Source organism: Anaeromyxobacter sp. SG64 (assembly GCF_022690745.1).
GTDB lineage: Bacteria > Myxococcota > Myxococcia > Myxococcales > Anaeromyxobacteraceae > Anaeromyxobacter > Anaeromyxobacter soli.
The window spans coordinates 1-57,671 of sequence record NZ_JALCZB010000004.1; the positions used below are offsets into that span (position 1 = coordinate 1).

Below are 57,671 nucleotides of genomic sequence, written 5' to 3' on the forward strand. Positions count from 1 at the left end.
CGGCCGCCCGGAGCTCGCCTCGCGGCGCGCCCGGGTGGACGCGGCCGACGCGCAGGTGCGCGGCGCCTGGGCGCGGCTCGCGCCGCAGCTCTCCGCGGGCGCCTCGATCTTCCGCTCGGACGTCGCGTACCCCACCGGCGAGAAGGACGGCTGGCGCGCCACGGTGGACCTCTCCTGGCCGCTCTACGACGGCGGCCTCCGCTACGGGAAGCGCCGCGAGGCCGAGGCGCAGCGCGCCGGCGCGGAGGCGGCGGCCGAGGCGGAGCGGCTCGGGGTGGTGCAGCAGGTGGAGGACGCGCACCGGGATCTCGGCGTCGCCGTCGAGCGGCTCCGGCTCGCGGGGACGCAGCGCGGCCTCGCCGCGGACGCGGCCGCGTCCGCGCGGCGCAGCTACGAGGCGGGCGTGGCCTCGAGCCTCGACGTCATCGACGCCAACGATCGCGAGTACGCGGCGGACATCCAGCTCGCCGACGCGCGCGCGCGCGCCGCCCAGGCGCGCATCGCCCTCGACCGGGCCGCGGGCCGGGCGCCCTGAGGAGAATCATGCGGCGGCGCACGGGCGAACGTATCCTTCCGGGCCGGAACGAGCCCATGCCCACTCCCCCCGGCCACCGCGAGATCCAGCACGAGGAGGTCTCCCGGCTGTTCGGGAAGATGGCCGGAGGCAGGCTCGCGGCGCTCCCGCCGATCGTGGTGCTGGCGCTCTGGCTCGCCTGGGTGGAGCCCGCCGCCTGGCGCCGCGTCGCGCTCCTCGTCGCGGTCGTCGGGATGTGCGTGTTCTTCGTCGCCGAGTGGGTGCGCTTCCGGCGGGTGGGGTTCCGGCCGGGCGCGATCCCGCGGAACCTCGTCGTCGCGACGTTCTGGCAGATGGCGATCACCGCCGTCACGGGCGGGCTCGCGAGCCCGTTCCTCTACATCGCCGTGCCGCTCGGGATGATCGCCGGCGTCTTCCTGCCCTGGCGCATGAGCTTCCTCCTCTCCGGCGTGCAGATCGCGGCGGTGTTCACCCTCGCCGCGCTCGGGGCGACGGGCGCGCCGGCCGAGCTGAACCTCCACGTCTTCGGCGGCGGCGCGCGGGTCGGACCGCCGGCCTACCTCTACACGCACGCCGCGATGCTCTCGCTCGTGTTCCTGTTCTCGAGCGGCGCGGGCCGCGCGCTGCGCTGGTCCTTCGACCGGATGATCCTGCGCGCGCTCTCGGCGCAGCAGGCCTCGCTCGAGGCGCACGCGCAGCGCGCCGAGGAGCTGACCGCGCTCTCGGCGGAGATCGCCCACGAGCTCAAGAACCCGCTCGCCAGCGTGAAGGGCCTCGCGGGCCTGCTGGCGCCCGGGGTGCACGAGGGGAAGGCCTCCGAGCGGCTGCAGGTGCTCCGGCGCGAGGTCGATCGCATGCAGGCGATCCTCGACGAGTTCCTGAACTTCTCTCGGCCGCTCGTCCCGCTCGCGCTCGGCGACGCGGACCTGGGCGCGCTGTGCCGCGAGGTCGCGGCGCTGCACGAGGGGATGGCGCGCGAGCGGGACGTCGCGGTCACCGTGCGCGCCGAGGGCGTCTCCGCCCGCTGCGATCCCCGCAAGGTGAAGCAGATCCTCATGAACCTCGTGCAGAACGCGCTCGACGCGAGCCCGGCGCGCGCGGCGGTCGAGCTCGACGTCGCGCGCGGCGCGGACGGCGCGGCGCGCGTGCGGGTGCTCGACCGCGGCCGCGGCGTCGATCCGGCGGTACAGGACTCGCTCTTCTCGCCAGGCGCGACGACGAAGCCGCGCGGCTCCGGGCTGGGGCTCACCATCGCGCGCGCCCTCGCCCGGCAGCACGGGGGCGACCTCGTCCTCGCCCCGCGGCCCGGGGGCGGCACGATCGCCGAGCTCGTCCTGCCGCCCGCGGCAGGGAGCGGGGGGTACGCGGCATGAGCCCGCTCGCGCGCGTCCTCGTCGTCGACGACGATCCCGGCGTCCGCTACACGCTGCGCGAGATCCTGGAGAGCGAGGGGCTCGCGGTGGACGAGGCGGCGGACGGCGCCGCCGCGCTCGCGCGGCTCGAGACCACGCCGGCCGACCTCGTCGTGACGGACCTGCGCATGCCGGGCATGGACGGCATGGAGCTCCTGCGCCGGGTCGCCGGACGGCCGGGCGCGCCGCGCGTCGTGCTCGTCACGGCGCACGGCTCGGAGCGGCAGGCCGTCGAGGCGATGAAGGCGGGGGCCTACGACTACTTCAAGAAGCCGTTCGAGACGGACGAGCTGCTCGCGGTGGTGCGGCGGGCGCTCGAGGCGGTCCGGCTCACGCACGACAACGAGCGGCTGCAGGGCGAGCTCGTGCTCTCGCGCTCCATGGTGTTCGCCTCGGAGGCGATGCGGCGGCTCGCCGTGCTCGTCGCGCGGGTGGCGCCGCGCGACGTGACCGTGCTCATCACGGGCGAGAGCGGCACGGGCAAGGAGCGGGTCGCCGAGGCGATCGTGCGCGCCTCGCGCCGCGCCGACCGGCCCTTCGTCCGCTTCAACTGCGCGGCGCTCACGCCGGAGCTCGCGGAGGCCGAGCTGTTCGGGCACGCGAAGGGCGCCTTCACCGGCGCGGTGCGCGCGCGGCCCGGCCTCTTCGGCGAGGCGGACGGCGGGACCATCCTGCTCGACGAGGTGGGCGAGCTCGCGCCCTCGGCGCAGGGGAAGCTCCTCCGGGTCCTGCAGGAGGGCGAGGTGCGCCCGGTCGGCGAGGAGCGGACGCGGAAGGTGGACGTGCGCGTGCTCGCGGCGACGCACCGCGATCTGCCGGAGCTCGTGCGGACGGGGAGGTTCCGCGAGGACCTCTACTACCGGCTCGACGTGGTCCAGCTCCGCGTCCCGCCCCTGCGCGACCGGCCCGAGGACATCCCGGTCCTCGCGCGCCACTTCCTCCAGCGCTTCGCGGAGCGCTTCGGGCTCGCCTCGCTGGCGGTGCCGGACGCGCTCGTGGACCGGCTCGCCGCCCACGCCTGGCCGGGGAACGTGCGCGAGCTCGAGAACGCGATCGAGGGGCTCGTCGCGCTCTCCCCGCCCGAGGGGCTCGACCTCTCGCTCCTGCCCGGCGGCGCGGTCCCGGCCGGCGACGTCGGCGCGGCGCCCTCGCTCAAGCAGCGCGTCGAGGCGTTCGAGCGCGGGCTCGTCGTCGAGGCCCTGCGCGCGGCGGAGGGGAACCGCAGCGAGGCGGCGCGCCGGCTCGGCATGTCGCGCGTCACGCTGCACGACAAGCTGCGCAAGTACGGGCTCGCCGGGGGAGGCGAGGAGCCGGGCGGGCGCTGAGCCCGGCGCCCCTCGGGCGCGCGGCCGCTCCCCGACGCGCATACACCCGCGGTGCATCGCCACGCGCCGCCGTCGGGGCCTCCCCGTCTTGCCTCCCCGCGCAGGCGCTCCTCGCCGGCGCGGGCGAGCCATCGTTCAGGCGATGGTCGCGTTCGCGCTCGCCCTGCAGCTCGTCGCCGCGAGCCCCTCCTTTGCCCCGCAGCCCTCGCTCGACGCCGGCGCGTTCCAGGGGCGGGAGCTCGCCGCGGCCGGCCTCGGCGTGCTCGCGGGCGACGCGCTCGTGGTGGGGCTCGGCTACGCCACGCTCCAGCTCTTCGCGAACGACACCTTCTCGCCCACCGCCGGCAACTTCCGCACCGCCGCCTTCGCGCTGGCGGGCGCCGCGCTCCTCCTGCCGCCGCTCGGCGCGACCGTGGCCGCGCGGCTGGCGCGCGTGAGCCCCGCCGCGGGCGGCTTCTGGAAGGCCTTGCTCCTCGCGAACCTGGGCCACGCCGCCGCGCTCGGCGCGGGGTACCTCGCCGCGCCGCGCTTCTGGGTGGTGATCCCGGTGCAGCTCGCCGGCGTCGCCGCCGGGAGCTCGGTGGGGCTCCACTGGGGCCCGCGGGCGCGGCCCGTCGTCCGGCAGGATCCGGGCGGCCGGGCGACGCCTCCGGGCCCCGCGCGGCCGGCGGCGGACGTGGTCGCGGAGGCGCAGCCGCTCTACCCGATGTGCCTGGATCGCTGATCGCCGGCGATGACGGTGAGGGGGGATCCGGCGCCGTGGGTGCGCCCGGCGCCCCCCGCGCGGCCGCGAGGCGGAGCTCGGGCTTCTGGGTTATCTTCCGCCCGCCCCGCACCCGGAGGAGCCCATGGCGAACGGCCTGTTCCGCATCCCCGAGCCCCGCAACGAGCCCGTCCTCTCCTATGCGCCCGGCACGCCGGAGCGCGCCGCGCTCAAGTCCCAGCTCGCCGAGCTCTCGGCGCACGAGATCGAGATCCCGCTCGTCATCGGCGGACGCGAGGTCCGCACCGGCCGGTTCGCCGAGGCCCGCGTGCCGCACCGGCACGGGCAGCGGCTCGCGCGCTGGCACCAGGCCGGTCCGGCCGAGGTCCAGGCCGCGATCGAGGCGGCGATGCAGGCGCGCAAGGCCTGGGCGGCGATGGACCCGCACGACCGCGCGGCGATCTTCCTCAAGGCGGCGGACCTCCTCGCCGGCCCGTGGCGGCAGGTGCTGAACGCCGCCACCATGCTCGGCCAGTCGAAGACGCCCTTCCAGGCCGAGATCGACTCCGCCTGCGAGATCATCGACTTCTGGCGCTGGAACCCGCACTTCATGCAGCGGATCCTCGAGGATCAGCCGCACTCGCCGCCCGGCCAGTGGAACCGGCTCGAGTACCGGCCGCTCGAGGGGTTCGTCTTCGCGGTCACCCCCTTCAACTTCACCTCGATCGCCGCGAACCTGCCGACGGCGCCCGCGATCATGGGCAACACCGTGGTGTGGAAGCCGGCGTCCTCGGCCGTCTACTCCGCCTGGCACATCCTGAAGCTCCTCGAGGCGGCCGGCCTGCCGCCGGGGGTCGTCAACTTCGTCCCGGGCAGCGGGCGCGCCGTCGGCGACCCCGCCCTCGCGAGCCCGGACTTCGCGGGCCTCCACTTCACCGGCTCGACCGGCGTCTTCCACGGCATGTGGCGCACGATCGGCGAGCACCTCGAGCGCTACCGCGGCTACCCCCGCATCGTCGGCGAGACGGGCGGCAAGGACTTCGTGTTCGTGCACCCGTCGGCGGACGTGGACGCCGCCGCCGTCGCGCTCGTGCGCGGCGCGTTCGAGTACCAGGGTCAGAAGTGCTCCGCCGCCTCCCGCGCCTACGTGCCCGAGAGCCTCTGGCCGCAGCTCCGCGAGAAGCTCCTCGGCATGACCGCCGCCATCAAGATGGGCGAGACCGAGGACTTCACCACGTTCATGGGCGCGGTCATCGACCAGCCCGCGTTCGATCGGATCAAGAAGTACATCGAGATCGCCCGCGCCTCCTCGCAGGCGAAGCTCCTCTTCGGCGGCCGCTGCGACGACTCGAAGGGCTTCTTCATCGAGCCCACCGTCATCGAGACGGTGAACCCCCGCTTCCAGCTCATGGAGGAGGAGATCTTCGGGCCGGTGCTGACGATCTTCGTCTACGCCGACATCCGGCTCGACGAGGCGCTCGAGCTGTGCGGCTCGACCTCGCCGTACGCGCTCACCGGGGCGGTCTTCGCGCGCGACCGGGAGGCGATCCTCGACATGGGCAAGCGGCTCGTCGACGCGGCGGGCAACTTCTACGTGAACGACAAGCCCACCGGCGCGGTGGTCGGCCAGCAGCCGTTCGGCGGCGCGCGCGCGTCCGGCACGAACGACAAGGCGGGCTCCATGGCGAACCTCATGCGCTGGGTCTCGCTGCGCGCCATCAAGGAGACCTTCGACCCGCCGACGCGCTTCGAGTACCCGTACATGCGCGAGAAGTGAGCCGGGCGCGGACCTTCTCGATGGAGCGCCCGATGCCCTGGAGCGTGCGCGTCGCCACGGCGGCCGTCGCGCTCGTCGTCCTCGTGCTCGTCACCGGCGCCGTGCTCGTCCTGCGAGCCCCGGAGCCCCGCCTTGCGCAGGTCGGTCAGCTCGGGCTCTACGCGGCGCTCTTCGCGGCGCTCCTCGCCGGGATCCTGACGCGCCGGCGCATCGCGTGGCTGTGGGGCCGGTTCCTCGGGTTCTTCCTGTTCGCCGTCGCGCTCGTGGGCGTCGTCGCGAACGCCTCGCGGATGCGGGCGTCCGAGGTGGCGGCGCTCGCCCTCGGCTTCGCCGGCCCGATGCTCGCGGTGAGCCTCGCGTTCGGGCGCCGGAGCGCCCAGGCCTGGTTCGGGCTCCTGTGCCCGAGCTGCGGCACGCCCTCCTCGCGCGGCGATCTCCTGCTGCGCAAGGTCCGGTGCCCGCGCTGCGGGGAGAGGTTCTAGGCGCGAGGCTTCCGCAGCGCGCACGCGGCGACGCCGCGAGGGAGAACGCTCACGCGCCGCCGCCGCCCTTCGCCCGCGCCTGGTGGCGGCGCGCCTTCGCGACGTTGCCGCAGTCCTTCATGGAGCACCACCGCCGCGTCCGCGCGCGGGTCTGGTCGAGGAAGAGCCAGCTGCACTCCTGGCTCTCGTGGAGGCCGCACACCCGCACGCGCTCGAGCTCGCCCGAGGTGAGGAGCTCGATCGCGGACTCGACGATGGGCCACAGCGGCGCCTCGAGCGCGGCGCTCGCGTCGTCCCACCCGAGCGCGTAGCCCTCGCCCTGCCGCGTGAGCCGCCGGTGCGCGAGCGCGCTCGAGAGCGCGGCGGAGAGGTGCGCGACGTCGGAGGGCGCGGGCTCCCGTCCCTCGGCGCGCGCGAGGAAGATCCGGAAGAGCGCCTCGCGCAGCGCGATCGCCTGGCGGAGCACGCCCTCCGCGTCACCGGGCCGGCGCCGCGCCTCGTCGAGGAGCCGGCTCGCGAGCCGCTCGTCCACCGCCGACGTCGCGCGCGCGAACGCGAGGAGGTCAGCGTAGCTCGCGAGCCTCTCCCGGGGCTTCACGTCGCGCGAGCTCACGGTGTTCGTGAAGTCGAGGCACAGCCGGCCGCCCGAGAGGTCGAATACCCGCGAGGGGGTCGTTTCCAGGGTCGCCACATAACCATCATAACGGCACTTGACAGGTTATGCGGGCGGCGGCAGATCTAACCTGCACACCGCATCATGCCGGTTAGACGGAGGACGTCATGGCTGCTCGCTCGATGAAGCTGTTCCTCTCCCCGCCCGCGACCCCGCGGGACACCTGGCGCGACCGCTGGCGCCTCGTGCGCGACCTGCTCGGCGGCGCGCTGGTGCTCGCGGTCTGGCTGTCGCTCTGGAGCTGGGTGGCGGTGGGCGTGGTGGGCCCGCTCTCGCGAGCCAACACCGCGCTCGAGCGCGACCGCGCGGCCGAGGTGCTGTGACGCCCGGTCAGGCGGCGGCCGCGTCGGGCGCCGCCGGGAGCCGCACCCGCATCGTCGTGCCCACGCCCGGCGAGCTCTCGGGGACGATCGTCCCCCCGTGGGCCTCGGCGATGCGCCGCGCGAGCGCCAGCCCCATCCCGACGCCGCCGGTGCCGCGGGCGCGGCTCCGGTCGGTGCGGAAGAACGGGGTGAACACCCGCGGGAGGTCCTCGGCGTCGATGCCGATGCCGCGGTCGCGGACCTCGATCTCGACCCCGCCGCCGAGGGCGGCGGCGGCGAGGGTGACGGGCGCCGGCGGCTCCGAGTACTTGGCGGCGTTGTCGAGCAGGTTCGCCACGAGCCTGCGCAGCAGCGCGGCGTCGCCGTCCACCTCCGGGAGCGACTCGGGCAGGACGAGCTCGAGCGTCCGGTCGGGGTTCGCCTCGCGGAAGCGCGCGGCGGCCTCGGCGAGGACCCCGTCGAGCTCCACGCGCGCCCGGGTGAGCGGCCAGGCCGGGCCGCCGCCGGCGGCGAGATCGAGTCGCGCCGCGGCGAGGACGTCCTCCACCAGCCGGTCGAGCTCGTCGAGATCCGTCCCGATCTCGCGGAGGAAGCGCCGCGCCCGCTCGACGTCCCCCTCGGCCGCGAGCTCGAGCGCGACACGGATGCGCGCGAGCGGCGTGCGGAGCTCGTGCGACACGTTCGCGAGCAGCTCCTGCTCGCCGCGCACGAGCCGCTCGAGCCGCTCCGCCATCTCGTCGAACGCACGCCCCAGCTCGCCCACCTCGGCGCGGCCCTTCACCCGGGCGCGCGCCGAGAGATCGCCCGAGCCGAGCGCGCGGGCGGCCAGCGTGAGCCGCTCGATGGGCGCGGCGATCGAGCGGGCGAGCGGGAACGAGCCGAGCGCGAGCGCGGCGAGGACGGCGCCGATGAAGGCGAGGCCGCGCAGCGGATCGGGGCTGGGCGGGCCCCCGGAGACGAGGAGCAGGCCGCCGTCCGCGAGCGGCACCGCCCGGCCGAACCCGTGCCGGTGGAGCCGGACGGGGTGATCGCGCGGCGGCGGGAGGCCCGCGAGGGCGGGGTCGAGCGGCGGCTCGACGCTCGTGGCGCGCAGGGCGCCGTCCGGCCCGTACACGGACGCGTCGAGCCCGAACGCCTCGCGCCAGCGCGCGAGCTCGTCGCGGAGCCGGGCCGGATCCGCCGAGAGCTCGGCCACCCGGGACGCCGCGTAGGCCGTCGCGCCGCGGCCACGCTCCGAGACGTCCGAGTGGCGCAGCGCCCAGCCGACCGCGGCGGTGGCGAGCGCGACGAGGAAGAGCAGGAGCAGCCCGTGCAGGTAGATCCGCCAGAAGAGGCGCCCGTGGCGGCGCGGCCGCGCGGGGGTCACTCGCCCTCCGCCGCGAGCAGGTAGCCGGCGCCGCGCACCGTCTTGATGAGCCGGGGGCGCTTGGGATCGTCGCCGAGCTTCTGCCGCAGCCGCGAGACGTGGACGTCGATGGAGCGGTCGAACGCCTCCTCGGCGCTGCCGCCCGCGAGCTCCATGAGCTGCTCCCGCGAGAGGATCCGCCCCGCCCGCCGTGCGAGCGCGTCGAGCAGCGCGAACTCGTAGCCGGTGAGCGCGATCTCGCGTCCCTCGAGCGTCACCCGCCGCGCGCCCGGATCGACGACGAGGGCCCCCACGCGGACGGTCGAGGCCGCCGGGCCGGCGCGTCCCCGGGCGCGGCGCAGGACCGCGCGGATGCGCGCGAGCAGCTCGCGCGGGGAGAAGGGCTTCGAGAGGTAGTCGTCCGCGCCGAGCTCGAGCCCCATGACGCGGTCCGCCTCCTCGCCGCGCGCGGTGAGGACGATGACCGGCACGTCGGAGCGGGCGCGCAGCTCGCGGCAGACCTCGAGGCCGTCCTTGCCGGGCAGCATGAGATCGAGCAGCACCGCCTCGTACCGGCCCGACAGCGCCTCCTCGAGGCCGCGCTTCCCGTCGGCGACGTGCACCACCGCGAGGCCGTGGCCCTCGAGGTACTCGCGGGTCAGCGCGGCGAGGCGGCGGTCGTCCTCGACGAGGAGGACGAGATCGGGAGTGGTGGCGGTCACGATGGGCATCTTAACCGTGCGGCTGCGGCCGGGGCGGCTCCTCCCCGGCCGCGCCGCGGTCGGCTACCGGTGCATCCGCCGCTCGAGCTTCTCCGCGAGCTTCGCGCGCTGGTCGGGCGTCAGGATCCCGTGCACCTCGAGCCCCGCGTCCACCGCCTCGTGCGCGAGGGCGCGCATCGCGTCCGCGCGCTGGTCGACGAGGGCGTGGAGCGCCGCCGCGTCGGGCGCGTCGGCCTTCCACGCCGCGAGGAAGGCGGCGCGGTCCTCGCCGCGCGTCCCGTGCAGCTCCTGTGCGCGGGCGAGCATCCGGTCCTTCACCGCGTGGATCCGGTCCCGCTGCTCCGGCGTCGCGTTCACCTCGTCGAGCGCCTCGTCGACGCGGGCGGTCACGAACTCGGCCATCCGGGCGGGGTCGTGCCGGTGGTGCCAGCCCCGGGCGAACCCCGCGAGGGCGACGACGCCCGCGGCGAGGACGAGGCCGAGGAAGATGGTCTTGCGCATGTGCTGTTCTCCTCTCGTCCGGCGCGGCTAGAGCGCCGGTCGCGGCCGCCCTGAGAGGCGTGCCGACGGTACGGAGGATGGGCGCCCCGCGTTGAGCGGGCTTGTTCGCGGCTTGAAGAAACGTTAACTCCTCGCGCCTCATGAGCCTCGTCGCCGGAAACGCGCTCTCCCTCGCCTACGGGCCGAAGGTCCTCCTCGACGAGGAGAGCTTCGCCATCGGCCCGCAGGACCGGATCGGCCTCGTCGGCGCGAACGGCACCGGCAAGTCGTCGCTCATGCGCATCCTCGCCGGGCAGCTCTCCCCGGACTCGGGCGACCTCGTCCTTCGCCGCGGCGCCCGCGTGGGCTACCTCCCGCAGGACGTCGCGGCGCTCCCCGACCTGCCGCTCGTCGACGCCGTCCTCGCCACCGTCCCCGGCCGCGCCGACCTCGAGCGCCGGCTCCGCGCCGCGGAGGACGCGCTCGCCGCGGCGGGCACGCCGGAGGAGCAGCTCGAGCTCTCCGCCGCGCTCGCCGAGCTGCACCAGGCGCTCGATCACTTCGAGGAGCGCTTCGGGCGGCACCGCGCCGAGCGCATCCTCGGCGGGCTCGCGTTCACGGCGGACGATCTCGGGCGGCCCGCCCGGACGTTCTCGGGCGGCTGGAAGATGCGCGCCGCCCTCGCCGGGCTGCTGCTCCAGGATCCCGACCTGCTGCTCCTCGACGAGCCCACGAACCACCTCGACGTCCCCACCCTCGAGTGGTTCGACGCGTTCCTGCGCGGCTCGCGGCGGGCGCTCCTGCTCGTGTCGCACGACCGCGAGTTCCTGAACCGGCAGATCGACCGCGTGCTCGCGCTCGAGCCGGAGGGGCTGCGCGCGTACACCGGCGACTACGAGGACTACAAGCGCCAGCGCGCGCAGGAGGAGGAGCGGCTCCTCGCGGAGGCCAAGCGGCAGGGCGCGAAGCGCGCGCAGCTCGAGGAGTTCATCGAGCGGTTCGGCGCCAAGGCGACCAAGGCGCGCCAGGCGAAGTCGAAGGAGAAGCTGCTCGAGAAGATGGACGAGGTGCAGGTGCTCGAGCACCGCGCCACGGTCCGCTTCCGCTTCGCCGAGGCGCCGCGCTCCGGCCGGGAGGTGCTCAGGCTCGAGGGCGTCCGGAAGGCGTTCGGGCCGCGCGTCGTCTACCGCTCGCTCGACGCCGCCATCCAGCGCGGCGAGCGCGTCGGCGTCATCGGCGCGAACGGCGCGGGCAAGTCCACGCTCCTCAAGCTCGTGGCGGGCGAGCTCGCCTCCGACGCGGGCGAGGTGAAGCTCGGCCACGGCGTCCTCGCCGGCTACTTCGCCCAGCATCATTTCGAGCGCGCGGAGCACGACGGCGACGCCGAGGGCGCGATGCGCACCTTCGGCGCGCTCGATCCCGAGCGCACCGTCCTCGACACGCTCTGGGATCTCGTCCCGGAACAGGGCGAGGCGTACGTGCGCGGCGTCGCCGGCTCGTTCCTCTTCTCCGGCGACGACGTCGAGAAGAAGCTCGGCGTGCTGTCCGGCGGCGAGCGGGCGCGCGTCGCGCTCGCGAAGCTCCTGCTCGTGCCGGCGAACCTGCTCGTGCTCGACGAGCCGACGAACCACCTCGACCTCGACTCGTCGGAGGCGCTCATCCAGGCGCTGAAGGGCTACGGCGGGACGCTCCTCTTCGTCTCGCACAACCGGAGCTTCCTGAACCAGCTCGCGACGGTGATCTGGGAGGTGAAGGACGGCGGGATCCTGCCGTTCCCCGGGAACCTCGACGACTGGCTCTACCACCAGAAGGAGCTCGAGGCCGCCGCGGCGGCCGCGGGCGCGAGCGGCGACCCCGCTCGGACGGGTCCCGGGGCGGCGGCGGCGCCCGCGAGCGACAGGGAGCGCCGCCGGCTCGAGGCCGAGGCGCGCAACGCCCGCTACCGGCTGGAGAAGCCGCTCCGCGATCGCATCGCCGCGCTGGAGGCCCGCATCGAGGGGCTGGAGCAGGAGGAGCGCGAGGCGACCGAGGCGCTCGCCGACCCGGCGCTGTACCAGGACTTCGCGCGCGCGAAGCCGCTCATCGAGCGGCAGCACGCGGCGAAGGAGGAGCTGGCGAGGCTTTACGGAGAGTGGGAGGCGGCGCAGGAGGAGCTCGCCGCGCTCCAGCCCGGCGGCTGACGCGCGCCGCTCACGGCGGCCCGAGCCGCAGCCCCGCCGCGAAGCCCAGCCAGGCCCGCCGGCCGCCGTCCGCGCCGAGGTCGTGCTCGAGCAGGCCGCCCAGGCCCGGGCGGAAGCCGTCCTCCGCCCAGAACAGGCTCGCGCTCGGCCCCGCCACCACCGCCACGCTCCGCGTGACCTGCCACCCGGCGAGCACCCGCGCCGTGGCGAGCACGTTCGCGCCCGCGTCCACCGCCTGCTGGCTCAGGAGATCCACGTCCAGCAGGAACCGGCCGCGGGCCTGGTGCGCGCCGAGCCCGAAGCCGGACCAGAGACGCCCGCCGCTGTCGGCGCGCTGCGCGCCGGCGGAGAGGATCGTGTGGAACGCGCGGCTCCCGAGCAGGAGCCCGGCGGAGAGGATCCCGTTCTCGTCGCCCAGGACGAGGAGCTTGTGCTCGCCGCCGCGGACGATGGGGAGGAGCCCGAGCGACACGCCGTCCAGGCCGTCGGCGACGTTCACGAGCCCGAGCTGCGCCCCGCGGACGTGGCCGCCCACGTTCACGAGCCCGACCTGCACGCCGCGCACGCCGCTCCCCACGTTCACGAGCCCGATCTGCGCGCCGTGCACCTCGCCCGACACCGAGGCGAGCGCGAGCTGCGCCCCCGAGACGGACCCGGCGTAGCCCACGAGCGCGGACTGGAGCCCGGTCACCGCTCCCGCCGCCCAGCTCACGCTGGAGTGCTGCCAGCCGACGACGTCGCCCCGCACCAGGTTCAGGCCCTGGGTGAGCTGCACGCCCCGGAGCGAGCCGGCCACGTTCGCGACCATCCCCACCTGCACGCCGGTGACGCGGCCGCGCGCGGAGCTCCCGATGTACGAGAAGAAGCCGCCCACCACGTCCTCGTCCGCCCAGAGCACCGGCGCGAGCCCGATCCCGCGCAGCCGGGTCGTGCGCGAGGCGATGAGGCCGAGCTGGAGGCGGTTCACGACGTAGCGATCGCCGTTGAACGACACGGGCGGGAAGATCGAGAGGTCCACCGGCACGCGCGCGAGCTCCTCCACCCCGTCGCCGCGGAGCGCCGTCAGCTCCCGCGGCACCGCGGCGAAGCCCGCGCCGGCGAGCTCGGTCCGGCCGCCCTGGGTGAGCGCGACGCGCGCCTCCACGAGGCGCCCGTCCTCCTCGCGGGAGACGCGGTAACCGCCCGGGTCGAGGGCCAGCTCCAGCGGGCGGCCGGGGTGCTTGCGCAGCTCCGCGACGAGCCGCTCGCCGGAGTCGCGCACGAAGAACCGGCCCGCCGCCGCGGCCGGCAGGACGAGCGTCGCGCCCGAGCCGCGCAAATCCGTGAGCACCACCTCGCCCGCGCCGACGAGCTGGATGTCCCAGACCGCGTGCTGCGGGCCGCCGCGGGTCCGCTCCGTCCGCGCGAGCGTCTCGTCGAACGCGAACTGGTAGACCTCCGAGAGCGTGACCTTGCCGTCCTGGCTCGCGTCGGCCGCGCCGCGCAGGCCGGTGACGAGGGCGTGGGTGAAGAACGACGCGCCGACCCGGTCCGACTCCTGGGAGGCCTCGTCGGCCGAGCTGGACGTCAGGATCACCTGACCGCTCACCCGCGACGAGGCGTCCACCAGGAACGGCGCGGCGCGGGCGCCTCCCTTCCCGCGGGTGAAGGAGCCCGACGAGCACGAGTCGAGGATCGCGATGCGGATGTCGGCGCCGAGCTCCGTGAGCCACCGCCTGAGCTCTCCATACGGGACGCGCGCGCCGCGCAGGAGCAGCCCCTCCTCGTCGGAGTGGCCGGAGTAGTAGAAGAGCACCTCCGTGCGCCCGCCGGCGCGCGCGCGCCTCACGCGCGAGCGGAGCTCCTCGAGGGCCGCGCGCAGGCTGGCCTCGCCCGGGTCGAGGAGCACGATCGTGTCCTCGCCGGCGACGCCGCCCATCTGCTGCAGCACCCGCGCGACCCGCTCCGCGTCGGAGATCGCGTAGCGGAGCCGCGGGCGCGCGGGGCCGCCGTCGTTGGCGCCCGCCACGAGGGCGAGCCGGCGCACCGCGCCGGGCGGCTCGGCGCGGGACGGCCCCTGTGCGGCGGCGGCGCCGGCGAGGAGGACGGCGGCGAGCGCGAGGACGGGTCGAATCATGTCGGGGCTCTCACTTCACGAGGAGGAGGGCGTGCTGCTCGAGGCCCGCGGGGAGGACGAGGGGATCCTCGCGGGCGCGGCCGGAGGCGGCCAGCCGTCGCGCGGCCTCCACCGCCGTCGCGGAGTCGAAGGCGGCGACGCCCGTCACGAGGAAGAACCGCTCGAACCCGGGCGCGTCGTCGAGGAGGTAGGCGTGGGGGAGCGGCACCGCGCCGGTCCCCGCGAGCGGGGCGGCGGGGCCGCCCTCCTCGGGCCAGTGGAGCGTCACGATCCCGCGGCCGTCCACCGAGACCACCGCCCCGAACGGCCTTCCCGCCGCCACGTACGAGAGCTGCAGGAGGTCTCCCGCCCGCGCCGCCGCGCCGTCGCGGAGCTCCTCGGGCCCGGCGTCCGGCCGGCTGCGGTGCACCTCGAGGCGCGGCGCGAGGCCCTTGAGGCGGGTGTCCTCGATGGCGGAGCGCGGCGTGAGAAGGCCGGACGGGATGACGTGCAGCACGAGCGCTGACGCCACCGCCACCGCTGCCGCGATGGGGACGAGCAGCAGCGGCCGCCGCCGGGAGGGCCGCGGCGCGCTCGCGGCGAGCGCCGCGCGGCGGCGGATCTCCCCGAGCGCGGGGCCAGGCGGGTGAGCCTCGCGGAACGCCGCGTCGTCGCGCGCGAGCGCCTCGAGCCGGCGCACGCCCTTCTCCGCCTCGAGGCGGCCCCGCACGCGGGCGGCCTCGTCGGGCGGGAGGTCGCCGGCGTGGAGCCGCTCGACCAGGTAGTCGGGAACGCGATCCGGGCTCATCGCTGCACCTCCTGGGTGGGCGCCTCGGCGGCCTGCTCCGCGGCGCGCCGCCGGAGCCCGCCGAGCCGCTTGCGGACCGCGGCGGCCGTGAGCCCCACCTCGCGACCGACCTCCTCGAGCGTCAGGCCGTCCACGTAGTGGAGCACCGCCATGACCCGGGTGGACTCCTGCTCGCGCCCGAGCAGCCGTCCGACGACGAGGCGCGAGAGCGAGCGCGCCTCGGGCTCGTCCGCCGCCGCGATGGCGAGGAGCGCGGCCTCGTCCCGGTCCTCCGGCCGGCGCCGCTCCGTGCGGAGCAGGTTCAGGCAGACGCGGGTGGCGATGCGGAGGAGGAGCGACGCGGGGGCCTCGTCGCGGAGCCGCTCCTCCGCCCGGAGCAGGTTCACGAACGTGTCGTGCATGGCGTCCACGGCCCTCTCCTCGTCACGGAGGAGGCGGCGGCAGCGGCGCAGGACCATCGGCGCGAGGTCCCGGTAGTACGCGTCGACGTCGACCGCCACCCGCTCCCCTCTCTCCGGCCCCTGGGCCGGACGAGCTTCTACCTCGAACCCCGGCCCGGCCGTGAGCAGCGCCGGAAACCGCCGTCAGATCCGCACTCCCGCGACGAAGCCCACCCACACGCGCGCGTGGCGGCCGCCGAGCTTCCAGCCGAGGTGCAGGTCGGGCTGGTCCTCGTCCGAGACGAGCACGTTCGCCGTCGGGCCGGCGAGGACCCCCATCCACTCGGTGAGCCGGTAGGCTGCCACCGCGCGGAGGACCCCGAGCACCGCCTCGGGGGTGCCGTCGAGCGAGACCGCCTGCGCGACGAGATCCAGGTCGAGCGCGAGGCGCTGCGCCGGCTCGAACCCGACGCCGGCGCCGCCGCCCAGGGTGGAGAGCGTCTTGCCCGAGCGCTCCTGCGGGTCGGGCTGGACGCCCGCCCCGAGGACGCCGTAGGCGCGCCGCCCGCCGAGCCGCACGCCCGCGGCGAGCGGCGTGAGCTCGGTCGCGTAGAGCTCCACCTCGTGGCGGCCGTTCCGCACGAGCGCGAGGACGCCCACCGAGCCCTCCGCCTCCTCGGCGAGGTTCACGAGCCCGACCTGCGCGCCGCGCACGCGGCGGGCCACGTTCACGAGCCCGAGCTGCGTCCCGCTCACCTCGCCGCCCACGTTCACCACGGCGAGCTGCACCCCGCGCACCCCGCCGGCGACGTTGACCGCCGCCGCCTGGAGGCCGTCGAGGCGTCGCGCGACGTTGGCCGCGCCACCGAGCTGGACGCCCTCCGCGCCGCCGCGGACCACGTTCACGATCTGCGACGCCTGGAGGCCGCGGAGATCGCGCGCCACCGTGGTGACGGTCGCGAGCTGCACGCCGCGCACGACCCCGCCCGCGCTGGCCGCGGCCCAGGTCACCTGCGCGCCCGAGACGTCCTCGTCGGCGAGGTGCACCGGCGCGAGCGCCAGGCCGCGCAGGACGGTGGAGCGGGCCACCACGCCGATCGAGAGGTGGTTCTCCACCCGCCCCTCACCGTTCAGGCTGAGCGGCGGGACGAGAGACAGGTCCACGGGGACCACGCGGAGCGCGGTCAGGGCGGCCGCGGGGGGCTCCGGGACCGCCGCGCCGGCGAGCGCCAGGGCGGGCACGGCCGCCGCGAGCGCGGCGAGGGTGGTGCGAAGCGGGTTCCGCATGGGCGTCGTCCTTCTTCCGTGGCCGAGGGGCGGTCGGCGGGGTCGGAAGGAGGAACACCGCTGCCTGCCGCGCGCGCTACCGCGGCGCGGACGATTCACATTTCTTCACGCTCCGACCAGATCGGGGCAACCTGCCGCCGCCATGCTCCGCGCCGCCTCGGCGAGGGGGCGGTAGCGCGATCTCCGCGCCGCGGTGTTCCCTCGCACAACACGAGCGCCGCACTCTCGCGGTCAACGGAGCGTCACCCATGACGAAGTCCCTCTTCGAGCTCTTCACGCGCGCCGGCGCCGAGTGGGTGATGCTGCTCCTCGTCGCCCTCTCCGCCGCCTCGGTCACGGTCATCCTCGAGCGGGCCCTGTACTTCGCCCTCCGCCGCCGCACCTCTCCGGACCTCCTCACGCTCCTCATGAACGGGCGGCTCGAGGAGGCGCGAGCCCGCATCGAGGGCCGCCGCGGCCTCGAGGCGGAGGTGGCGCGGGCGGCGCTCGACGCCGCCGGCGGCGGCCCCGCCGCGGTGCAGGAGGCGGTGGCCTGCACCATCGCGGACCGCCGCCTCGGCTACGAGCGGGGGCTCTCCTTTCTCGGCACGCTCGGCAACAACGCCCCCTTCCTCGGCCTCTTCGGCACGGTGGTCGGGATCATCCGGGCCTTCTCCGACCTCGCCGTCGGCGGCCCGAAGGGCGCCGGCGCGGCGGCGGTGATGTCCGGCATCTCGGAGGCGCTCGTCGCGACCGCGGTCGGCATCTTCGTGGCCATCCCGGCGGTCGTCGCGTTCAACGGCTTCCAGCGCTGGCTGCGCACGCTCATCACGCGCGCCGAGGCGATCGGGCACGCCCTCGCGTCGCACCTCGAGCACGACGACGTCCGCGCCGCGGCCCGAGCCCGGCTCGACCACGGAAGGGCCGGGCGGCGCCCCGAGCCCCACGAGTCGAAGGGCGCCGCCTAGCGGCGGCCGCGAGCGCACCGGAGCCCACCATGGCCGCCCACTCGAACGGCAGCGACGAGGCGATCACCGGCATCAACGTGACGCCCCTCGTCGACATCACCCTCGTCCTCCTCATCATCTTCATGGTCACCGCCTCCTACATCGTGAAGGAGAGCATCGAGGTCGACCTGCCCCGCGCCGCCAGCGGCGGCGAGACCGTCGGCCCGACCCTCGCGTTCACGCTCGATCGGGACGGGAAGCTCTTCCTCGACGGAAGGCCCGTCGGCCGCGCCGAGGCCCGCGCCGCCGTCCGCGCGGCGCTCGCGCGGAGCGCCGACGCGCGGGCGCTCATCGGCGCGGACCGGGCCGTGCCTCACGGCGAGGTGGTGTCCGTGATCGATCTCGTGAAGAGCGAGGGGCTCACCCGCTTCGCGATCCAGATCGAGCGCGACGCGTCGGGGGAAGGCGCGCCGTGACCCCGGCGCCTTCCGACGGTCCGCCGCGGGGCCGAACGCTCGCCGCGATGGCGCTGGCCTCGCTGGCGCTCCACGCCGGCGGGTTCGCCTGGGCAGGTCGCCTCGAGCCGCGTCAGGCCGCGAGGGCCGCGCCCGTGGAGGTCGAGTTCGAGGCCGCCCCTCCGCCGCCCGCCCCCGCCGCGGCGCCTCGTCCACCCTCGGAGCGGCCGGCGCCGCGCCGGGTCGCGATCGCGAGGCTGCCGCCACCTCCGGCCGAGCCGCCTCCACCGCCGCCCCCGAACGAAGCGCCGCCGCCCGCCGCGCCCGCGCGCGCGGTCCCCCGCGTCGGCGTATCGCTCTCCTCGACCGCGACCGGCGGCGGCTTCGCGGTGGGCGTCGGGAACACGCTCCACGGCAGGGCCTCGGAGACCGCCGCCGATCCCGCCTCGGTGAAGCCGTACGCCGCCCCGCGCTCCGCGCCCGCCCGGCTCTCCGCGCAGCCCCGCCTCCTCGAGCGGCCGGAGATCCCGTATCCCCCGGAGGCCCGGCGGGAGGGGCTCGAGGGGCAGGTCGTGCTGCTCCTGCGGATCGACGCCGAGGGCCGGGTCGCGGCGGCGCGCCTCCTCTCCGCGCCGGGCGCCGCCCTCGGCGAGGCCGCCCGGGCCGCCGCGCTCCGCTTCCGCTTCACGCCTCCCCTGCTCGAGGGCGAGGCCGTCGAGACCGAGATCCGCTTCACCTACACCTTCGTCCTGGAGTGAACCTCATGCGCCGCTCGCTCGCCACCGCGCTCGCCCTGCTCGGCCTCCTCCTCGGGAGCGCCCGCCCCGCTCGCGCCGAGACGCCACCGGCGGAGACCGGCGTCCTCACGCGCGCTCCGGCGGTGGTCGAGCCCGCCGAGCCCGAGTACCCGGAGGCCGCCCGCGCGGCGGGGCTGACCGGCGTCGTGACCCTCGAGCTCGAGATCTCGGAGACCGGCGAGGTCACCGACGCGGTGGTGACCGGCCCCGCCGGGCAGGGGTTCGACGAGGCCGCGGTCGCCGCCGCGCGGAAGCTCCGCTTCTCCCCCGCGGAGATCGACGGGGCGCCCGCGCCGGTGCGGATCGAGTATCGCTTCACCTTCGCGCTGGCCGCGCCGCCCGCGGCCCCCGCGCCGCCGCCGCTGAACCTCCTCGGCCGGGTGCTCGAGCGCGGCACCCGGCTGCCCGTCGCGGGCGCGATGGTGGAGGCGGGCGGCCAGCTCACCCACACCGACGGCGAGGGCCGGTTCGCGCTCGCCGGGGTGGCGGACGGGGCGGTGCAGGTGGTCGTGACGGACGTCGACCACGCCCGCCTCGAGTCGGAGGAGACCGTCGAGCCCGGCAAGGCGACCCAGGTGACCTACTGGCTCCAGCGGACCGCCGCGGAGGGCGAGTACGAGGCGGTCGTGGTGGGCGAGCGGGAGGAGAAGGAGGTCTCGCACGTCGCCATCGCGGCCGGGGAGATCCGTCGCGTCGCGGGCGCCTCCGGCGACGCGGTGAAGGTCATCCAGAACCTCCCCGGCATGGCCCGCACCTTCCTGAGCGGCGAGATGATCGTCCGCGGCGGCAACGCCCGCGACACGCGCGTGTACGTGGACGGCGAGGAGGTGCCCGCGGTGTTCCACTTCGGCGGGCTCACCAGCGTCTACTCGTCCGAGCTCCTGAAGGACGTGGAGTTCGAGGCGGGCAACTTCGGCGTCCGCTCGGGGCGGGCGATCGGCGGCCGCGTGAACCTCGTCACGCGCGATCCCGGCGAGCGGACCCACACGCTCGCGGACGTGAACCTGTACCACGCGACCGCGCTCTACGAGGGCCGGCCGCGCGAGGATCTCGGGATCGCCATCGCGGCCCGGCGCTCCTACGCGGACGCGGTGGTGACCCGCGCGCTCGAGTCGATGGACGACGCGCCGGGCGTGAGCACCGCGCCCCGCTACTACGACCTGCAGGCGAAGGCCGCGTGGAAGGCGACCGCCGACGACACCGTCCGTCTCGACGTGTTCGGCTCGGACGACCGGATGGTCCTCACGGGCGTCGAGGACGATCAGTCGCTCGAGGACCTCGACTTCCTCGAGTACGGCACCCGCTTCTACCGGGCGGGCCTCCGCTGGGATCACCGCGCGAGCGAGGCGACCCGGCTCCGGCTCGCGCTCGGCGGTGGCTGGCAGGACATGGACATCGACGCCGACGAGCTGTTCCGGATGCGCCAGGAGCTCTGGAGCACGCACTTCCGCGCCGAGGTCCACCACGAGCTCACGCCGCGGGTGAAGCTCGTCACGGGCGTGGACGGGCAGTGGTATCCGCGGGTCAGGATCGAGGTGGACGCGCCGCCGATCCTCCCGCCCGGTCAGGTCCCGAACCCGAACGCCGAGACCCGCCGCTACGCCGCCACCATCGACGGGCTCGAGGCGGGCGCGTTCGTCGAGGCGACCCTCGAGCCGGTCGACGGGCTCTTCGTCCTCCCGGGCGTGCGCGCGGACGTGCACCGCGCGCTCGCGAACCTCTCCTGGGTGGACCCGCGCCTCGCGGTCCGCTGGCAGCTCAGGCCCGGGACCGCGCTCAAGGGCGCGGTCGGCCTCTATCACCAGGCGCCGCCGTTCCCGTACGTCACGGAGGAGTTCGGCAACCCCGACCTCCGCGAGGAGGGCGCCTGGCAGTACTCGCTCGGCGCGGAGCAGCGGCTCCTGCCGCGGCTGCTCCTCGACGCGCAGCTCTACTACAAGCGCCTGTTCGACCTCGCCCTCCCCTCCGACGCCGTGATCACCCGGGATGGCCAGCTCGTCTCCGAGCGCTACCGGAGCGCGGGGACGGGGCGGTCCTACGGCGCGGAGCTGCTCCTGCGCTGGGATCCCGACGGCCGGTTCTTCGGCTGGATCTCCTACTCGCTCTCGCGCGCGGAGCGGGGCGAGTCCGTCGCGGGCGGCCGGCTCGACAGCGAGGGAGACGCCTACGACCAGCCGCACAACGTGGTCGCGGTGGGCACCGTCGAGCTGCCCGAGGTCTGGCGGGGCCTCTCCGCCGGGTTCCGCGCCCGCTACACGAGCGGAAACCCCTACGAGCCGGTCCGCGCCGCCGTCTACGACGCCGACGCCGACCGCTACCAGCCGATCCAGACCGGCGCGCTCACCGGGCGCATGCCCCCGTTCTTCCAGCTCGACCTCCGCGTCGACAAGAAGTGGACGGCCCGCACCTGGACGTTCGCGGCCTACCTGGAGGTCCAGAACGTCACCAACCGTGAGAACCCCGAGGCCGTCGCGTACAGCTTCGACTACTCGCGGCGCGGCTGGTACTCCGGCCTCCCGCTCTTCCCCTCCTTCGGCCTGCGCGCCGAGTACTAGGACCGCCCATGAACCGCACGCTCGCCGCCCTCGTCCCCGTCCTCGCGCTCACGGCCGCCTGCGGGCCGGACTTCGATCCCGCCTCCGAGGTGCAGGGGTTCCGCGTGCTCGCGGTCCGCGCCGAGCCGCCCGAGATCGCCCCGCCCTCCGACGGCTCGGCCCCCGCCCGCGCGGAGCTCGGGACGCTCGTCGTGGATCCGGCCCTCGTCGCGGACCCGGCCCGGCGCGCGGTGGTGCTCCACGTCGCCTGCACCCCGGCGCCGGGAGACCCGGGCCCCTCCCCCTGCACCCTGTTCTCCGAGCTGGCGGATCCCTCGACGCTGCTCGCGGGCGCCGATCTCGCGGCGGCCTGCGCCGCCCCGGGCGCCGGCGCCGCGGGAGGGATCTCCTTCGCCGGCCTCGAGGCATGCGGACGCGACGGCTGCGGCCCGCTGGCGGTGAGGCGGGATCCCGCCGACCCGGGCTCCGCGGTGGCGCTGCCCGGGGCCGCCTACGAGCTCCCCGCGGACTACACGCTGTCGGCGCTGCCCGCGTCGTCTCCCGAGCGCGTCCTCGGCCTGGAGGTCACCGACCTCGCCCTCGCGCTCGACGCGACGCCGGACGAGCTCGCGCCTGCGAGCGCGGTGGGGAGCGACTGCGAGCTCCTCGGCGCCGTCGCCGCCCGCTTCGAGGCGGAGTGGTCGCGCCGCCCCCACGTCGCGGCGCTGAAGCGGATCCGGGTCCGCGGTCCGGCGGCGCCCTCCGCGCCCAACCACAACCCCGTCCTGTCAGGCGTGGCGCTCGAGGGCGCGGCGCTCCCGGCGCCCGGTGAGACGCCCGCGGCCGTGCCGCCGAGCGCGAAGGTGCCGCTCCTGCCGCTCCTGCCGGCGAGCTTCGAGGAGCTGCGCGAGACCTACGTCGAGAGCGACGCGGCGGGCCAGCCCATCGCGACGCGGAAGGAGGACTGGACCTTCTCCTGGTTCACGAGCGCGGGCGAGCTCGAGAAGCTGCACACGAACCACCCCGACGAGGCGGCGGAGCTCACCACGCCGGCAGCCGGGGCTCCCACGGTGTGGGTGGTCGCGCGCGATCTCGTCGGTGGCGTGACGTGGCGCGCGGGCTCGCTCGCCGTGACGCCGTGAGGGGGTCGGCCCGCCGGGCGTCTCGAGGTTGACAGGCAAGTCGTAGCTTGCCTATGTTCCGCCGGGTGGCCGACGTGTTCGAAGCGCTCGCCGCCCCGACTAGGCGGGCGATCCTCGACGAGCTCACCGATCGGGACGGTCAGTCGCTGTTCGAGCTGTGCACGCGGCTGACGATGAAGCACGGGCTCGCGATGTCGAGGCAGGCGATCTCGCAGCACCTCGAGGTGCTCGAGGCGGCCGGCCTCGTGACCACGCGGCGTGAAGGCAGGTGCAAGCTCCATCACCTCGACACCGCACCGCTGCGGAGTATCTTCGAGCGGTGGCCGGTCGAGGGGCTGAAAGGGACCCGGCGATGAAAATCAACCTGACGAGCGTCCTGGTCGATGACCAGGAGAAGGCCCTGAGGTTCTACACGGAGGTCCTCGGGTTCGTGAAGAAGACCGAGATCCCGCTGGGCGAGGTGCGCTGGCTCACCGTCGTGTCGCCCGAAGCCCCGGATGGCCCCGAGCTCGTGCTGGAGCCGGACGGGCACCCCGCGGCGCGCCCGTTCAAGCGGGCCCTGGTGGAGGACGGCATCCCGTTCACCTCGTTCGCCGTAGAGGACGTGCGTGCCGAGTACGAGCGGCTCCGCTCGGCAGGCGTTCGTTTCGTCCAGCCGCCCACCGAGATGGGCCCGGTGACGATCGCGGTGCTCGACGACACCTGCGGGAACCTCATCCAGATCGCCAGCCAGAAGTAGGTCGGCCCGGAAGCGGGTTCAAATCCGCGTTACCTGCGGTCCGTGGGTCGGGGAGGTGCCTCCCGCGTCCAGTGGCCCGCCTCCGGGCGCGAGGTCCCGCCACGTGGGGGCGGCGCGCTGGAGCCGGGGTGGGTGGAAGGCTTGGGGCCGGGGTCGGGGTCGAGGTCGGGGTCACGTCTGGTATTCACCCACCGTCGCGCTGGAGTCCGCCCGACCGTCAGACACAGATGGTATGGGTTCACTCGATGGACGTCGTGCCCCTGAGCCCTCCCGCTCCTCTCGCGATCGCCTCGGCGGCCGCGCTGGACGCGCTCGCGGCGGAGGCGTGGCTGCTCGAGCCGCCGCCGCCGCACGAGCGGAAGGGCATCCTGCGGGACGAGGCGGCGCTCCTCATCGACCGGCTCCTCAGCCGCGTCGCGCGTGGGCACGGCGCGCTCGAGATCGCCATCGGCCGCGGGCTCGCGGCGCTCGCCGACCGGGACGGTGCGATGCGGTTCGGGTACGCGAGCGTCGGTGACTACGCGCGCGAGCGGCTGGGCATCGCGGCCAGCACGGCGCAGAAGCTCGTGAGGCTCGCGCGGGCGCTCCGCGACCGCCCGCTCCTCGCCGACGCGGTCCGGCGCGGCGAGGTGAGCGCGCGCAAGGCCGAGACGGTCCTCCCCGTTGCCCGCGGTGAGGCGGAGGCGCGCTGGGTCTCGATCGCCCGCACCGAGACGGTGCGCGCGCTCGCGGCGGCGGTGCGGGCCGAAGCAGCCGCCGAGGCGAAGGCGGACGAGGAGCCGCGGGAGCGCGTGTCCCTCCAGCTCACGCCCGCGGGTCGCGCGAAGCTCGACGAGGCGATGGCGCTCGCGGGCAAGGTTCTCGGAGCGACCGCGCCGAGGTGGCAGCGGCTCGAGGCGATCTGCGAGGAGTTCCTCGGCGCCCATCCCGTGGAAGCGCTCTCGGACGGCGGGGACGAGGTCACGGACGAAGGCGTCCTGCGCGGGCCGGCCGCAGAATGGTTCGAGGCGGCGAGGGCGGGGCTCGAGGAGGAGTATGGCCGCTGGGCGTTCCTCGGAGCGGTCGCTCCGGTCGAGGCGGAGGTGAGCGCCGAGCTCGACGGCGGCGCGGACGTGCGCGTCGACGAGGAGCTGAGGCGGCTCGCGGCGATGCGCGATCGCTGGGACGCGCTCGTCGGGCACCTCGGCCTGCTGCTCCGGACGCTGCGACTGTGGCGCGACATGGGTTTCGCCTCGTTCGGCCACTACTGCGAGGAGCGGCTCGGAATGGCTACGCGCACGGTGCAGCAGCGGGTCCAGCTGGAGCGTAGGCTCTACGCGCTCCCCGCGCTCGAGCAGGCGATGCGCGACGGGCGCGTGTCCTACGAGCAGGCGCGGCTCGTGGCGGAGGTCGCGGACGATCTCACCACCGAGGACTGGATCCGCCGGGCGGAGGGTACGACCTGCATCGCGCTGCGCCGGGAGATCGAGGCGGAGCAGGAGGCGCAGATGTGCGCGCGGGCCGAGCTCGACCTGCGCGTGCCTCGGCGGGTCGGGCGCCTCCTCGACGAAGCGTTCCGGGCGGCCCGCGCAGCGGCCGACCGCTGGCTCACGCCCGCGGAGTGCCTCGAGCGGATGGCGGAGCACTTCATCTCGACCTGGAAACCCGCGCTCGCGGAGCGGAGCACGCCGCAGCGGCGGGCCCTCGCGCGCGACGGCGGACTCTGCCAGGTGCCGGGTTGCAGCCGGGCGGCCGTGCACGCGCACCACGTCGTCTATCGCTCGCGCGGCGGCGGTGACGACCCGGCGAACCTCGCATCGCTCTGCGCCGCCCACCACCTGCGGGGAGTACACGGTGGGCTCGTCGAGGTTCGCGGCGTAGCGCCGGACCGGCTCACGTGGCGGCTCGGCGCGCGGGATCCGACGCGGTCCCTGGACTGAGCTCCGTCGAGTGAGCGTCCATCGAGCGGCGGTGGGTGGGTCGGAGCAGCTCGAGGTCGGGACCCACCGCCATGCCGCCGTGCACCCGCTTCGTCCCCTGGCGTCGCAGCCGTGCCGCGCTACGCTGCGGTCATGTCCGATGCATCCCTTCCCCGCACTCTCGTCCGCGCCAGCGAGCGCGGCCCGGCCGAGTCGAGCGGCCACCCGTACAACCCGCGCTCGGAGATCCACGGCTGGATGATCTCCCGCGCCGCCGGCCTCGGCCGGATCGCGGTGAACCTCGCGTGGCTCCCTCCCGGCAAGGAGTCCGCCATCTTCCACGTCCACCACCGCGAGGAGGAATGGGTCTTCGTCCTCGAGGGGCGGGGCGTGATCGAGCTCGACGACGCCGAGCACGAGGTCGGCCCGGGCGACTTCGTGGCCCTCCCGCCGGGCGTGGCGCACCACGTCCGCAACGCCTCCGCCGATGAGCGGCTCCTCCTGCTCGAGGGCGGGGAGATCATCCCGGACGTCGAGGTGGCGGACTTCCCGCGCCTGCGACGCCGGATGGTCCGCCTCGGCAATCGTTTCGCGGTCTACCCCATGGACGCGGAGATCGAGTTCTTCCCGGGAGTGAAGGAGCTGCCGCGCGAGCTGGTCGGCCTCCCGCCGCCGGGAGAGCGGCCGCGCCTGCTCGTCCGCGCCGGCGAGCGCGGCGAGGCGCGCGTCTACCACCACCCGCAGAACCCGCGCTCGGAGGTCGGGCTCACCTGGCTCTCCCGCCCCGCGCTGAAGCGCATCTCCGCAGGCGTCGCCGCCGTGCCCGCCGGCAGGGAGTCCTTCGTGAAGCACGTGCACCGGCACGACGAGGAGTGGATGTACGTCCTCTCCGGGAGCGGCGTCGCGGTGATCGGCGACCGCGAGGAGCCCATCGGCCCCGGCGACTTCCTCGGCTTCCCCGCCGGCGACCCGGCACACAACGTTCGGGCGTCGCCGGACGGCGAGCTCGTCTACCTGCTCGGCGGAGACGCCTGGTCGCGGAGCACGATCGAGATCGTCGACTTCCCGGAGCTCGGCTTGCGGAAGACGTTCGTGGGGACGCGCAGCTCCCTGACCTTCCCGCTGGACGCGGCGGTCGAGAGCAAGGGCACTTAGGACGGGCCACGGCGGACAAGGCGGGGGTCGGGTCGGGGTCGGGAAGTCACCTCCGGTATTCACCGCCAGTCGCTCCATCACCGCCGAGGACTGGAGCCGCCGGGCGCCACGAGGCCAGCGGGTCGCCCCGCTGGCCTCGTGCCCGCTGCCTCGACGACGACGCCGTCTAGCCCTGCGCGGCCTTCAGGGCCGGCTCGTATTCGGGCTCCTGCCCGATCTCCGGCACGAGCTGGCGGTAGATCACCTTGTCGTCCGCGTCGAGCACCACGACCGCGCGGCCGCAGAGGCCCGCGAGTGGGCCGTCCGTGAGGAGGATGCCGTAGTCCTGTCCGAACTTCTTGTCGCGCATGAGCGAGAGCGTGACGACGTTCTGCAGCCCCTCGGTCGTGCAGAACCGCTTCGCCGCGAACGGAAGGTCCGCGGAGACGACGAGCACCACCGTGTTCGGGAGCTGACCCGCCTTCTCGTTGAACTTGCGGGTCGAGGTGGCGCAGACGGCCGTGTCGAGGCTCGGGACGATGTTCAGGATCTTGCGCTTGCCCTTGAAGTCGGCGAGCGAGACGTCCTTCAGATCGCCCCCCGTGAGCTTGAAGTCGGGCGCCTTGGCGCCGACGGCCGGCAGCTCGCCGCTGGTGTGGATCGGGTTCCCCTTGAGCGTCACCTGGGCCATGAATCCTCCGTTCGAGTTCGCGCGGTTTTAACCCACGCCCACCCGGAGCGCCGGGATTGTGGCCGCTCGTCCCCAGCGGGGACACACTCACCGTCGCGCCACCCGGCCGCACCCGGCGAGGCGGCTGGCCGCTCCCCGACTCAGGCCGCATCCATCTCCGGACCGGAGGAGGAGATGGGAGCACCCGAGACACGGGAGGCCAGCACGCGCGGGGCGCGCGGCGGCGTCCGGGTCCGCGACGGGCTGTGCGGCATCTGCCCCGCGGGCTGCTGGGTGCGCGCCCACGTGGAGGGGGACCGGCTCGTCGGGGTGGAGCCGCTCCCGGATCACCCGCTCGGCATGCTCTGCACGATCGGGCGCCACTCGCCCGAGATCGTCCACTCGCCCGACCGGGTGAACCGCCCCCTCCGCCGCACTGGCCCCAAGGGCAGGTACGAGTTCGAGCCCATCTCCTGGGACGCCGCGTACGCGCTCCTGGCAGGCCGGCTCGCCAGCATCAAGCGGGAGCACGGCGCCGAGGCGACCGCGGTCTACACCGGCCGGGGCGCGTTCGAGCTCTCGCTCTGCGACGTGTTCCAGCCGGCCGGCGTGGCCGTCTCGTCCGCCTCGAGCGTCCTCTTCCCGTTCGGCTCGCCCAACACGCTCGGGGTGGGGGCGCTCTGCTACGTCGCGTTCGCGATGATCGCGCCGCACGTCACCATGGGCGCGATGCTGCTCGGGCTCGACGCCGACCTCGACCAGGCCGAGCTCGTCGTGCTGTGGGGAGCGAACCCGGCCACCGACTCGCCGCCGACGGCGCACCACCAGGTCGTGCGCGCCCGCCAGCGCGGCGCCCAGGTCATCGCCATCGACCCGCGCCGGAACGACACCGCGCGGGCCGTCGACGCGGAGTGGATCCCGATCCGCCCCGGCACCGACGGCGCGCTCGCGCTCGCCCTCATCGAGGTGCTCCTCGAGGAGGAGCTCCACGACGAGGAGTTCGCGCGCGACTGGACCGTCGGGTTCGAGGACCTCGCGCGGCTCGCCCAGCACTACCGGCCCGAGCGCGTCGAGGGGATCACCGGTGTGCCCGCCGCCACCATCCGCAGCCTCGCGCGCCGCATCGCGGCCGCCCGCGGCGCGTGCCCCGTCACCTACACCGGCCTCGAGTACTCCGGGAACGGCGTGCAGGCGATCCGCGCGCTCCTCACGCTGTGGGGCCTCGCGGGACAGCTCGACGTCCCGGGCGGCCTCGTCTTCCGCATGCGGGACGGCGCGTTCCCGCAGAACCGCCGCCACCTCCAGCCGAACCCCGCCGTGGGGAAGGCGCTCGGGCGCGAGCGCTTCCCCCTGTACACGCGCTACCGCGGCGAGTCCCACGCGATCGCCCTGCCCCGCTCGGTGCTCGAGGGCGATCCCTACCGGATCCGGGCGCTCGTCGTGCACGGTGCGTCGATCCTCACCGCGTGGCCGGACCCGGAGCTGTGGCGCCGGACCCTCGCCGGCCTCGACTTCCTCGTCTGCGTCGATCGCTTCCTCACCGCGGACGCGGCGTTCGCGGACCTCGTCCTGCCGGCGGCGACGGGGTACGAGATCACCTCGTACATGCGGTACGGCCCGCTCTTCAAGATCCGCGAGCCGCTCGTGCCGCCCGTCGGCGAGGCGCGCAACGACTTCCTCATCATGGCCGGGCTCGCCGACCGGCTCGGCTACGGGCACCTCTACCCGCAGACGGAGGAGGCGCTCCTGCGCCACGCGCTCGAGGGGACGGGCTTCACGCTCGAGGCGGTGCGGGCCGCGGGGGGAGAGGCGCGGGTGCCCGCCCCGTTCCTCCAGTATCGCAAGTGGGAGAAGGGCCTCCTCCGGCCCGACGGCGAGCCCGGGTTCGACACGCCCTCCGGCAGGTTCGAGATCGCCTCGTCGATCCTGGCCGAGCACGGCTACGAGCCGCTGCCGGTCTACGTCGAGCCGCCGGAGAGCCCGGCGAGCCGGCCCGATCTCGCGGGCAGCCACCCGCTCGTCTTCAACTCCGGCGCGCGCGGCTTCCACGACTTCCGCAGCCAGCACCACGGCGTGCCCGGCCTCGCGACGCGCGCGCCCGAGCCGCTCGCGACGCTCAGCGCGGAGGACGCCGCCGCGCGCGGGATCGCGAGCGGGGATCCGGTCTGGGTCGAGACGCCGCGCGGGCGCGCCCCCTTCCGCGCGCACGTGACCGCGGACCTCGTCCCGGGCGCCATCGACGCGAGCATGGGGGGCGGCGGGCCGCTGGGGAGCGAGTCCTGGCGCGCCTGCAACGTGAACGCCCTCACGGACCTCGCCCAGTGCGATCCGATCTCGGGCTTCCCCGTCTACAAGGCGCTCCTCTGCGAGGTGCGCCGCGCCGACGGGGCGGCGGCCGCGGAGCCGGCGGAGGGGGCGCCCGAGCGCGACGCGCCGAGGGGACCGCGGATCGAGGCGGCCCCGCTCCGCCCCATCTACCTCGACCACGCGGCGACCACCCCCGTCGCGCCGGCGGTCGCCGAGGCGATGGCGCCGTTCCTCGCGGGCGCGTTCGGGAACCCCTCGAGCGTCCACCCCCGCGGCGCCGAGGCGCGCGCCGCCGTCGAGGACGCGCGCCGCAAGGTGGCCCGCGCGCTCGAGTGCACGGCGCGGCGCGTGGTGTTCACGGGATCGGGCTCCGAGTCGGACAACCTCGCGGTGAAGGGCGCCGCGTGGGCGTGCCGCGCGCGCGGCCGCCACGTCGTCACCTCCGCCATCGAGCACCCCGCCGTGCTGGAGGCCTGCCGCGCCCTCGTGCCTCATGGGTTCGAGCTCACCGTGGTGCCGGTCGAGCGCGACGGGCACGTCTCGCCGGAGCGGGTCCTCGGCGCCCTCCGCGACGACACCGTGCTCGTCTCGCTCATGCTCGTGAACAACGAGGTGGGCACGATCCAGCCGGTCGCGGCGCTCGCGCCGGCGGTGCGGGCGCGCGGCGCGCTCCTCCACGCGGACGCGGTCCAGGCGCTCGGCAAGGTCGCCCTCGACGTGGAGGCGCTGGGGGTGGACCTCCTCACGGTCTCGGCGCACAAGATCCACGGCCCGAAGGGCGTCGGCGCGCTCTACGTCCGCGCCGGCGTCTCGCTCGAGCCGCTCGTGCACGGCGGCGGGCAGGAGCACGGGCTGCGGGCGGGCACCGAGAACGTCGCGGGCGTCGTCGGGTTCGGGCGCGCCTGCGAGCTCGCGATGCAGCGGCTCGGCGGCGGCGAGATGGACCGGCTCGCGGCGCTCCGCGACCGCCTCGAGGCGGGCCTCCTGAGGCTCCTGCCGGAGGCGCGGCGGAACGGGGACGGCGCGCGGATCGCGACCACCCTCGACGTGACGCTGCCGGGGATCCGGGGCGAGTCGCTCGTGCTCGCGCTGGGCCGCCGCGCCGTGCACCTCTCCTCCGGCTCGGCCTGCCACTCCGGCGATCCAGAGCCGTCGCGCACCCTCCTCGCCATGGGCCTCACGCCCGAGGAGGCGCACTGCTCGGTGCGCTTCTCGCTCGGGGCGGGGCAGACCGAGGCGGACGTGGACGAGGCGCTGGCGCGGATCGCCGAGACGCTCGCCGCCTCGCGCGCGGCGGTGCGGTTCCTCGCGTGCCGGTGAGGCCCGCGCCGCGCAGGCGCTTCAGGCCGGTGGGAGGGCGCGCAGGAGCGGCGACGGCGTGCCCGGCGCGGCGATCCAGAGCTGGTGCGCCGCGCGCGTGACGGCGACGTGCAGCCGGCGGCGCGCCTCGTCCGCGTCGGGGTAGGCGCGGACCGAGGCGTCGGGCACGACCACGTAGTCGAACTCGAGCCCCTTCACGCTCGCCACGTCGGTGACGTCCACGCCCGGCCGGAACGAGAACCGGCCGTCGATCGCCAGGCGGGCCTCGGGCATGTCGGAGAGGAGGCGGTGGAACGCGCGCGCGACCTCGGCCGAGTGCGCGACGACCGCCACGGACGCGTCCGGCTCGCGCTCGACGAGATCGCGGATCGCCCCCACCAGGAACAGCTGCGCGTGGGCCTCCGTCGGGAAGTCGAACCGCGACACGGGCGCGCCGTCGCGGCCCGCGCGCGGCGGAGAGGGCGGCGCGAGCGGGCCGAGGATGGCGTGGGCGGCCTCCGCGATGGGGCGCGGGCAGCGGTAGGTGGTCTCGAGCTTGACCGTCGCGGCGCGCTCCGCGCCGATCGCCGCGAGCGCCTGCGGCCAGCCGGCGTAGGAGGAGAACGTCTGCTGCGCGTCGTCGCCGGCGAGGGTCACGCTGCGGCCGTCGAGGTGGCGGCCGAGCACGGAGAGCTCGAACAGCGAGACGTCCTCCGCCTCGTCCACCACGAGGTGCGCGAGCGACCTGCCGCCCCCGGCGCCGGCGAGGGTGGCGAGGAACAGGAGGATGGGGAGATCCTCCGGGTCGAGCGTCCCGGCGATCGCCTCGGGCGTGTCCTCGGAGAGGCCCAGGCCGTCGAGCGTCTCGCGCCGGTCGGGATCGACGCCCGCGACGAGCTCGTCGGTCGGCGGCGCGAGCTGCAGCCGCGTGTGCCGGACCGTCTCCTCGATGGCCGTGGTGGGGAGATCCCCCTGCGCCGCCCGGATTACGCCGGCGAGGAACGCCGGGTCCACGCACAGATCGCCGAGCTCCTGGCGCAGCTTCGCGAGCGAGGGCCGCGCGCCGGCGAGCCGCGGGCGGCGGCGGAGCGTCTCGTACAGCGCGGGGTGGCGCTTGAGCCGCGAGACGAGCGACGGCGTGTCGGCGCACAGGCGCGGCGGCGGGGCGCGGAAGACGCTCTGGAACGCGCCGCGCGACCAGGAGTCCAGCGTCCGGACCGCCGCCCGATCGAGGCCGAGCGGCTCGAGGAGCCGCGCCGCGAGCTGCGCGAGGCCGAGCTCCGGCACCACCACCTGCATCCGCGAGGGCGGGAAGCGCCGCGGGTCCTCGAAGGCGATGCGCGCGAGCCGGTGCAGGGCGACGGTGGTCTTGCCGCTCCCGGCGCTGCCGATGACGAGCAGCGGCCGGTCCGGGGGCGCGGAGACCGCCTCGAACTGATCGGGGTCGAGCAGGGCGGTGATGTCCGGGGCGGAGACCCTCCCGCGCGCGCCCGCGCCGGTCCCGAGGGCTCCGGCGCGCGCCGCCTTGCCCGCGCCGCCCCCGAGCGCGGCGCCCTGCACGGCGAGCCGCCGCCACACGCCGTCGGCGCCGCGCGCGACGGTCAGCTCTCCCGCGGAGACGCGGGTGAGCACGCCGCGCTCCACCACCACCACGCGGCGCGCCTCCACCACCCCCGCCGCGACGCGGCCGGGGAACGCCTCCTCGAACTCCTCGCCTTCGCGGTAGCGGTAGAAGATCGCGGCGACCGGCGCGTAGCGCCAGTCCACCACGCGCACCCCCGCCCCGCGATCCACGAACGTGTGCCGGCCGAGGCAGTAGTCCCTGACCTCGCCCCCCTCGCGCACCCGCAGGTGCGCGAAGTACGGCGCGCTCGGATCGGGGAACCCGTCCGGCCGCTGGCGCTCGAGCACGGCGCGAACGAGTCCCATCTCCTGGAACACGGTCGGCAGGTCCTTGGAGGTGGACTCGAGCGCCTCGTCGCGGAGCTCCCGGAGGCGTCCGGCGAGGTCGCTCTCCGCCCGGACGGACGCGCGCGCGCCGAGCGCCCCGTGCACCGCCGCGAGGAGGGATTCCTCCTCGGCCACGATGTCCTGTGCGCGGGCGTCGAGGGCGTCGGACGCCGGGGGGATCGCCTGTGGAGTCCGGATCGGCAAGGGGCGGTCCTTCTAACGCGGCGCCAGGGCGATCGCACGCTGGTTCGGCGGCGGCGCATCCTACCCTCGACCCTGACGCCGGCGCGCGCAAGGCGCGGTGCGACGAGGTCGCGGGCGCGCGCTGGCGTCGCGCCCCGAGCGTGTCCACCGTCTCCACTCGGGGGAATACCCGATGCCCAAGCTACCCGTGCTCTCCGAGTGGCCCGTCGCTCGCCAGCTCGTCTCCGGGGACACCTCTGGCCTCGGCGCGAGCGCCATGAGCGAGCGGACGCGCGAGCTCGTGCCTCGCACCGCCTCGGCGGATCGCGTGGTCCGCTCCATCTGCCCTTACTGCGCGGTCGGCTGCGGCCAGCTCGTCTACGTGAAGGACGAGCGGATCGTCGACATCGAGGGCGATCCCGACTCGCCCATGTCCCAGGGCTGCCTGTGCCCCAAGGGCGCCGCGACCTTCCAGCTCGTCACCGGCTCGCACCGCGAGCAGCACGTCCTCTACCGCCGCCCCGGCGGCAGGGAGTGGGAGCGCATCCCGCTCGCGCGGGCGATGGACATGGTGGCCGAGCGAGTGAAGCGCTCGCGCGACGAGACGTTCGAGGAGCGCATCGAGGATCCCGGCGCGAAGCACCACGGCGCGCGGGTGCGGCGCACGCTGGGCGTCGCGCACCTCGGCGGCGCGACCCTCGACAACGAGGAGAACTACCTCCTCAAGAAGCTCTACACCGCGCTCGGCGTCGTGCAGGTGGAGAACCAGGCCCGGATCTGACACAGCTCCACGGTCCCCGGTCTGGGGATCTCCTTCGGACGCGGCGGCGCGACGACCTTCCCCGGCGACCTGCAGAACGCCGACTGGGTGGTCGTGCAGGGCTCGAACATGGCGGAGTGCCACCCCGTCGCCTTCCGCTGGGTGATGGAGGCGAAGAACCGCGGCGCGACGATCATCCACGTGGACCCGCGCTTCACGCGCACGAGCGCGGTCGCCGACCTGCACGTCCCCATCCGCCCGGGCTCGGACATCGCCTTCCTCGGGGGCCTGGTGCGCCACGTCATCGAGAACGAGCGCTGGTTCAAGGAGTACGTCCTCCACTACACGAACGCCTCGACGCTCGTGGACGAGCGCTTCCGGGACACCGAGGACCTGGAGGGGCTCTTCAGCGGGTTCGACTCGAAGTCGAACTCGTACGACCCGGAGACCTGGTCGTACGACGGCGTCGACGGGGTGGTGCCCGCCGCCGGCCACAAGGAGGTCTACGCCGAGAAGGGCGCGGGGAAGGAGTCGCTGCACGGCGCGAACATCCTCGAGCGGAAGACCGACCCGACGCTGCAGGACCCGCGCTGCGTGTTCCAGATCCTGAAGCGTCACTTCTCCCGCTACACGCCCGAGGTCGTCGCCGAGACGTGCGGCATCCCCGAGCCGCTCTTCCTCGAGGTGGCGGAGACGCTGTGCCGGAACTCGGGGCGCGAGCGCACCGGCGCGTTCTGCTACGCGGTCGGCTGGACGCAGCACTCCGTGGGCGTCCAGTACATCCGCACCGCGTCGATCCTCCAGCTCCTCCTCGGCAACATCGGGCGCCCCGGCGGCGGCATCATGGCGCTCCGCGGGCACGCCTCCATCCAGGGATCGACCGACATCCCGACGCTGTTCGACCTGCTCCCCGGCTACCTGCCGATGCCCCACTCGCTCCTGCCCGACCGCGGGCTCGAGCAGTACGTGAAGAACAACCGCTCGCCCTCGGGCTGGTGGAGCGAGATGCCGAAGTACGTCGTCTCGCTCCTCAAGGCGTGGTTCGGCGACGCGGCCACGCGGGAGAACGACTGGGGGTTCGATCTCCTGCCCCGCCTCTCCGGCAACCACTCGCACATGACGACCGTCTCCGAGATGGCGGACGGCAAGGTGAAGGGGTACCTCGTCGTGGGCGAGAACCCGACGGTCGGCTCCATGCATGGGAGCCTGCACCGCAAGGGCCTGCGCAAGCTGGACTGGCTCGTCGTGCGCGACTTCGCCCTCACCGAGACCGCCGAGTTCTGGCGGACGGCGCCGGAGATCGCGCGCGGGGAGGTCCGGACCGAGGACATCCAGACGGAGGTGTTCTTCTTCCCCGCCGCCGCGCACACCGAGAAGGACGGCTCGTTCACCAACACGCAGCGCTGCCTGCAGTGGCACCACCGGGCCATCGAGCCGCCCGGCGATTGCCGCAGCGATCTCTGGTTCGTGTACCACCTCGGCAAGCGCCTTAAGCGCCTCTACGCGGACGCGCCGGGGCCGAACGCCGAGGCCATCCGGGCGCTCACCTGGGACTACCCGACGAAGGGGAAGGACGAGGATCCCGACGCCGAGGCCGTCCTGCGCGAGGTGAACGGCTTCACGATCAGGGACGGGAGGCCGGTGGCGGGCTTCAAGGAGCTCACCGACGACGGCGCGACCGCGTGCGGCTGCTGGATCTACTCCGGGTGCTACAAGGACGGCGTGAACCAGCCCGCCCGGCGGCGGCCCCAGTCCGAGCAGCACTGGGTCGCGCCGGAGTGGGGCTGGTCCTGGCCCGCGAACCGCCGCATCCTCTACAACCGCGCCTCGGCCGATCCCGAGGGGCGCCCCTGGTCCGAGCGGAAGCGCTACGTCTGGTGGGACGCCGAGAAGGGCGCGTGGTCCGGCTACGACGTCCCGGACTTCATCCCCGACCGGCCGCCCTCGTACCGGCCGCCGCCGGGGGCCGAGGGGCTCGCCACGCTCTCGGGCGACGATCCCTTCATCATGCAGGCCGACGGCAAGGGCTGGCTCTTCGCGCCCTCCGGCCTGCTCGACGGCCCGCTCCCGACCCACTACGAGCCGGAGGAGTCGGTCCTCGAGAACCCGCTCTACCCGCAGCAGTGCAACCCGGCGCGGATGGAGTGGCACCGGGCCGACAACCCCTACCACCGCGCGTTCGGCGACCCGCGCTTCCCGTACGTCGTCACGACCTACCGCCTCACCGAGCACCACACCGCCGGCGGGATGAGCCGCTGGCTCTCGTGGCTCTCCGAGCTGCAGCCCGAGATGTTCTGCGAGATCTCGCGGGAGCTCGCGGCGGAGAAGGGGCTCGCGAACGGGCGCTGGGCCACGATCACGACGGCGCGGGGGGAGATCGAGTGCCGCGTGCTCGTGACGGAGCGCATGAAGCCGCTCCGGGTGAAGGGGCGGACGCTCCACACGATCGGCCTCCCCTACCACTGGAGCTACGTCGGGCGCGTGCGCGGCGACCCGGCGAACGAGCTCATCCCGTTCGTGGCCGACCCGAACGTCTCCATCCAGGAGTCCAAGGCGCTCACCGCGAACATCCGCGCGGGCCGCCACTCCCTCGGGCGCCGCTCCGCAACTGACGGGCTCGAGCTCCGGCAACCGGAGCCCCCGCGCGCCCCGCCGCCCCGCGATCTGCCGGGGATCCGGACCGCGCACCGCCACCCTCCGACCGAGCCGAGGAAGTAGCCATGCAGCGGATGGGCTTCTTCACCGACACCACGCTCTGCATCGGGTGCAAGGCCTGCGAGGTCGCGTGCAAGCAGTGGAACCAGCTCCCCGACGACGGCTTCCACTTCACCGGCATGAGCTACGACAACACCGGCATGCTCGGCGCCTCCACCTGGCGCCACGTCGCGTTCGTGGAGCGCGCGGCGGAGCTGCCGGGCCAGGGGAGCCCGCGCGACGGCGTCGAGGGCGGCGCGCGCGCGTTCGGCGAGCTGTTCCCGGCGGGCCAGCCGGGGCCGACGAGCCTGCTCGGGCACGACATCCAGCCGACGCACCTCGAGACGCCGGTCGCGCTCGGGCCCACCGAGCGCGCGCTCGGGAAGTTCTCCTGGCTGATGATCTCCGACGTCTGCAAGCACTGCGAGCGCGCCGGCTGCCTCGAGGCCTGCCCCACCGGCGCGATCGTGCGCACCGAGTTCGGCTCGGTCTACGTCCAGCCGGACGTCTGCAACGGGTGCGGGTACTGCGTCTCCGCCTGCCCGTTCGGCGTCGTCGACCGGCGCGAGGAGGACGGTCGCGCGTGGAAGTGCACGCTCTGCTACGACCGGCTGAAGGGCGGGATGGTCCCGGCGTGCGCGAAGGCCTGCCCGACCGCCTCCATCCAGTTCGGCGAGCTCGAGGACCTGCGCGCGCGGGCCCACCGGCGCGTGGAGCAGCTGCACGCGCGCGGCGTGGCCGAGGCCCACCTCTACGGCGAGGACGCCGCGAGCCAGCCCGGGACCGAGGGGCTGCACGCGTTCTTCCTGCTGTGCGATCGCCCCGAGGTCTACAACCTGCCGCCCGACCCGGTGGTGCCCACCGCGAAGGTGGTGCGGTCGTGGCGGTCGATGGCCGCGGGCGTGCTCTCGCTCGCGGCGCTCGCCATGGGCGCGGTGTTCTCGGCGCGGAGGGCGTGATGGACGCGATGGATCCGCTGAGGCAGGCCTCGACGCCAAGGGACGGACGCAACGTGGATCCGCAGGTGGGGCGCCTCACCGGCGAGGCCTCCGGGCAGCGCGCCTCGCCGCAGCGCGCGGCGGCCGCGCTCGCGCGCGCGGACCGCGCGGCGGAGCGGACCGCCTCCCTCCCGGAGGAGGAGGTGGAGGGGCCGAGCTACCACGGGCTGCCCGTGCTGAAGGAGCCGGTGTGGAGGTGGATGATCCCCGCGTACTTCTACACGGGCGGCCTCGCGGGGGCGTGCGGGGTGCTCGGCGCGGCGGCGCAGCTCGCCGGCGGGCGCGGCACCTTTCCCCTCGTGCGGCGCTGCCGGACGCTCGCGGTGGGCGGGGCGGTCGCGAGCGCGGGGCTCCTCATCGCCGACCTGGGCCGGCCGGCGCGGTTCATCGCCATGATGCGCGTGTTCCGTCCGACCTCGCCGATGAACATGGGCACCTGGGTGCTCGCCTCGTTCGGCGCGCTCAGCGGCGCGGCGGCGCTGCCGGCGTTCCTCCCGTCGTCCCGCGCGCTCCGGCGCGCCGGCGACGCCGCGGGGCTCGCGGCCGGGGCGCTGGGCCTGCCGCTCGTCGGCTACACCGGCGTCCTGCTCGCGAACACCGCGGTGCCGGTGTGGCAGGAGACGCGCAACACGCTGCCGATGCTGTTCGCCTTCTCCGGCGCGGTGAGCGCCGGCGCGGCGCTGGACCTCTGGCCGCCCGCGGGGCCGGGGGCGGAGATGGCGCGGCGGTTCGGGCTCGTCGCGAAGGGCGCCGAGATCGCGCTCTCGCGGGCGCTGCACAGGGAGGCCGGCTTCGAGCGGGTGGAGCGGCCGCTCCGGCGCGGCGCGGCAGGCGCCCTCCTTCGCGGCGCGCGCATCCTGCTCGGCGCCTCGGCGGTCGTGGACCTCGTGCGCCGCCGCTCGCCCGCGCTGCGGATCGCCTCGGGCGCCCTCGGCACGCTGGGGACGCTCGCGCTCCGCTTCGGGGTGCTGGCCGCGGGACGTGCCTCCGCCCGGGATCCCCACGCGACGTTCGAGCTGCAGCGCGCCGGGCGCGGCGCCGCGGAGCTGACTAGGAAGGGGGAGGCGCCCGGACGGATGCCCGCACCGAGCGGGATCGACGCGACGGGTGAGGAATCGGTGGAACATGGAGCGATTCCCTGAGCCCGTCGTCCCGGCCACCGCCGCGCGCCCGGCCCCTGCGGAGCGCGTGAACGCCGCCGCCTGCCGTCCGCGGGGCTCGCTCGTCGACGCGCAGGGCCGGACCATCCGCTACCTGCGCGTGGCGCTCACCGACCGCTGCAACTTCCGCTGCACCTACTGCTCGCCGGCGGCGTACGAGCCGCCGGACGCCCTCCTCTCCCGCGCGGAGCTCGCCCGGCTGTTCCGGCTCTTCGCCGCGCTCGGCGTGCGCCGCATCCGGCTCACCGGCGGCGAGCCGACGCTGCGCAGGGACGTCGTCGAGATCGTCGCGGACGCCGCCGCGACGCCGGGGATCGAGGACGTCGCGATCACCACGAACGGCCACCGGCTCGCAGAGCTCGTCGAGCCGCTCCACGCGGCGGGGCTCGGCGCGCTCAACGTGTCCCTCGACACGCTCGCGCCGGAGCGGCTCCGCGGCGTCTCGGGCCAGGCGGCGCGGCTGGACCGCATCCTCGCCGGCATCGACGCGGCGGCGGGCCGGTTCCGCTCGCTGAAGCTCAACACCGTGGTGATGCCGGGCGTGAACGAGGACGAGCTCGGGTCGCTCGTGCGCTACGCCTGGGACCGCGGCGCCCTCCCCCGGTTCATCGAGCAGATGCCGTTCGGCGGGGGCGCGCCCGTGCCGCTCGCGGAGGTTCGCCGGCGGCTCGAGGAGGCGGGCTTCTCGCTCGCCCCCGACCTCTTCCGCGGCTGGGGTCCGGCCCGCCACATGCGCGCCCGCGACCGCGACGGGCGCGAGGGGCTCGTCGGCTTCATCGGCGCGATGACCGAGAACTTCTGCGAGGACTGCAACCGGGCGAGGATCGCGGCCTACGGCGGGTTCCAGGCCTGCCTGGGGGGCGAGGATCGGGTACAGCTCAAGGATCGGATGCGGGCGGGCGACGGGGACGAGGCGCTCGCCGACGCCGTGGCGGGCGCGCTGGGGAGGAAGGCGCCGCGTCATCACATGGAGGAGGCAGGCGCCGGGCTCGTGCTGCTGGCAATGCGCGGCATCGGGGGCTAGGCGCTCCGCCGGAGGGAGACGTCATGACGTCGAATCGGTGGCTCATCGCCGCAGCGGGCACGGTCGCGATGGCGTGCCTCGGCACGGTTTACTCCTGGAGCCTGTTCACCCAGCCGCTCATCGCGGCCTTCCGCTGGTCCAACACGACCACCACCTGGACGTTCGCGCTCGCCATCCTGTTCCTCGGGATCGGGGCGGTGATCGGCGGGCGCTGGCAGGACGCGAAGGGACCGCGCCCGGTGGCGGTGACCGGCCTCGTCCTGTGGGGGCTCGGCAACGTGCTCGCAGGGCTCGGCACGACCGCGCTCGGCGCGCCCTGGATCTACTTCACCTACGGCGTCATCGGCGGGCTCGGCCTCGGCCTCGGCTACGTGACGCCGGTCGCCGCGGTGACGAAGTGGTTCCCGGACCGCCGCGGGCTCGGCAGCGGCATGGTGGTGATGGGCTTCGGCCTGGGCGCGTTCTTCTACAACAACGTCCTCAAGGCGATCCCGGCGTTCGCCGGCGCGTCGCGCGAGGCGGGGCGCGTGCTCGCCGCCCGGGCCGCAGGGGAGAGCGACGCGGTGCTCTCCGCCGGGGCGACCGGCACGCTCATGCGGACGTTCATCGTGTCGGGCGTCGTCTTCGCGATCCTCGGCGGGCTCTGCGCGCTCGTGATCCGGAACCCGCCGCCCGCCGCGGTCCCCGCGGCCGCGGCCTCGCCCGCCGTGGCCTCCCGCGCCACGCGCGACTACCCGCCCTCGGAGGCGCTCCGGACCCCGCAGTTCTGGGCGCTCTGGATGATGCTCTTCCTGAACGTCACCGCCGGCATCCTCTTCATCTCGAACGCGGTGCCGATCATGCGCGAGCTCACGGGGACCTCGCCCGAGACGGCGCTCGCGGTCTACGGCTTCATCGCGCTCTTCAACGGGCTCGGCCGGTTCTTCTGGGGCGCCGTCTCCGACCGCATCGGGCGGAACGCCGCCTACCTCCTCATCTACGGCTCGCAGGTCGTCATCTTCTTCGTGGTGGGCGGCATCCACGCCCTGCCGGTGGTGGCGATCCTGTTCGCGGTGGTGCTGCTCGACTACGGCGGCGGGTTCGGGACGATGCCGTCGTTCACGGCCGACTACTTCGGCACGAAGTACATGGGCGTGAACTACGGGTGGATCCTGCTGGCGTGGGGCGTCGGGGGCGTCGTCGGCCCGATCTTCGTCGCGCTCGTGAAGGACGCGACCGGATCGTTCTCCGGCGCGCTGCCCGTCATCGCGGTGGTGCTGTTCGTCGCGGCGATCCTGCCCATCGTGACCCGGCGCCCCGGCGCGGAGCGCGAGGGCGCGGGCCGCTGGGCGCACCTGTTCCCGAACCGGCGCGTCCACGCCTGAGCGCCGCTCGCGCCTCGCTCGACCGCCGCTGCCCCCGGCGCGGGGGGAGGAGGAGCCTCGACCTGGCGGGCGCCGCCCGCCCGCTGCCCCCGCCGTCCGGCCCGGCTCGCACGGCACCGTCGCGGTCACCACCTTTACGCGACGGAGGGAGACGAATGGCATCTTCTTGGACTCGAAGTGCGTATCTCGCCGCTGGCGCGGCGGCCCTGCTCGCCGCGGCTTGCCAGCGGGGCGACGACCGGAGGAAGGCGAGCAGCCGCGGCGACACCGGCGGCGCGGTCGCCTCGCAGGAGCAGGCCGAGAAGGCGACCGAGTCGTCCGCGAAGACGCAGAAGAAGGCGGCCGACGAGCAGAAGCAGGTGGCCGACGCGCAGAAGGACGTGAGGGAGAAGGAGCAGGAGCTCCAGAAGGCGCGGGCGAAGGAGCAGAAGGAGCTCGGTGAGGCGCAGGGCGCGCAGCAGCAGGCCCGGCAGTCGAACCAGCAGGCCGCGCAGGCGACCGCGAACGCCCAGCAGCAGGCGGCGCAGGAGCACGAGCAGCTCGCGAAGAGCGAGCAGGAGCGCGCGCAGCAGTCGGCCCAGCAGCCCACCGGCGCCCAGCCGCAGCCTCCGCCGGCGAGCCCCGCGGGCGGGGCGGCCGCCGAGCGCACCGCGAGCGGCACCGTCGTGAGCGCGAGCGCGCAGGAGGTCGTCGTGCGCCAGGGCGGCGCCGAGCCGGACATCAAGCTCCGCGTCGGCCCGGATACACCGGTCCTCATCGACGGCCAGCAGCGCACCGTGAGCGACCTGAAGGAAGGGACGCAGGTCCGGGCCGCGTTCACCGAGCAGGGCGGCGCGCCGCAGGCGCTCCGGATCGAGGTGCAGGGAGGCGCGGGCGGACAGCAGGGCAGCTCGCAGCAGGGCGTCCCCCAGCAGTAGCGCTGAGCCGGTGCGGGGACGACGGCGGGGGCCGCGCCTTTCGTGCGCGGCCCCCGCTGCGTTTTTGGGGGCACGCTCGAGACCCGACCTTCGACGACCGCGACCCCGACCGCGACGATCCCGCCCGCTGAAACCTCCTTCCGCCCCCCGCATCCAATCCCTCGACTGCCACCCGCTGCCGCGCCCCGCGGCTCGGGCGGCTTTGGGCGCTGAGCCGCGCCTGGAGGAGAGATCCATGAGACGTGCCCTCGCCGCAGCCGTCCCGCTCGCAGCCCTCGCCCTGTACCTCTCCTTCCCGAAGGCAGCCGGACCGCAGCCCGCCCGCAGCAGCCATCACCCCGCGCGCCCCGCGGCGGAGGACCCGATCCTCGATCACGCCGACCGGCTGCTCGACGAGGGCCGGCGCGTCTTCCGCGACGAGACGTTCGGCGACGAGGACTTCTGGGGCGGGCAGCTCCGGCTGCACGAGGCCATCGCGGGGCAGGCGAACGGGGGCGTGGGGCCGGGCCTCTCCCCGCGCGCAGCGCTCTCGCTCGGGCTCAAGGTGGACGCCGGCGCCGTGCCGCCGGCGACGGCGGAGGCCGTGCGCAGGGGCGAGGTGAACCTCGACGATCCCGCCGTGACCGTGGCGCTGCTCCGCGCGGACGCGGTCCTCGGCGTGAAGGGCCAGTTCGACGACGCGGGCACGCTCCGCTCGGTGGGGATCACCTGCGCGCTGTGCCACTCGACCGTCGACGACTCCTTCGCGACGGGCATCGGCCGGCGGCTCGACGGCTGGCCCAACCGCGACCTCGACGTGGGCGCGATCGTCGCGAGCGCGCCCACGCTGGCGCCGTTCGCGGCGCTCCTCGGGACGGACGAGGACACGGTCCGCACGGTGCTGCGGAGCTGGGGGCCGGGCCGCTACGACGCGGAGCTCGCCCTCGACGGCAAGGCGTTCCGCCCGGACGGCAAGACCGGCGCGACGCTCCTGCCCGCCGCGTTCGGGCTCGCCGGCGTGAACCTGCACACGTACACGGGCTTCGGCTCGGTGACGTACTGGAACGCGTTCGTCGCGAACACGCAGATGCACGGCAAGGGCACGTTCTTCGACCCGCGCCTCGCCGACGCGACGCGCTTCCCGATCGCCGCGAAGGCGGGCTTCGCGGACGTGCGCTCGACGGACGACCGCATCACGCCGAGGCTCGCGGCGCTGCACTTCTACCAGCTCGCGATCCCGGCCCCGAAGCCGCCGGAGGGCTCGTTCGACGCCGACGCCGCCGCGCGGGGGAAGGCGGTCTTCGAGGGCAAGGGGAAGTGCGCCACCTGCCACGTCCCGCCGCTCTACACCGAGCCCGGCTTCGCGATGCACACCGCGGCGGAGCTCGGGATCGACGACTTCCAGGCGAGCCGCTCGCCGGAGCAGCGCTTCTACCGCACGACGCCTCTCGCCGGCCTCTTCACCCGCGCCAAGGGCGGCTACTACCACGACGGCCGGTTCCCGACGCTCGAGTCGGTCGTGGCGCACTACGCGGACACGCTCGGCCTCGAGCTCACGCCCGACGAGCGCGCCGACCTCGTGCAGTTCCTGCGATCGCTGTGAGGCGCGCCGGATCGCCGCGGCTCGGCCGCGCCGCGCCGAGCGGGGCCATTGCGCGTCGCGGGCCTCCGATGGTTAAAAGGCGCCATGGTAGCCCCTTCTCCCACCCCCGCCCGGCGGCGGCGGCTCCTCCGAGCCGCCGTCGTCGTCGCCGCGATCTTCGTCGCCTACACCGCCCTCGGCTTTCTCGCCGCACCCGCCCTCCTCCGGCGCGTCCTCGTGAAGGAGGGCTCGGCCGCGCTGCACCGCCAGGTCACCGTCGCGAAGGTGGGCGTGAACCCGCTCGCCCTCTCGATCACGATCGAGGGGCTCGCGGTCGCGCATCCGGACGGAACGCCGTTCGCCGGCTGGGAGTCGCTCTACGTGCGGCTCGCGCCGCAGCGGCTCGTGCTCGGTGAGGTGGGCCTCGCGGAGATCCGCCTCGTGAAGCCGTCCTTGAACGTCGGCCTCGATCGCAAGGGCGCGCTGACGTTCCAGGACCTGCTCGAGCCGGAGGCCCCGCCGGCGGCACCCGCCGCGCCCGCGAAGTCCGGAGGTGGACCTCGCGTCTCCATCGGCCGGCTCGCGGTGGAGGAGGCGCGCGTGGTGTTCCGCGACGCGACCCGCAGCCCCGCGTTCGACACCATCCTCGGCCCCGTCACGATCCGGCTCGACTCGTTCCGGACGCGGGGCGGGGGAGACAGCCCCTACGCCTTCACCGGCACGACGGAGTCCGGCGAGACGTTCAGCTGGACGGGCACGGTGCGGACGGAGCCGCTTCGTTCGGCGGGGACGCTGGCGTTCGAGGGGATCCACCTCCCCAAGTACGCGCCGTACATCCAGGACGAGCTCCCGGCGGATCTGCACGACGGGCGCCTCGCCTTCGAGACGCGCTACGAGCTCGAGTGGGGCACCGCCCGGCGCGTCCTCGCGCTCGCCGGCGGCAAGCTGACGGTGGACCGGCTCGCCATGGGGCCGCGCGGGGTGGCCGACGCTGCCGTGAAGCTGTCGCGCATCGAGGTGTCCGGGATCGAGGTGGACGCGCTGGCACAGCGAGCGAAGATCGACGAGGTCTCGCTCCGCGGCGGCAAGGTGCGCGTGCTGCGCGAGGCCGACGGGAGCCTGGAGCTCTCGCGGATGGCCCCGCCCCCGTCTCCGCCGTCCCCGTGGAAGTGGTCGATCGGCGCGCTGGCGGTCTCCGGGCTCGCCCTGGACCTCCAGGACCGCACCCCGTCGCGGGCGGTCGCCCTGCCCCTCACCGACGTGGCGCTCCGGATCGAGCGGCTCCGGCCCGAAGCGGACGCGACCTGGCCCGTCTCGCTGTCGCTCGTCTGGAACGGGCGCGGCCGGCTCGCCGTGAAGGGTCCCGTCCAGCCGTTCGCGAGCAAGGGGAAGCTCGAGGTGGACGCCGCCGAGCTCGACCTCGTGCCACTCCAGCCCTACCTCGAGCCCGACGTCACGGCGCGGCTCACCGGCGGGCGCGCCGGCGCCCGGGCGACCGTGGACTTCGACGCGTCCGGGAAGGCGCCGCGCTGGACCTTCGCCGGCGACGTCCGGCTCGACGGGCTCGCGGTGGCCGAGAGGGGCAACGAGGACCTCCTGCGCTGGCGATCCCTCGAGGTCACCGGGATCGACGCCGCGTCCACGCCGCCGCGCGCCTCCGTGCGGCTCGTCCGCCTCGTGGAGCCGCGGGTGAAGGCTTACGTCTGGGAGGACGGCGCGACGAGCTTCGCGCGCGCCCTCCGCGCGGCGCCAGCGCCCGCGCCGGGGAAGCCGCCTCCCCCTCCCGGCCCGGAGTGGCGGACGGCGATCGGAGCGGTCCAGGTGGTGCGCGGGCGCGCCGCCTTCGTCGATCGCTCCGTGAGCCCGCCCGCGATCGTGAACGTCACCGGCGCCGACGCGGCGGTGGCGAAGCTCTCCTCGGATCCGCGGGTGCGGTCCACCGTGGACGTGAAGCTGCAGGTGGAGGGCGCGTCCCCCGTGCGCATCTCGGGCACGCTCAACCCGCTGCAGAAGGAGGCGTTCACCGAGCTCGTCGTCGCCTCGCAAGGCGTGGACCTGTCGCCCTTCGCCACCTACTCGGGCAAGTTCCTCGGTTACGGCATCCAGAAGGGCAAGCTCGACCTCGACCTCCGCTACAAGATCGAGAACCGGAACCTCGCCTCCACGAACGTCGTCAGGGTGAACCAGTTCACGCTCGGCGACCCCACGAACAGCCCCGACGCGACGAAGATCCCGGTGCGGCTCGCGCTCGCGCTCCTCCAGGATCGCGACGGGGTCATCCTCCTCGACGTCCCGATCGAGGGGAACCTCGACGACCCGAACTTCCACCTCGGCAAGGTGATCTGGCGGACGGTCCTGAACGTGCTCGTGAAGGTCGCGACCTCGCCCTTCAGCGCGCTCGCCGCCCTCGCCGGAGGCGATCACGCCGACCTCTCGCTCGTGGAGTTCGCGCCCGGCGCCGCCGAGGCCTTGCCGAGCGCCCAGGAGCGGTTCGGGCTCCTCGCGAGGTCGCTCGCGCAGCGGCCGGCCCTCGGGCTCGAGCTGGAGGGCTCCGCCGATCCCGACCAGGACGGCCCCGCGCTGCGGCGCGCCGCCCTGGAGCGGTCGCTCCGGCGCGCGAAGGCTGCGTCCATGCGGCCGCCTCCGCCGTCCGCAGACGAGGTGACGCTCTCGCCCGAGGAGCGGGCCCGGCTGGTGCGCGCCGCGTACGACGCCGCCTTCCCCGCCGCGCCGCGGAAGTCCGGCGAGGCTGCGGCCGCGCCGCCCTCGCCGCAGGAGATGGAGGAGCGCCTCGCCGCCGCGGTCGAGGTGCCGGCCGAGGCGTACCGCTCGCTCTCGGCGGAGCGGGCGCAGCGCGCGCGGGAGGCGCTGCTCGCGGCCGGGATCGACCAGGGCCGCCTCTTCCTGACGCAGGGCGGAGAGCGCGCGGAGAAGGAGAAGGGCGCGCGCGTGTACTTCACCGTGAGGTGAGGGACGCCGCCCCGCGGCGCCGCCCGGGAGCTCGCTCCTCCGTTGGCGAGCTCACGCCCGAGGAGCGCGGCGGGCTCGCACGGGGCCGGGGTCGCCGTGACCGGGTTGCAGGCGTACGGCTCGCAATGCCCGCGGCCGACGGCCCGGCAGCAGTAGAGGCTCCGGCGATCCCGCCCGACGAGCCTCATCTCCCAGCCGGCGGCGTTCACCTCGAGCACCCCGAAGCCCCACCGCTGCGACCAGTACAGCGACCGGCCGCCCGCGAAGGGCCCGGCGAACGGCTTGGGGTGCGTCGAGGAGGTCGAGGCGGCGATGAACTCGTCGTGACCGCGCGCCGTGCGGAGGTGCTGCAGGTCGTGGGCGTGACCGGCGAGCCACCCCGAGATGCGGTCCCCCATCGCGTCCTCGAGCTGCCGCACCCTGCGCACGTACTCCGGCTGGCGGACCATGGCGGCGCGGTTCCGCGGGTCGCCCGCGACGTCGGCGTAGTAGTGCCCCACCACGAAGCAGTGACGCTCGCCTCCGCAGCCCGCGGACGCGCGGCGGACGAAGTCGAGCTCGTCCTCCCACCGGAAGCCGCCGTAGTCGCCCGCGAGGAGCAGCGTGTCGATCACGATGAGCCGCGCCGGCCCGCGCTCGACGACGTAGTGCCTCCCGGGCATCCTCCAGTGCGGACCCTGGTGCTGCACCTCGAGGCACGCCTTCACGCGCTGCTCGGTGGCGGGCGGCCCGCGGAGCTCGCGGCGGCACGGCCCGTCCACCCTCACGTCGTGGTTCCCGATCGCGAGGTACACCGGGACGGGCTCGCCGCCGCGCGAGAGCCCCTCGAGGCGGCGCTCGAACGACCGCGCGAAGCGCCCGTCCGCGCCGATGTCCTGCCCGGGGCGCACCGTGTTCCCGTCCGCCTCGAAGGCGCAGCTCGCGGCGTTGCGGACGCGCGGGTCGGGGCCGCAGGCGTAGAGGTTGTCGCCGACGTGGATCGCGAGGTCGAACGGAGCGGCGGCGTTCTCCGCCAGCATCGCGCGCGCGACGGCGCCCTGCTGGGGGGTGATCGCCCCGAAGTCCCCGAAGAAGAGGATGCGGATCGCCGGGGGCTCGAGCGGCGCGGCCGCCGGGAGCACCTTCACCGCGCGCCGCTCGACCCTGTCCTCACGCGAGGAGACGCACGCGACGGAGGCGAGGACCGCGACGACCACGAGGGCGACTCGCGCACGCATGGAGAACAGTGACGTAGCGGAACGGCGTGCCGCGCGCACGCCCGGCGGGCGCCGCGTCCGGGGCGGAGGCGAACGCAGCGGCGCACGCGCGCGTCCGGGCGGCGCGTTATGGTCGCCCGGCCGTCCCTCTCCCTGGAGGCCAGAGTTGCAGGAACCCAGCGATCCGGCCGATCGGGCCCGCATGAGGGCGCCCGCCGCGCCTGGCGCGGCTCGACCGCCGCCTGCCGCGGTCGCCCTGCTCACCGCGGCCGCGCTGGGCTGCTTCGCTGCGAACTCGCTCCTCGCCCGCGCGGCGCTGCGGGGGTCGCTCGCGGACCCGGCGAGCTTCACGGGCCTCCGGATCGTCTCCGGCGCGGCCTTCCTCGTCGCCCTCGCCGCGGCGCGTGGCGGGCGGCGGGGCAGCGGAAGCTGGGCCTCGGCCGCCATCCTGGTCGTCTACGCGGCGCCGTTCTCGTTCGCGTACGTCCGCCTCCCGACCGGCGCGGGGGCGCTGCTCCTGTTCGCGGCCGTGCAGGTGACGATGATCGGCCTCGCCGTCGCCCAGGGGGCTCGCCCCGCGCCCAGGCAGTGGGTCGGGGTCACGATCGCGCTCGGCGGGCTCGCCGCGCTGACGCGACCGGGCGCGCACGGCGTCGAGCCGGCGGGCGCGGCCCTGATGATCGTCGCGGGCGCGGCGTGGGGCGTCTACAGCCTGCGCGGCCGATCGGCCCGCGATCCGCTCGCCACGACGGCCGACAACTTCGCCCGGGCGGCGGCGCTCGCGCTGCCGCTCGTGGGGGCCGCCCTCGGGGCGTGGGGCTCGCGGCTCACCGCGGCCGGCGCGGCGCTCGCCGTCGCCTCCGGCGCGCTCGCGTCCGGCGGCGGTTACACGCTCTGGTACGCGGTCGTGCCGGCGCTCGGCGCGACGCGTGCGGCCGCCCTCCAGCTCGGCGTGCCGGTGCTCGCGGCGGTGGGCGGCGTGGCGCTCCTCGGCGAGCGCCTCACGCCGCGGCTCGTCCTCTCCGCGGCCGCGATCCTGGCGGGGATCGCGCTCACCCTCGTGCCGCGGCGCAGCTGAACCGGGAGACGGGCGACCGCCGCCTCGCGCCCGACGTGCAAGCTCGAGGAGCGGCGGGGCGGGTGCCCCCATCGAGAGATGCACCCGCCGGACACCAGTCTGGCTAAGGACAGCTATACAGGGAGTCGAAGTTGGTGCTGCAGTTCAGCGGGGTACCCGGATAATACTGGTACGCGCACACCTCGACGTTCGTGAAGTCGATGGTCATGGGCGGATTGCACGACGGAGTCATCGTGGCGTCGAGGTTGATGGAGAACTGAAGGTTCCCGCTCGACACGAAGTAGATCCCCTGCGCCTCGACCGCGGTCACGTCCGGTGTGTCGTTCTTGTTGTTTGCCTTCGGAGCGTTGTTCCCGGGATTGATGCACTGCGCGTCCGCCGTCACGACGACCGTGACCTGGCCGTTGTCCGGTAGCCCGAGCCCCACGTCCTTGCCCGCCACCGTCAGCGTGTCTTCGTCGTAGCAGCTCGCGCTGAGATTCTGGAAGTGCGGGCTCCTCGCCCACGCAGCGGGCGCGCCAAGTCCTAGCGCCAGCACGGCCGCGCCCATCGACCACCTCACCCACGTCTTCAGATTCACATCCATACGACCTCCTCACCGCGCGCCGAGAACGTCGCGCGCGAACCTTCCTGCGTAGCCGGGCGCGGGGTCGCTCCGACGCGCGCGGCGCAGGAATGGCGATTGGCAATAGCTGGTGGTCGATGAGACTGTGCGTCGAGGCGCGCGCATTGAGAAGGAGTCTCGGCGTGCGTTCGCCCATTTCTGATGGGTCGGCCCGCATCGTGGAATCTGAGACGTATGCCTTCGACGGGGCAGGCACGCCCAGCGCTCGAGCCGCGTCGACGCCGCGGCCCTGCGGCCGAGCGCGTCGCGTGCGTCCGCGGCACTGCGAGCTCGGCGTGGCAGCGCGCGGGACCTCGGCGCGGGAGCCGCTCGGCTCGGATGACCGGCTCGCGCCGAGTTCATCTTACGGTGAACGCCGTACGATCCGCGCGGGACGGCCCGCGCTCGAGCAGAAGCTCGAAGCCTCCCTCACCGCGGAGGAGCGGCGCACGCGGTCGCCGCCGCGCCGCGGCGGCGCGCCCTCACTGCGCGCGCGAGCGAGCCGCGCGTCGTCGGGCCACGGCCGCACCCGGCGAACGCGCGCCGCGACGGCTACGGAAGCACCGTCTCCCCGTACGACAGGTAGCGGTCGACGCCCTGCGCCGCCTCCCGCCCCTCGCGGATCGCCCAGACCACGAGCGACTGGCCGCGCGACATGTCGCCCGCCGCGAACACGCCGGGGACGCTCGTCATCTTGCTCTCGTCCGTCCAGACGTTGCCGCGGTCGTCGAGCTTCACGCCCAGCTGCTGCAGCATGGGCTTCTCCGGCCCCACGAACCCGAGGGCGAGGAGCACGAGGTCGGCCGGGACGACGCGCTCCGAGCCGGCGACCTCCCGAGGGCCGAACCGGCCGTCCGGTCCCTTCGTCCACTCGACGTCCACGACGTGCAGCTCCTTCACCCTGCCCTGCGCGTCGCCGACGAAGCGCTTCGTCAGCGCCTGGAAGCGGCGCGGGTCGGCACCCCAGAGCTCCTTCGCCTCCTCCTGGCCGTAGTCGAGCTTGAGGACCTTGGGCCACTGCGGCCACGGGTTGTCGGCCGCGCGCTCGAGCGGGGGCTGCGGGAGGATCTCGAGCTGCACGACGCTCCGCGCCCCGTGGCGGATCGACGTGCCGACGCAGTCCGTGCCGGTGTCGCCGCCGCCGATGACGACGACGTCCCGGCCCTTCGCCGAGATGAACCGCCCGTCCGCGTGGCGCGAGTCGAGCAGCGACTTCGTGTTGGCGTGGAGGAACTCCATCGCGAGGTGGATGCCCTCGAGGTTCCGCCCCTCGACCGGGAGATCGCGCGCCTGCGTCGCGCCGCCCGCGAGGACCACCGCGTCGAAGTCCTTGAGGAGCCGCTGCGCGGGGATGTGCTTGCCGATCTCGGTCTCGGTGACGAAGCGGACGCCCTCGTCCGCGATGAGCTGCACCCGCCGCTCCACCACCGCCTTGTCGAGCTTCATGTTCGGGATGCCGTACATGAGGAGCCCGCCGGCGCGGTCGGCGCGCTCGAACACCGTGACGGTGTGCCCCGCCTTGTTGAGCTGCTGGGCGGCCGCGAGGCCCGCCGGGCCGGAGCCGATGACGGCGACGCGCTTCCCGGTGCGCGCGGCCGGCGGCTGCGGCTTCACCCAGCCCTCGGCGAAGGCGCGCTCGACGATCTCGTGCTCGATGAGCTTGATCGTGACGGGCGGCTCGTTGATGCCGAGCGTGCAGCTCCCCTCGCAGGGCGCCGGGCAGACGCGCCCGGTGAACTCGGGGAAGTTGTTCGTCTTGGCGAGCCGGATGTACGCCTCCTGCCACTGCCCGCGGTAGACGAGGTCGTTCCACTCCGGGATGAGGTTGTTCACCGGGCACCCGGCCGCCATCCCGGCGATGAGCGTGCCGGTGTGGCAGAAGGGGATCCCGCAGTCCATGCAGCGCGCGCCCTGTTGCCGGAGGGTCTCCTCCGCGTACGGCGGGTGCGCCTCGCTCCAGTCCCCGATCCGCTCGCGCGGCGGCCGCTCGTGCTTCGGCTCCCGCGGGTACTCCATGAATCCAGTCGGCTTTCCCATCGCTGTCTTCCCTAGTTCCCGCCGACGCGCGCCTCGTCGTGCGCGTTCTCCTCGAAGGCCGCCATCTCCGCTTCCTCGGCCGAGAGCCCCTTCTCGCGCATCCTCGCCTGGGCCTCGACGACGCGCCGGTAGTCGTTCGGCAGCACGCGCACGAGCCGCTTCGCCGTGTCCGTCCACCGCTCGAGCAGGCGCCGCGCGTGCGCGCTGCCGGTCCACTCGGCGTGCTTCTCGACGAGCGCCCGCACCGCGGCGAGCTCCTCCTCGTCCTCGATGCGCGCGAGCCCCACCATCTGCCTGTTGCAGCGGCTCCCGAACTGACCGTCCGCGTCGAGGACGTAGGCGACGCCGCCGGACATCCCGGCCGCGAAGTTCCGGCCCGTCGGCCCGAGCACGACGACGCGGCCGCCGGTCATGTACTCGCAGCCGTGATCGCCGACGCCCTCGACCACCGCCTGCAGGCCGGAGTTGCGCACGCAGAAGCGCTCGCCGGCGAGGCCGCGCACGTACGCCTCGCCGCCCGTCGCGCCGTAGAAGGCGACGTTGCCGATGATGATGTTCTCCTCCGGGACGAACGTCGCCTCGCGCGGCGGGTGGACCACGATCTTGCCGCCCGAGATGCCCTTGCCGACGTAGTCGTTCGCGTCGCCCTCGAGGACGAGCGTCATCCCGCGCGGGATGAACGCGCCGAACGACTGGCCCGCCGACCCCTGGAAGTGGAGCTGGATCGTGTCCTCGGGGAGGCCCGCGGCCCCGTGGCGCCGGGTGACCTCGCTGCCCGTCATCGTGCCGACGACCCGCATGGTGTTGCGGATGGGCAGGGTCGCGCGGACGGGCTTCCTCTCCTCGAGCGCGGGGCGCGCGAGGTCGAGGAGCGTCGTCGCGTCGAGCGTCTGCTCGATGCCGTGATCCTGCGGGATCTGGCAGGTGCGCCCGTAGCTGCGGGGCACCGTGGGCTTGAAGAGGATGCGGCTGAAGTCGAGGTTGCGGGCCTTCCAGTGGTCCACCGCGCGGCGCAGCTCGATCCGCTCGGACCGGCCGACCATCTCGTCGATGGTGCGGTAGCCGAGCTCGGCCATGAGCTCGCGCACCTCCTGCGCCACGAAGCGCATGAAGGTGACCACGTGGTCCGGGTCGCCGGTGAACTTGGCGCGCAGCTTCGGGTCCTGCGTCGCGACGCCCACCGGGCAGGTGTTGAGGTGGCAGGCGCGCATCATGATGCAGCCGAGGACGACGAGCGGCGCGGTCGCGAAGCCGAACTCCTCGGCGCCGAGGAGCGCGCCGACGACCACGTCGCGCCCCGTCTTGAGCTGCCCGTCCACCTCCACCACGATGCGGGAGCGGAGGTCGTTCATCACGAGGACCTGGTGCGTCTCGGCGAGGCCGAGCTCCCAGGGGATGCCCGCGTGCTTGATCGACGTGAGCGGCGAGGCGCCCGTGCCGCCGTCGTGGCCGGAGACGAGCACCACGTCGGCGTGCGCCTTGGCGACGCCCGCGGCGATGGTGCCCACGCCGACCTCGGCCACGAGCTTCACCGAGACGCGCGCGCGGTGGTTCGCGTTCTTGAGGTCGTGGATGAGCTGGGCGAGGTCCTCGATCGAGTAGATGTCGTGGTGCGGCGGCGGCGAGATGAGGCCGACGCCCGGCGTCGCGTGGCGCACCTTGGCGATCCACGGGTAGACCTTCGAGCCGGGCAGCTGGCCGCCCTCGCCCGGCTTCGCGCCCTGGGCCATCTTGATCTGCAGCTCGCGCGCGTTCACGAGGTACTCGCTCGTGACGCCGAACCGGCCCGAGGCGACCTGCTTGATGGCGCTGTTCTTGGAGTCCCCGCCCGGCTCACGCGCGTAGCGGGAAGGATCCTCGCCGCCCTCGCCGGTGTTCGACTTGCCGCCGATGCGGTTCATCGCGACGGCGAGCGCCTCGTGCGCCTCCTTCGAGATCGAGCCGTAGCTCATCGCGCCGGTCTTGAAGCGGCGCATGATCGACTCGACGGGCTCCACCTCGTCGATGGGCACCGGCTTCGGGCCGGGCACGAGGTCCATGAGGCCGCGGAGCGTGTTGAGGTGCCTCGCCTGGTGATCGACGAGCGAGGTGTACTCCTTGAAGAGCGCGTAGCTCTTCGAGCGGCACGCGTACTGGAGCTTGTGCACCGTCTCCGGGTTGAAGAGGTGGTGCTCCCCGTTCGCGCGCCACTTGTACTGGCCGCCCGCGGGGAGGCTCGTGTGGAAGATGGGCCGCTTCGGCGGGAAGCCGCGCTCGTTGCGGAGCCGCGCCTCCTTCGCGACGACGTCGATGCCGACGCCGCCGACGCGGGTGGAGGTCCAGGTGAAGTACTCGTCGATGAAGTCCTGGTTCAGGCCCACCGCCTCGAACACCTGGGCGCCGTGGTAGCTCTGGATGGTGGAGATCCCCATCTTGGAGATCACCTTCACGATCCCCTTGCTCACCGCCTTCACGTACTTCTTCTCGGCCTCCGCGGCCGGGCCGGGGATGAGCCCCAGGTTCACCTGGTCGTGGATGGTCTCGAAGGCGAGGTAGGGGTTCACCGCGGACGCGCCGAAGCCCACGAGCAGCGCGAAGTGGTGCACCTCGCGCGGCTCGCCCGTCTCGAGGACGAGGCCGATGCGCGTGCGGGTGCCCTCGCGGATGAGGTGGTGGTGCACGGCCGAGACGGCGAGGAGCGAGGGGATCGGCGCGTCCTCGGCGTCGTGGCCGCGATCGGAGAGGACGATGAGGTTGTAGCCCTCGGCGATGCACTCCGAGGCCTTGAAGCGCAGGTCCTCGAGCGCCTTGCGCAGCCCCGCGCCGCCGTCCTTGGCGCGGAACAGGATGGGGAGCGTGATGGCGCGGAGGCCCTTCGATCCCGGCCCGCCGTCGAGCGCGCGGATCTTCTCGAGCTCCTCGTTGCGCAGCACGGGGGTCGGCAGGGACAGCTGCCGGCAGGCGTCGGGGCCGGGCTCGAGGAGGTTCCCCTCCGGCCCGACGGCGGTCTCGACCGCCATGATGATCTCCTCGCGGATGGCGTCGACCGGCGGGTTCGTCACCTGCGCGAAGAGCTGCTTGAAGTAGGCGAAGAGCGGCTGCGGCTTCTCCGAGAGCACCGCGAGCGGCGCGTCGTTGCCCATGGAGCCGAGGGGCTCGGTGCCGTCGGTCGCCATCGGCGTGACGATCATCTTCACGTCCTCGGCGGTGTAGCCGAAGACCTCCTGGCGGCGGAGGACCGTCTCGTGATCCGGCTCGATGACGTGCTGCGGCCTCGGCAGCTCGTCGAGGCGCACCGCGAAGCGCTCGATCCACTCGCGGTACGGATGCTGCCTGGCGATCCGCTCCTTCAGCTCGTCGTCCGCGACGATGCGCCCCTCGGAGGTGTCGACGAGGAAGATGCGCCCGGGCTGGAGCCGGCCCTTGCGGAGGACGCGGTCGGGGGGGATGTCGAGGACGCCGACCTCGGACGCCATGACGACGAGGTCGTCCTTCGTCACGTAGTAGCGCGAGGGGCGGAGCCCGTTGCGATCGAGGAGCGCGCCGACGCGGACGCCGTCGGTGAAGGCGATCGACGCCGGCCCGTCCCACGGCTCCATGAGGCAGGAGTGGAACTCGTAGAACGCGCGCTTCGTGGCGCTCATCGACTCGTGCCGGTTCCACGGCTCCGGCATCATCATCATCATCGCGTGCGGGAGCTCGCGGCCCGAGAGCGTGAGCAGCTCGAGCACGTTGTCGAACATGGCCGAGTCGGAGCCCTCGGTGTCGACCACGGTGAGGACCTTCTGCAGGTCCTCGCCGAGGAGCGACGAGCGCATCATCGACTGGCGCGCGTGCATCCAGTTGATGTTGCCGCGCAGCGTGTTGATCTCGCCGTTGTGCGAGATGTAGCGGTACGGGTGGGCGCGCGACCACGACGGGAAGGTGTTCGTCGAGAAGCGCGAGTGGACCATCGCGATCGCGGTGACGAGCGCGGAGCGCGACAGGTCCGGGTAGAACGCGCGGAGCTGCGGCGCGTTCAGCATGCCCTTGTAGACGACGGTCTTGTGGGACAGGGACGGCACGTAGAAGTGCGTGCGTCCGGGGATCGCGGAGCGCGAGACCTTCTTCTCGACCAGCCGTCGGATGACGTAGAGCTTCCGCTCGAAGCTCATCGCGTCGGGGCAGTTCGAGCCGCGGCCGACGAAGATCTGCCGGACGACGGGCTGGCTCGCGCGCGCGGTGGGCCCCAGGGTGGAGTCGTCGGTGGGGACGTCGCGCCAGCCCAGCACCTGCTGGCCCTCCTCGCGCACCACGGCCTCGAAGATCCGCGCGCACTCGGCGCTGCCCGCCGGGTTCGGCGGCAGGAAGACCATGCCCGCGGCGTAGTGGCCCGGCCGCGGCAGGCGGACCCCGAGCGGCTCGCACTCGGCCGCGAGGAACGCGTGGGGGAGCTGGAAGAGGATGCCCGCGCCGTCGCCGGTGTTCTTCTCGGCGCCGACGGCGCCGCGGTGCTCGAGGTTCACGAGCACCTCGAGGGCCTTCGAGAGGATGTCGTGCGAGGGGCGGCCTTTGATGTCGACCACGAAGCCGAAGCCGCAGGCGTCGTGCTCGTGCTGGGGGTCGTAGAGGCCCTGCTTCCCTGGATACCCGGTCTCGATCATTCTCACTTCACCCTTTGCGAAACGCCTTCACGCCGCGGCAACCGCGGCGCCTCCGCTCGATCGGATCTCCGGATCGCGATGCACACCGTGCGCCGCCTCCGCTCCACTCGGGGCGCGGGGAGCGACCGGCGAGCCGTGCGGCTACGGCACGCTGCACGAGCAAGAAAATCGAGTGTCGCCAAGGGGAAGCGTCTCAGTCAATACCGGCCCGCCCCGATCGGCGCACTGCCCGAGATCCGGGCGCGCTGCTGCTCGTTCGACGTGCAGACAGGCGACGGGGCTGCCCGTCGACTGGGCACCCCCGTCGCGCCTGCTCGATCATCGGGCCCGGGCCCGCTGCCAGGGGCGAGCCTGCCCGGCCGCCGGGCAGCGCCGCGCGCTGCCGCCCGCCCGTCCGCCCTACGCCGCTCCGGTGAAGCCGCGAGTCTTCCGGCAGACTACCCGCGGGGCCCGCGGCCCCGGCGCGCCTGCGCGGGCGGCGCCTCCGCGAGGATGCCGCGCTCGCCGTTCGCCGGGTAGCGCGCTGCGACGCGAGGCTCGGCGCCGTCGAGGTTCTCCTGATCGCGCGGGCGAAGGAGCAGCTCGACGGTGGACGTCCCCTCGGGGACGTCCTTGGCGAGGAGGAAGCCCGTCCCGTCGTTGCCCGGGAGCACGGAGCCGAGCGCCTTCGTCTGGCCGCCCTTCGTGCGCGCGGCGACCACGTACTCCTGGCCCTCGGGCGGCGCCGCGAGGCCGTAGAAGTACACGCGCACCGCCTTCTCGGACGGGTGGGCGAAGGCGATCCCGCTCTCCTGCGCCTTCGGGTTCACGCCGTAGAAGAGCGCCGCCGCGGCGCCCGCGGAGCGCTGGAGGCCCTCCTCGGCGCGCGCGTCGGTGAGGAGCTTGTCCCGCTGCTCGACGGTCTTGTGGAGCTCGGCGACCTCCTGCTGCGCCGCCTTCGCCTCGCGCTCCACCGAGCCCGCCTTCGAGACCTGCATGATGCCGTACCCCGCGAGCGCGAAGACGCCGACGATCACGGGGATGATGAAGAGCCAGAGCTTGCCCTCGGAGCCCTTGCTCTCGAGGACGCTGCCAAATTCGATCCGGTCGGAAGCCATTCCCTAAGGTAGGGCCCGGGCTTCGGGGAGGGCGACTCGTCCGGGCGCGACGAGGTCGCTCAGGAGAGCGCTCCTCCGTTCGGCCGCAGGGGCGGGGTGGCGCGGAGCGGCGGTCAGCTGCCGAGCGCGAGGTCGTGCGGCACGCGGCCCGACCGGTACTCCTTCAGCCGGTACTGGATCTTGCGGATCGAGACGCCGAGGATCTCCGCCGCGCGCGCGGTGGAGCCGCCCACCTGCTCGAGCGTGCGGAGGATCGCCTCCCGCTCGATCTCGAACAGCGACGCGCCGGGGATGAGCGCGATGGCGCCGGCCTCGTCGACGCGGCCCCCCTGGAGCACCGGGGAGAGGTCCTCGGCGGCGATCTCCGTGCCCTGCGTCCGCGAGAGCGCGCGCTCCACCACCGAGGCGAGCTCGCGCACGTTGCCCGGCCAGTCGTAGCCGAAGAGCGCGGACAGCGCGCCGGGCGTCAGCCCGGTGATCCGCCTGCCCGCCGCGAAGGAGGAGGTCTCGAGGAAGTGCTGCACGAGCGCGGGGATGTCGCTCTTGCGCGCGCGGAGCGGCGGCAGCGCCAGGGACACGACGTTCAGCCGGTAGTAGAGGTCGTCGCGGAAGCTGCCCGCCCGGATCTCCTCCGCGAGGTCGTGCTGCGTCCCGGCGACGAGCCGGACGTCCACGTGGATCGTCGTGCGCCCGCCGACGCGCTCGAGCTCGCCCTGCTGGAGCACGCGCAGGAGCTTCACCTGGAGCGCGGCGGGGAGCCGGCCGACCTCATCGAGGTAGAGGGTCCCGCCGTCGGCGTCCTCGAGCCGGCCGGGGCGCCGCTCGTCGGCGTCGCCGAACGCGCCGGCCTCGTGGCCGAACAGGTCCGCCTCGAGCAGCGCCTCGGAGCGCGCCGCGCAGTTGACGCGCACGAACGGCCGCTCGCGGCGCGGAGACCACTCGTGGAGCGCCTGCGCGACCTGCGCCTTCCCCGAGCCCACCTCGCCCTGCACGAGGACGGCGGCCTTGGTCGGCGCGACGCGGCGGAG

At 74.5% G+C, this 57,671-nt stretch carries 43 protein-coding genes (1 of these 43 running past the window's edge); 28 read left to right on the forward strand and 15 right to left on the reverse strand.

What is annotated here, in order from left to right:
* From MNZ29_RS01970 to MNZ29_RS01995, 6 genes are all read left to right on the forward strand, one after another.
* The coding region (locus tag MNZ29_RS01970) for a TolC family protein (protein ID WP_242352542.1) at window positions 1-535 on the forward strand (535 nt) is incomplete at its 5' end.
* Between the two features lie 56 nt (window positions 536-591).
* Window positions 592-1,908: a HAMP domain-containing sensor histidine kinase gene (locus MNZ29_RS01975; RefSeq protein WP_242334437.1), complete on the forward strand. Its 1,317-nt coding sequence runs from the start codon at window positions 592-594 to the stop codon at window positions 1,906-1,908.
* A complete protein-coding gene (locus MNZ29_RS01980) occupies window positions 1,905-3,272 on the forward strand; it encodes a sigma-54 dependent transcriptional regulator (RefSeq protein ID WP_242334434.1) in 1,368 nt (455 codons plus the stop codon). The genes MNZ29_RS01975 and MNZ29_RS01980 overlap by 4 nt, the downstream gene beginning before the upstream one ends.
* A gap of 142 nt (window positions 3,273-3,414) precedes the next feature.
* Entirely contained in the window at window positions 3,415-3,996 is a 582-nt protein-coding gene (locus MNZ29_RS01985) for a hypothetical protein (protein WP_242334431.1), read from the forward strand.
* 124 nt (window positions 3,997-4,120) lie between these two features.
* Complete coding sequence (pruA, locus tag MNZ29_RS01990; RefSeq protein WP_242334428.1) at window positions 4,121-5,752, forward strand: L-glutamate gamma-semialdehyde dehydrogenase; 1,632 nt, start codon at window positions 4,121-4,123, stop codon at window positions 5,750-5,752.
* Window positions 5,749-6,234: a zinc-ribbon domain-containing protein gene (locus MNZ29_RS01995; protein ID WP_242352544.1), complete on the forward strand. Its 486-nt coding sequence runs from the start codon at window positions 5,749-5,751 to the stop codon at window positions 6,232-6,234. The genes pruA and MNZ29_RS01995 overlap by 4 nt, the downstream gene beginning before the upstream one ends.
* Before the next feature lie 49 nt (window positions 6,235-6,283).
* Here the strand turns inward: MNZ29_RS01995 and MNZ29_RS02000 are convergent, their stop codons facing one another.
* Window positions 6,284-6,925 carry an ABATE domain-containing protein gene (locus MNZ29_RS02000; protein ID WP_242352546.1) on the reverse strand — a complete coding sequence of 214 codons (642 nt, stop codon included), beginning with the start codon at window positions 6,923-6,925 and terminating at the stop codon, window positions 6,284-6,286.
* A gap of 89 nt (window positions 6,926-7,014) precedes the next feature.
* Between MNZ29_RS02000 and MNZ29_RS02005 the strand changes: the two genes are divergently transcribed.
* Complete coding sequence (locus tag MNZ29_RS02005) at window positions 7,015-7,230, forward strand: hypothetical protein (RefSeq protein WP_242334419.1); 216 nt, start codon at window positions 7,015-7,017, stop codon at window positions 7,228-7,230.
* A gap of 7 nt (window positions 7,231-7,237) precedes the next feature.
* On the opposite strand, the gene MNZ29_RS02010 is transcribed toward MNZ29_RS02005, so the two are convergent.
* The 3 genes from MNZ29_RS02010 to MNZ29_RS02020 all read right to left on the reverse strand — a co-directional run bounded on the left by MNZ29_RS02010 (window position 7,238) and on the right by MNZ29_RS02020 (window position 9,798).
* Entirely contained in the window at window positions 7,238-8,596 is a 1,359-nt protein-coding gene (locus MNZ29_RS02010; RefSeq protein WP_242334416.1) for a cell wall metabolism sensor histidine kinase WalK, read from the reverse strand.
* Window positions 8,593-9,297 carry a response regulator transcription factor gene (locus MNZ29_RS02015; RefSeq protein ID WP_242352548.1) on the reverse strand — a complete coding sequence of 235 codons (705 nt, stop codon included), beginning with the start codon at window positions 9,295-9,297 and terminating at the stop codon, window positions 8,593-8,595. The genes MNZ29_RS02010 and MNZ29_RS02015 overlap by 4 nt, the downstream gene beginning before the upstream one ends.
* Before the next feature lie 63 nt (window positions 9,298-9,360).
* Complete coding sequence (locus MNZ29_RS02020; protein WP_242352549.1) at window positions 9,361-9,798, reverse strand: Spy/CpxP family protein refolding chaperone; 438 nt, start codon at window positions 9,796-9,798, stop codon at window positions 9,361-9,363.
* 140 nt (window positions 9,799-9,938) lie between these two features.
* Between MNZ29_RS02020 and MNZ29_RS02025 the strand changes: the two genes are divergently transcribed.
* Window positions 9,939-11,957 carry an ABC-F family ATP-binding cassette domain-containing protein gene (locus MNZ29_RS02025; RefSeq protein ID WP_242334407.1) on the forward strand — a complete coding sequence of 673 codons (2,019 nt, stop codon included), beginning with the start codon at window positions 9,939-9,941 and terminating at the stop codon, window positions 11,955-11,957.
* A 10-nt stretch (window positions 11,958-11,967) separates the two neighbouring features.
* Here the strand turns inward: MNZ29_RS02025 and MNZ29_RS02030 are convergent, their stop codons facing one another.
* From MNZ29_RS02030 to MNZ29_RS02045, 4 genes are all read right to left on the reverse strand, one after another.
* On the reverse strand, window positions 11,968-14,073 hold the full coding sequence (locus MNZ29_RS02030) for a caspase family protein (RefSeq protein WP_242352551.1): 2,106 nt from the start codon (window positions 14,071-14,073) through the stop codon (window positions 11,968-11,970).
* Window positions 14,074-14,083: 10 nt separating this feature from the next.
* Window positions 14,084-14,860 carry a hypothetical protein gene (locus MNZ29_RS02035; RefSeq protein WP_242352553.1) on the reverse strand — a complete coding sequence of 259 codons (777 nt, stop codon included), beginning with the start codon at window positions 14,858-14,860 and terminating at the stop codon, window positions 14,084-14,086.
* On the reverse strand, window positions 14,857-15,360 hold the full coding sequence (locus tag MNZ29_RS02040) for an RNA polymerase sigma factor (RefSeq protein ID WP_242352554.1): 504 nt from the start codon (window positions 15,358-15,360) through the stop codon (window positions 14,857-14,859). The genes MNZ29_RS02035 and MNZ29_RS02040 overlap by 4 nt, the downstream gene beginning before the upstream one ends.
* 84 nt (window positions 15,361-15,444) lie before the next feature.
* Window positions 15,445-16,527, reverse strand: a complete 1,083-nt coding sequence (locus MNZ29_RS02045) for an LA_2272 family surface repeat-containing protein (protein WP_242352556.1) — start codon at window positions 16,525-16,527, stop codon at window positions 15,445-15,447.
* A gap of 248 nt (window positions 16,528-16,775) precedes the next feature.
* Between MNZ29_RS02045 and MNZ29_RS02050 the strand changes: the two genes are divergently transcribed.
* The 9 genes from MNZ29_RS02050 (at window position 16,776) to MNZ29_RS02090 (ending at window position 26,173) form a co-directional block, all read left to right on the forward strand.
* Window positions 16,776-17,474 carry a MotA/TolQ/ExbB proton channel family protein gene (locus MNZ29_RS02050; RefSeq protein WP_242352557.1) on the forward strand — a complete coding sequence of 233 codons (699 nt, stop codon included), beginning with the start codon at window positions 16,776-16,778 and terminating at the stop codon, window positions 17,472-17,474.
* 29 nt (window positions 17,475-17,503) lie between these two features.
* A complete protein-coding gene (locus MNZ29_RS02055) occupies window positions 17,504-17,929 on the forward strand; it encodes a biopolymer transporter ExbD (RefSeq protein WP_242352559.1) in 426 nt (141 codons plus the stop codon).
* Between the two features lie 47 nt (window positions 17,930-17,976).
* Window positions 17,977-18,666: an energy transducer TonB gene (locus tag MNZ29_RS02060; protein ID WP_242352562.1), complete on the forward strand. Its 690-nt coding sequence runs from the start codon at window positions 17,977-17,979 to the stop codon at window positions 18,664-18,666.
* Window positions 18,667-18,671: 5 nt separating this feature from the next.
* A complete protein-coding gene (locus MNZ29_RS02065) occupies window positions 18,672-21,260 on the forward strand; it encodes a TonB-dependent receptor domain-containing protein (RefSeq protein ID WP_242352564.1) in 2,589 nt (862 codons plus the stop codon).
* Window positions 21,261-21,268: 8 nt separating this feature from the next.
* Window positions 21,269-22,381, forward strand: coding sequence for a hypothetical protein (locus MNZ29_RS02070; protein WP_242352566.1), 1,113 nt, complete (start codon window positions 21,269-21,271; stop codon window positions 22,379-22,381).
* A 65-nt stretch (window positions 22,382-22,446) separates the two neighbouring features.
* Window positions 22,447-22,737, forward strand: a complete 291-nt coding sequence (locus MNZ29_RS02075) for a helix-turn-helix transcriptional regulator (protein WP_242334377.1) — start codon at window positions 22,447-22,449, stop codon at window positions 22,735-22,737.
* A complete protein-coding gene (locus MNZ29_RS02080; RefSeq protein ID WP_242334374.1) occupies window positions 22,734-23,120 on the forward strand; it encodes a VOC family protein in 387 nt (128 codons plus the stop codon). Before MNZ29_RS02075 ends, MNZ29_RS02080 begins: the two co-directional genes overlap by 4 nt.
* A gap of 245 nt (window positions 23,121-23,365) precedes the next feature.
* Window positions 23,366-25,039 carry an HNH endonuclease gene (locus MNZ29_RS02085; protein WP_242334368.1) on the forward strand — a complete coding sequence of 558 codons (1,674 nt, stop codon included), beginning with the start codon at window positions 23,366-23,368 and terminating at the stop codon, window positions 25,037-25,039.
* 132 nt (window positions 25,040-25,171) lie between these two features.
* Entirely contained in the window at window positions 25,172-26,173 is a 1,002-nt protein-coding gene (locus MNZ29_RS02090; protein WP_242334365.1) for a cupin domain-containing protein, read from the forward strand.
* A 166-nt stretch (window positions 26,174-26,339) separates the two neighbouring features.
* Here MNZ29_RS02090 and tpx read toward each other — a convergent pair whose 3' ends face one another.
* Window positions 26,340-26,843 (reverse strand): thiol peroxidase, encoded by a 504-nt coding sequence (gene tpx / locus MNZ29_RS02095; RefSeq protein ID WP_242334362.1) that lies wholly within the window; start codon window positions 26,841-26,843, stop codon window positions 26,340-26,342.
* 174 nt (window positions 26,844-27,017) lie between these two features.
* Between tpx and MNZ29_RS02100 the strand changes: the two genes are divergently transcribed.
* A complete protein-coding gene (locus tag MNZ29_RS02100; protein ID WP_242352567.1) occupies window positions 27,018-30,449 on the forward strand; it encodes an aminotransferase class V-fold PLP-dependent enzyme in 3,432 nt (1,143 codons plus the stop codon).
* A 21-nt stretch (window positions 30,450-30,470) separates the two neighbouring features.
* Here MNZ29_RS02100 and MNZ29_RS02105 read toward each other — a convergent pair whose 3' ends face one another.
* Entirely contained in the window at window positions 30,471-32,582 is a 2,112-nt protein-coding gene (locus MNZ29_RS02105) for an ATP-binding domain-containing protein (protein WP_242352569.1), read from the reverse strand.
* Window positions 32,583-32,754: 172 nt separating this feature from the next.
* On the opposite strand from MNZ29_RS02105, the gene fdh reads away from it, so the two are divergent.
* The 10 genes from fdh (at window position 32,755) to MNZ29_RS02155 (ending at window position 48,283) form a co-directional block, all read left to right on the forward strand.
* Window positions 32,755-36,039: a formate dehydrogenase gene (gene fdh, locus MNZ29_RS02110; RefSeq protein ID WP_242352571.1), complete on the forward strand. Its 3,285-nt coding sequence runs from the start codon at window positions 32,755-32,757 to the stop codon at window positions 36,037-36,039.
* A gap of 2 nt (window positions 36,040-36,041) precedes the next feature.
* Window positions 36,042-36,974 carry a 4Fe-4S dicluster domain-containing protein gene (locus MNZ29_RS02115; RefSeq protein WP_242352573.1) on the forward strand — a complete coding sequence of 311 codons (933 nt, stop codon included), beginning with the start codon at window positions 36,042-36,044 and terminating at the stop codon, window positions 36,972-36,974.
* Window positions 36,975-36,982: 8 nt separating this feature from the next.
* Window positions 36,983-38,155, forward strand: coding sequence for an NrfD/PsrC family molybdoenzyme membrane anchor subunit (gene nrfD, locus MNZ29_RS02120; RefSeq protein ID WP_242352575.1), 1,173 nt, complete (start codon window positions 36,983-36,985; stop codon window positions 38,153-38,155).
* Window positions 38,139-39,197 carry a GTP 3',8-cyclase MoaA gene (moaA, locus tag MNZ29_RS02125; protein WP_242352577.1) on the forward strand — a complete coding sequence of 353 codons (1,059 nt, stop codon included), beginning with the start codon at window positions 38,139-38,141 and terminating at the stop codon, window positions 39,195-39,197. Before nrfD ends, moaA begins: the two co-directional genes overlap by 17 nt.
* A gap of 23 nt (window positions 39,198-39,220) precedes the next feature.
* Window positions 39,221-40,561: an OFA family MFS transporter gene (locus MNZ29_RS02130; RefSeq protein WP_242352579.1), complete on the forward strand. Its 1,341-nt coding sequence runs from the start codon at window positions 39,221-39,223 to the stop codon at window positions 40,559-40,561.
* A gap of 155 nt (window positions 40,562-40,716) precedes the next feature.
* Window positions 40,717-41,478 carry a hypothetical protein gene (locus MNZ29_RS02135; protein ID WP_242352581.1) on the forward strand — a complete coding sequence of 254 codons (762 nt, stop codon included), beginning with the start codon at window positions 40,717-40,719 and terminating at the stop codon, window positions 41,476-41,478.
* A gap of 235 nt (window positions 41,479-41,713) precedes the next feature.
* Window positions 41,714-43,060 carry a hypothetical protein gene (locus MNZ29_RS02140; RefSeq protein ID WP_242334335.1) on the forward strand — a complete coding sequence of 449 codons (1,347 nt, stop codon included), beginning with the start codon at window positions 41,714-41,716 and terminating at the stop codon, window positions 43,058-43,060.
* Window positions 43,061-43,144: 84 nt separating this feature from the next.
* A complete protein-coding gene (locus tag MNZ29_RS02145; RefSeq protein ID WP_242352583.1) occupies window positions 43,145-46,009 on the forward strand; it encodes a DUF748 domain-containing protein in 2,865 nt (954 codons plus the stop codon).
* Between the two features lie 323 nt (window positions 46,010-46,332).
* Window positions 46,333-47,238: a hypothetical protein gene (locus MNZ29_RS02150; protein WP_242352586.1), complete on the forward strand. Its 906-nt coding sequence runs from the start codon at window positions 46,333-46,335 to the stop codon at window positions 47,236-47,238.
* 169 nt (window positions 47,239-47,407) lie between these two features.
* Window positions 47,408-48,283 carry a DMT family transporter gene (locus MNZ29_RS02155; protein ID WP_242352588.1) on the forward strand — a complete coding sequence of 292 codons (876 nt, stop codon included), beginning with the start codon at window positions 47,408-47,410 and terminating at the stop codon, window positions 48,281-48,283.
* A gap of 103 nt (window positions 48,284-48,386) precedes the next feature.
* On the opposite strand, the gene MNZ29_RS02160 is transcribed toward MNZ29_RS02155, so the two are convergent.
* The 5 genes from MNZ29_RS02160 to MNZ29_RS02180 form a co-directional block, all read right to left on the reverse strand.
* Complete coding sequence (locus MNZ29_RS02160) at window positions 48,387-48,869, reverse strand: hypothetical protein (RefSeq protein WP_242352590.1); 483 nt, start codon at window positions 48,867-48,869, stop codon at window positions 48,387-48,389.
* A 570-nt stretch (window positions 48,870-49,439) separates the two neighbouring features.
* On the reverse strand, window positions 49,440-50,924 hold the full coding sequence (locus MNZ29_RS02165; protein WP_242334320.1) for a glutamate synthase subunit beta: 1,485 nt from the start codon (window positions 50,922-50,924) through the stop codon (window positions 49,440-49,442).
* 11 nt (window positions 50,925-50,935) lie between these two features.
* Window positions 50,936-55,546 (reverse strand): glutamate synthase large subunit, encoded by a 4,611-nt coding sequence (gene gltB / locus MNZ29_RS02170; protein WP_242334318.1) that lies wholly within the window; start codon window positions 55,544-55,546, stop codon window positions 50,936-50,938.
* A gap of 437 nt (window positions 55,547-55,983) precedes the next feature.
* The gene (locus tag MNZ29_RS02175; RefSeq protein ID WP_242334315.1) at window positions 55,984-56,643 is read right to left on the reverse strand and encodes a hypothetical protein; all 660 of its coding nucleotides are present in this window, start codon (window positions 56,641-56,643) and stop codon (window positions 55,984-55,986) included.
* Between the two features lie 113 nt (window positions 56,644-56,756).
* Window positions 56,757-57,671, reverse strand: the 3' portion of a protein-coding gene (locus MNZ29_RS02180; RefSeq protein WP_242334312.1) for a sigma-54 dependent transcriptional regulator. Its footprint extends 462 nt past the window's final position; only the last 915 of its 1,377 coding nucleotides appear in the window; the start codon falls outside the window, past its right edge; it ends in the stop codon at window positions 56,757-56,759.

What these genes read in the sequence shown, in the direction of transcription:
- MNZ29_RS01975 (WP_242334437.1), top strand. Translation starts at nt 592, where the DNA reads ATGCCCACTCCCCCCGGCCACCGCGAGATCCAGCACGAGGAGGTCTCC.
- MNZ29_RS01980 (WP_242334434.1), top strand. Translation starts at nt 1,905, where the DNA reads ATGAGCCCGCTCGCGCGCGTCCTCGTCGTCGACGACGATCCCGGCGTC.
- MNZ29_RS01985 (WP_242334431.1), top strand. Translation starts at nt 3,415, where the DNA reads ATGGTCGCGTTCGCGCTCGCCCTGCAGCTCGTCGCCGCGAGCCCCTCC.
- pruA (WP_242334428.1), top strand. Translation starts at nt 4,121, where the DNA reads ATGGCGAACGGCCTGTTCCGCATCCCCGAGCCCCGCAACGAGCCCGTC.
- MNZ29_RS02005 (WP_242334419.1), top strand. Translation starts at nt 7,015, where the DNA reads ATGGCTGCTCGCTCGATGAAGCTGTTCCTCTCCCCGCCCGCGACCCCG.
- MNZ29_RS02020 (WP_242352549.1), bottom strand. Translation starts at nt 9,798, where the DNA reads ATGCGCAAGACCATCTTCCTCGGCCTCGTCCTCGCCGCGGGCGTCGTC.
- MNZ29_RS02025 (WP_242334407.1), top strand. Translation starts at nt 9,939, where the DNA reads ATGAGCCTCGTCGCCGGAAACGCGCTCTCCCTCGCCTACGGGCCGAAG.
- MNZ29_RS02030 (WP_242352551.1), bottom strand. Translation starts at nt 14,073, where the DNA reads ATGATTCGACCCGTCCTCGCGCTCGCCGCCGTCCTCCTCGCCGGCGCC.
- MNZ29_RS02035 (WP_242352553.1), bottom strand. Translation starts at nt 14,860, where the DNA reads ATGAGCCCGGATCGCGTTCCCGACTACCTGGTCGAGCGGCTCCACGCC.
- MNZ29_RS02045 (WP_242352556.1), bottom strand. Translation starts at nt 16,527, where the DNA reads ATGCGGAACCCGCTTCGCACCACCCTCGCCGCGCTCGCGGCGGCCGTG.
- MNZ29_RS02050 (WP_242352557.1), top strand. Translation starts at nt 16,776, where the DNA reads ATGACGAAGTCCCTCTTCGAGCTCTTCACGCGCGCCGGCGCCGAGTGG.
- MNZ29_RS02055 (WP_242352559.1), top strand. Translation starts at nt 17,504, where the DNA reads ATGGCCGCCCACTCGAACGGCAGCGACGAGGCGATCACCGGCATCAAC.
- MNZ29_RS02060 (WP_242352562.1), top strand. Translation starts at nt 17,977, where the DNA reads ATGGCGCTGGCCTCGCTGGCGCTCCACGCCGGCGGGTTCGCCTGGGCA.
- MNZ29_RS02065 (WP_242352564.1), top strand. Translation starts at nt 18,672, where the DNA reads ATGCGCCGCTCGCTCGCCACCGCGCTCGCCCTGCTCGGCCTCCTCCTC.
- MNZ29_RS02070 (WP_242352566.1), top strand. Translation starts at nt 21,269, where the DNA reads ATGAACCGCACGCTCGCCGCCCTCGTCCCCGTCCTCGCGCTCACGGCC.
- MNZ29_RS02080 (WP_242334374.1), top strand. Translation starts at nt 22,734, where the DNA reads ATGAAAATCAACCTGACGAGCGTCCTGGTCGATGACCAGGAGAAGGCC.
- MNZ29_RS02085 (WP_242334368.1), top strand. Translation starts at nt 23,366, where the DNA reads ATGGACGTCGTGCCCCTGAGCCCTCCCGCTCCTCTCGCGATCGCCTCG.
- MNZ29_RS02090 (WP_242334365.1), top strand. Translation starts at nt 25,172, where the DNA reads ATGTCCGATGCATCCCTTCCCCGCACTCTCGTCCGCGCCAGCGAGCGC.
- tpx (WP_242334362.1), bottom strand. Translation starts at nt 26,843, where the DNA reads ATGGCCCAGGTGACGCTCAAGGGGAACCCGATCCACACCAGCGGCGAG.
- MNZ29_RS02100 (WP_242352567.1), top strand. Translation starts at nt 27,018, where the DNA reads ATGGGAGCACCCGAGACACGGGAGGCCAGCACGCGCGGGGCGCGCGGC.
- MNZ29_RS02115 (WP_242352573.1), top strand. Translation starts at nt 36,042, where the DNA reads ATGCAGCGGATGGGCTTCTTCACCGACACCACGCTCTGCATCGGGTGC.
- nrfD (WP_242352575.1), top strand. Translation starts at nt 36,983, where the DNA reads ATGGATCCGCTGAGGCAGGCCTCGACGCCAAGGGACGGACGCAACGTG.
- moaA (WP_242352577.1), top strand. Translation starts at nt 38,139, where the DNA reads ATGGAGCGATTCCCTGAGCCCGTCGTCCCGGCCACCGCCGCGCGCCCG.
- MNZ29_RS02130 (WP_242352579.1), top strand. Translation starts at nt 39,221, where the DNA reads ATGACGTCGAATCGGTGGCTCATCGCCGCAGCGGGCACGGTCGCGATG.
- MNZ29_RS02135 (WP_242352581.1), top strand. Translation starts at nt 40,717, where the DNA reads ATGGCATCTTCTTGGACTCGAAGTGCGTATCTCGCCGCTGGCGCGGCG.
- MNZ29_RS02140 (WP_242334335.1), top strand. Translation starts at nt 41,714, where the DNA reads ATGAGACGTGCCCTCGCCGCAGCCGTCCCGCTCGCAGCCCTCGCCCTG.
- MNZ29_RS02145 (WP_242352583.1), top strand. Translation starts at nt 43,145, where the DNA reads ATGGTAGCCCCTTCTCCCACCCCCGCCCGGCGGCGGCGGCTCCTCCGA.
- MNZ29_RS02155 (WP_242352588.1), top strand. Translation starts at nt 47,408, where the DNA reads ATGAGGGCGCCCGCCGCGCCTGGCGCGGCTCGACCGCCGCCTGCCGCG.
- MNZ29_RS02160 (WP_242352590.1), bottom strand. Translation starts at nt 48,869, where the DNA reads ATGGATGTGAATCTGAAGACGTGGGTGAGGTGGTCGATGGGCGCGGCC.
- MNZ29_RS02165 (WP_242334320.1), bottom strand. Translation starts at nt 50,924, where the DNA reads ATGGGAAAGCCGACTGGATTCATGGAGTACCCGCGGGAGCCGAAGCAC.
- gltB (WP_242334318.1), bottom strand. Translation starts at nt 55,546, where the DNA reads ATGATCGAGACCGGGTATCCAGGGAAGCAGGGCCTCTACGACCCCCAG.
- MNZ29_RS02175 (WP_242334315.1), bottom strand. Translation starts at nt 56,643, where the DNA reads ATGGCTTCCGACCGGATCGAATTTGGCAGCGTCCTCGAGAGCAAGGGC.